General features: G+C 72.4%; 47 protein-coding genes, 1 tRNA gene, 1 other RNA gene and 1 pseudogene (1 of these 50 cut by a window edge). 39 read left to right on the top strand and 11 right to left on the bottom strand.

Features of this window, described 5'->3' with window-relative positions; genetic code table 11:
• From ACFY60_RS09210 to ACFY60_RS09195, 4 genes are all read left to right on the top strand, one after another.
• On the top strand, positions 1 to 507 hold the final stretch of the coding sequence (locus ACFY60_RS09210) for a serine/threonine-protein kinase (protein ID WP_388609135.1). The gene continues 1,269 nt to the left of window position 1, outside the view; the window shows 507 of its 1,776 coding nt (coding positions 1,270-1,776); its start codon lies off the left edge, out of view; it ends in the stop codon at positions 505 to 507.
• 107 nt (positions 508 to 614) lie between these two features.
• Positions 615 to 1,871 carry a serine/threonine-protein kinase gene (locus ACFY60_RS09205; protein WP_388609133.1) on the top strand — a complete coding sequence of 419 codons (1,257 nt, stop codon included), beginning with the start codon at positions 615 to 617 and terminating at the stop codon, positions 1,869 to 1,871.
• Positions 1,872 to 1,906: 35 nt separating this feature from the next.
• A complete protein-coding gene (gene prfB, locus ACFY60_RS09200; protein ID WP_388609131.1) occupies positions 1,907 to 3,013 on the top strand; it encodes a peptide chain release factor 2 in 1,107 nt (368 codons plus the stop codon).
• Positions 3,014 to 3,426: 413 nt separating this feature from the next.
• Positions 3,427 to 4,218: an LPXTG cell wall anchor domain-containing protein gene (locus tag ACFY60_RS09195; protein WP_388609130.1), complete on the top strand. Its 792-nt coding sequence runs from the start codon at positions 3,427 to 3,429 to the stop codon at positions 4,216 to 4,218.
• Between the two features lie 123 nt (positions 4,219 to 4,341).
• On the opposite strand, the gene ACFY60_RS09190 is transcribed toward ACFY60_RS09195, so the two are convergent.
• A complete protein-coding gene (locus ACFY60_RS09190; RefSeq protein WP_309050224.1) occupies positions 4,342 to 4,524 on the bottom strand; it encodes a hypothetical protein in 183 nt (60 codons plus the stop codon).
• Positions 4,525 to 4,764: 240 nt separating this feature from the next.
• Between ACFY60_RS09190 and ftsE the strand changes: the two genes are divergently transcribed.
• From ftsE to ACFY60_RS09160, 6 genes and pseudogenes are all read left to right on the top strand, one after another.
• Positions 4,765 to 5,454 carry a cell division ATP-binding protein FtsE gene (ftsE, locus tag ACFY60_RS09185; RefSeq protein ID WP_030223113.1) on the top strand — a complete coding sequence of 230 codons (690 nt, stop codon included), beginning with the start codon at positions 4,765 to 4,767 and terminating at the stop codon, positions 5,452 to 5,454.
• A gap of 21 nt (positions 5,455 to 5,475) precedes the next feature.
• The gene (gene ftsX / locus ACFY60_RS09180; RefSeq protein ID WP_309050225.1) at positions 5,476 to 6,393 is read left to right on the top strand and encodes a permease-like cell division protein FtsX; all 918 of its coding nucleotides are present in this window, start codon (positions 5,476 to 5,478) and stop codon (positions 6,391 to 6,393) included.
• 78 nt (positions 6,394 to 6,471) lie between these two features.
• Positions 6,472 to 7,647, top strand: coding sequence for a S41 family peptidase (locus ACFY60_RS09175; protein WP_388609127.1), 1,176 nt, complete (start codon positions 6,472 to 6,474; stop codon positions 7,645 to 7,647).
• A gap of 18 nt (positions 7,648 to 7,665) precedes the next feature.
• The gene (gene smpB, locus ACFY60_RS09170; RefSeq protein ID WP_309050227.1) at positions 7,666 to 8,217 is read left to right on the top strand and encodes an SsrA-binding protein SmpB; all 552 of its coding nucleotides are present in this window, start codon (positions 7,666 to 7,668) and stop codon (positions 8,215 to 8,217) included.
• A gap of 90 nt (positions 8,218 to 8,307) precedes the next feature.
• Positions 8,308 to 8,676, top strand: a transfer-messenger RNA (tmRNA) gene (gene ssrA, locus ACFY60_RS09165).
• A 109-nt stretch (positions 8,677 to 8,785) separates the two neighbouring features.
• A pseudogene (locus ACFY60_RS09160) lies at positions 8,786 to 9,223 on the top strand (transposase); the annotation flags it as partial.
• A 14-nt stretch (positions 9,224 to 9,237) separates the two neighbouring features.
• Here the strand turns inward: ACFY60_RS09160 and ACFY60_RS09155 are convergent.
• Positions 9,238 to 9,753, bottom strand: a complete 516-nt coding sequence (locus tag ACFY60_RS09155; protein WP_388609125.1) for a DinB family protein — start codon at positions 9,751 to 9,753, stop codon at positions 9,238 to 9,240.
• A gap of 97 nt (positions 9,754 to 9,850) precedes the next feature.
• Positions 9,851 to 11,122, bottom strand: a complete 1,272-nt coding sequence (locus tag ACFY60_RS09150; protein ID WP_388609122.1) for an MFS transporter — start codon at positions 11,120 to 11,122, stop codon at positions 9,851 to 9,853.
• Between the two features lie 82 nt (positions 11,123 to 11,204).
• On the opposite strand from ACFY60_RS09150, the gene ACFY60_RS09145 reads away from it, so the two are divergent.
• From ACFY60_RS09145 to ACFY60_RS09115, 7 genes are all read left to right on the top strand, one after another.
• Complete coding sequence (locus ACFY60_RS09145) at positions 11,205 to 12,185, top strand: LysR family transcriptional regulator (RefSeq protein ID WP_388609121.1); 981 nt, start codon at positions 11,205 to 11,207, stop codon at positions 12,183 to 12,185.
• Positions 12,186 to 12,329: 144 nt separating this feature from the next.
• Positions 12,330 to 13,685 (top strand): nitrate/nitrite transporter, encoded by a 1,356-nt coding sequence (locus tag ACFY60_RS09140; protein ID WP_388609119.1) that lies wholly within the window; start codon positions 12,330 to 12,332, stop codon positions 13,683 to 13,685.
• Positions 13,686 to 13,769: 84 nt separating this feature from the next.
• A complete protein-coding gene (locus tag ACFY60_RS09135) occupies positions 13,770 to 14,915 on the top strand; it encodes a uroporphyrinogen-III synthase (protein ID WP_388609118.1) in 1,146 nt (381 codons plus the stop codon).
• Between the two features lie 41 nt (positions 14,916 to 14,956).
• On the top strand, positions 14,957 to 15,478 hold the full coding sequence (locus ACFY60_RS09130) for a GNAT family N-acetyltransferase (protein WP_388609116.1): 522 nt from the start codon (positions 14,957 to 14,959) through the stop codon (positions 15,476 to 15,478).
• 61 nt (positions 15,479 to 15,539) lie between these two features.
• Positions 15,540 to 17,870 carry a HelD family protein gene (locus ACFY60_RS09125; RefSeq protein ID WP_388609114.1) on the top strand — a complete coding sequence of 777 codons (2,331 nt, stop codon included), beginning with the start codon at positions 15,540 to 15,542 and terminating at the stop codon, positions 17,868 to 17,870.
• Between the two features lie 366 nt (positions 17,871 to 18,236).
• Complete coding sequence (locus ACFY60_RS09120) at positions 18,237 to 19,652, top strand: NAD-dependent malic enzyme (RefSeq protein ID WP_309052592.1); 1,416 nt, start codon at positions 18,237 to 18,239, stop codon at positions 19,650 to 19,652.
• Positions 19,653 to 20,072: 420 nt separating this feature from the next.
• Positions 20,073 to 20,354, top strand: coding sequence for an HU family DNA-binding protein (locus tag ACFY60_RS09115; protein ID WP_017237029.1), 282 nt, complete (start codon positions 20,073 to 20,075; stop codon positions 20,352 to 20,354).
• Positions 20,355 to 20,624: 270 nt separating this feature from the next.
• Here ACFY60_RS09115 and murA read toward each other — a convergent pair whose 3' ends face one another.
• Positions 20,625 to 21,971: a UDP-N-acetylglucosamine 1-carboxyvinyltransferase gene (gene murA, locus ACFY60_RS09110; protein WP_388609113.1), complete on the bottom strand. Its 1,347-nt coding sequence runs from the start codon at positions 21,969 to 21,971 to the stop codon at positions 20,625 to 20,627.
• Positions 21,972 to 22,258: 287 nt separating this feature from the next.
• Between murA and ACFY60_RS09105 the strand changes: the two genes are divergently transcribed.
• The 12 genes from ACFY60_RS09105 to mycP all read left to right on the top strand — a co-directional run bounded on the left by ACFY60_RS09105 (position 22,259) and on the right by mycP (position 37,090).
• Positions 22,259 to 22,819, top strand: a complete 561-nt coding sequence (locus ACFY60_RS09105) for a YqgE/AlgH family protein (RefSeq protein WP_388609112.1) — start codon at positions 22,259 to 22,261, stop codon at positions 22,817 to 22,819.
• An 84-nt stretch (positions 22,820 to 22,903) separates the two neighbouring features.
• A complete protein-coding gene (locus ACFY60_RS09100) occupies positions 22,904 to 23,203 on the top strand; it encodes a DUF3039 domain-containing protein (RefSeq protein WP_309056156.1) in 300 nt (99 codons plus the stop codon).
• A gap of 233 nt (positions 23,204 to 23,436) precedes the next feature.
• Positions 23,437 to 24,780, top strand: a complete 1,344-nt coding sequence (locus tag ACFY60_RS09095) for an extracellular solute-binding protein (protein ID WP_388609110.1) — start codon at positions 23,437 to 23,439, stop codon at positions 24,778 to 24,780.
• A gap of 4 nt (positions 24,781 to 24,784) precedes the next feature.
• Positions 24,785 to 25,834 carry a carbohydrate ABC transporter permease gene (locus ACFY60_RS09090; RefSeq protein WP_388609109.1) on the top strand — a complete coding sequence of 350 codons (1,050 nt, stop codon included), beginning with the start codon at positions 24,785 to 24,787 and terminating at the stop codon, positions 25,832 to 25,834.
• A 47-nt stretch (positions 25,835 to 25,881) separates the two neighbouring features.
• On the top strand, positions 25,882 to 26,724 hold the full coding sequence (locus ACFY60_RS09085; RefSeq protein ID WP_388609241.1) for a carbohydrate ABC transporter permease: 843 nt from the start codon (positions 25,882 to 25,884) through the stop codon (positions 26,722 to 26,724).
• Positions 26,725 to 26,742: 18 nt separating this feature from the next.
• Positions 26,743 to 28,407, top strand: coding sequence for a beta-N-acetylhexosaminidase (locus ACFY60_RS09080; RefSeq protein ID WP_388609240.1), 1,665 nt, complete (start codon positions 26,743 to 26,745; stop codon positions 28,405 to 28,407).
• 257 nt (positions 28,408 to 28,664) lie between these two features.
• Complete coding sequence (locus ACFY60_RS09075) at positions 28,665 to 29,540, top strand: FAD binding domain-containing protein (protein ID WP_309054458.1); 876 nt, start codon at positions 28,665 to 28,667, stop codon at positions 29,538 to 29,540.
• Positions 29,537 to 31,324 (top strand): 2Fe-2S iron-sulfur cluster-binding protein, encoded by a 1,788-nt coding sequence (locus tag ACFY60_RS09070; protein ID WP_388609107.1) that lies wholly within the window; start codon positions 29,537 to 29,539, stop codon positions 31,322 to 31,324. The genes ACFY60_RS09075 and ACFY60_RS09070 overlap by 4 nt, the downstream gene beginning before the upstream one ends.
• Positions 31,321 to 33,645 carry a xanthine dehydrogenase family protein molybdopterin-binding subunit gene (locus tag ACFY60_RS09065; protein WP_388609105.1) on the top strand — a complete coding sequence of 775 codons (2,325 nt, stop codon included), beginning with the start codon at positions 31,321 to 31,323 and terminating at the stop codon, positions 33,643 to 33,645. The genes ACFY60_RS09070 and ACFY60_RS09065 overlap by 4 nt, the downstream gene beginning before the upstream one ends.
• A 154-nt stretch (positions 33,646 to 33,799) precedes the next feature.
• Positions 33,800 to 34,234 carry a hypothetical protein gene (locus ACFY60_RS09060; RefSeq protein WP_386335558.1) on the top strand — a complete coding sequence of 145 codons (435 nt, stop codon included), beginning with the start codon at positions 33,800 to 33,802 and terminating at the stop codon, positions 34,232 to 34,234.
• A gap of 92 nt (positions 34,235 to 34,326) precedes the next feature.
• The gene (locus ACFY60_RS09055; RefSeq protein ID WP_388609103.1) at positions 34,327 to 35,811 is read left to right on the top strand and encodes a WXG100 family type VII secretion target; all 1,485 of its coding nucleotides are present in this window, start codon (positions 34,327 to 34,329) and stop codon (positions 35,809 to 35,811) included.
• Positions 35,812 to 35,833: 22 nt separating this feature from the next.
• Positions 35,834 to 37,090 (top strand): type VII secretion-associated serine protease mycosin, encoded by a 1,257-nt coding sequence (mycP, locus tag ACFY60_RS09050; protein WP_388609101.1) that lies wholly within the window; start codon positions 35,834 to 35,836, stop codon positions 37,088 to 37,090.
• Positions 37,091 to 37,153: 63 nt separating this feature from the next.
• On the opposite strand, the gene ACFY60_RS09045 is transcribed toward mycP, so the two are convergent.
• Genes ACFY60_RS09045 through ACFY60_RS09035 form a run of 3 tightly spaced genes read right to left on the bottom strand, consistent with a single transcriptional unit; the run spans position 37,154 to position 42,466 of the window.
• Entirely contained in the window at positions 37,154 to 39,280 is a 2,127-nt protein-coding gene (locus ACFY60_RS09045; protein ID WP_388609100.1) for a protein kinase, read from the bottom strand.
• A gap of 52 nt (positions 39,281 to 39,332) precedes the next feature.
• Positions 39,333 to 41,501 carry a PQQ-binding-like beta-propeller repeat protein gene (locus tag ACFY60_RS09040; RefSeq protein WP_388609098.1) on the bottom strand — a complete coding sequence of 723 codons (2,169 nt, stop codon included), beginning with the start codon at positions 41,499 to 41,501 and terminating at the stop codon, positions 39,333 to 39,335.
• Between the two features lie 14 nt (positions 41,502 to 41,515).
• Positions 41,516 to 42,466 (bottom strand): serine/threonine protein kinase, encoded by a 951-nt coding sequence (locus ACFY60_RS09035; protein WP_388609096.1) that lies wholly within the window; start codon positions 42,464 to 42,466, stop codon positions 41,516 to 41,518.
• Between the two features lie 370 nt (positions 42,467 to 42,836).
• Here ACFY60_RS09035 and ACFY60_RS09030 point away from each other — a divergent pair, with 370 nt between their 5' ends.
• The 4 genes from ACFY60_RS09030 to ACFY60_RS09015 are packed head-to-tail and all read left to right on the top strand — an operon-like array spanning position 42,837 to position 46,957.
• Positions 42,837 to 43,259: a hypothetical protein gene (locus ACFY60_RS09030; protein ID WP_388609094.1), complete on the top strand. Its 423-nt coding sequence runs from the start codon at positions 42,837 to 42,839 to the stop codon at positions 43,257 to 43,259.
• Positions 43,260 to 43,277: 18 nt separating this feature from the next.
• A complete protein-coding gene (locus ACFY60_RS09025) occupies positions 43,278 to 45,611 on the top strand; it encodes a hypothetical protein (RefSeq protein WP_388609092.1) in 2,334 nt (777 codons plus the stop codon).
• A 30-nt stretch (positions 45,612 to 45,641) separates the two neighbouring features.
• Positions 45,642 to 46,316: a hypothetical protein gene (locus ACFY60_RS09020; RefSeq protein WP_388609090.1), complete on the top strand. Its 675-nt coding sequence runs from the start codon at positions 45,642 to 45,644 to the stop codon at positions 46,314 to 46,316.
• Entirely contained in the window at positions 46,298 to 46,957 is a 660-nt protein-coding gene (locus tag ACFY60_RS09015) for a hypothetical protein (RefSeq protein ID WP_388609089.1), read from the top strand. Before ACFY60_RS09020 ends, ACFY60_RS09015 begins: the two co-directional genes overlap by 19 nt.
• Before the next feature lie 20 nt (positions 46,958 to 46,977).
• Here ACFY60_RS09015 and ACFY60_RS09010 read toward each other — a convergent pair whose 3' ends face one another.
• Positions 46,978 to 47,361: a hypothetical protein gene (locus tag ACFY60_RS09010; protein ID WP_388609087.1), complete on the bottom strand. Its 384-nt coding sequence runs from the start codon at positions 47,359 to 47,361 to the stop codon at positions 46,978 to 46,980.
• 74 nt (positions 47,362 to 47,435) lie between these two features.
• A tRNA-Cys gene (locus ACFY60_RS09005) sits at positions 47,436 to 47,507 on the bottom strand.
• 273 nt (positions 47,508 to 47,780) lie between these two features.
• Between ACFY60_RS09005 and ACFY60_RS09000 the strand changes: the two genes are divergently transcribed.
• The 3 genes from ACFY60_RS09000 to ACFY60_RS08990 all read left to right on the top strand — a co-directional run bounded on the left by ACFY60_RS09000 (position 47,781) and on the right by ACFY60_RS08990 (position 52,437).
• Positions 47,781 to 49,292, top strand: a complete 1,512-nt coding sequence (locus tag ACFY60_RS09000) for an MFS transporter (protein ID WP_388609085.1) — start codon at positions 47,781 to 47,783, stop codon at positions 49,290 to 49,292.
• Positions 49,293 to 49,459: 167 nt separating this feature from the next.
• Positions 49,460 to 51,250, top strand: a complete 1,791-nt coding sequence (locus ACFY60_RS08995; RefSeq protein ID WP_388609084.1) for a DEAD/DEAH box helicase — start codon at positions 49,460 to 49,462, stop codon at positions 51,248 to 51,250.
• Positions 51,251 to 51,795: 545 nt separating this feature from the next.
• Positions 51,796 to 52,437 (top strand): helix-turn-helix domain-containing protein, encoded by a 642-nt coding sequence (locus tag ACFY60_RS08990; protein WP_309052556.1) that lies wholly within the window; start codon positions 51,796 to 51,798, stop codon positions 52,435 to 52,437.
• Between the two features lie 23 nt (positions 52,438 to 52,460).
• On the opposite strand, the gene ACFY60_RS08985 is transcribed toward ACFY60_RS08990, so the two are convergent.
• Positions 52,461 to 53,459 carry a helix-turn-helix domain-containing protein gene (locus ACFY60_RS08985; RefSeq protein ID WP_388609082.1) on the bottom strand — a complete coding sequence of 333 codons (999 nt, stop codon included), beginning with the start codon at positions 53,457 to 53,459 and terminating at the stop codon, positions 52,461 to 52,463.
• 88 nt (positions 53,460 to 53,547) lie between these two features.
• Between ACFY60_RS08985 and ACFY60_RS08980 the strand changes: the two genes are divergently transcribed.
• Together ACFY60_RS08980 and ACFY60_RS08975 are read left to right on the top strand one after the other, a co-directional pair.
• Complete coding sequence (locus tag ACFY60_RS08980; protein ID WP_388609080.1) at positions 53,548 to 54,711, top strand: alpha/beta fold hydrolase; 1,164 nt, start codon at positions 53,548 to 53,550, stop codon at positions 54,709 to 54,711.
• Between the two features lie 99 nt (positions 54,712 to 54,810).
• Positions 54,811 to 55,605: a S16 family serine protease gene (locus tag ACFY60_RS08975; RefSeq protein ID WP_388609079.1), complete on the top strand. Its 795-nt coding sequence runs from the start codon at positions 54,811 to 54,813 to the stop codon at positions 55,603 to 55,605.
• 177 nt (positions 55,606 to 55,782) lie between these two features.
• Here ACFY60_RS08975 and ACFY60_RS08970 read toward each other — a convergent pair whose 3' ends face one another.
• Positions 55,783 to 56,259 carry an Lrp/AsnC family transcriptional regulator gene (locus ACFY60_RS08970; RefSeq protein WP_309054423.1) on the bottom strand — a complete coding sequence of 159 codons (477 nt, stop codon included), beginning with the start codon at positions 56,257 to 56,259 and terminating at the stop codon, positions 55,783 to 55,785.
• 121 nt (positions 56,260 to 56,380) lie between these two features.
• On the opposite strand from ACFY60_RS08970, the gene hppD reads away from it, so the two are divergent.
• Complete coding sequence (hppD, locus tag ACFY60_RS08965; protein ID WP_388609076.1) at positions 56,381 to 57,526, top strand: 4-hydroxyphenylpyruvate dioxygenase; 1,146 nt, start codon at positions 56,381 to 56,383, stop codon at positions 57,524 to 57,526.
• The last annotated feature ends 145 nt before the right edge of the window (positions 57,527 to 57,671 follow it).

Genomic DNA, 57,671 nt, shown 5'->3' with positions numbered 1-57,671 from the left:
GACCCGCTGCGCCGCCGCCCCCAGCGGCAGCCGCAGCAGCCCGCGCGGCAGCAGCCGTACCCGCCGCAGCGCCCCGCCCCGCAGCGGCCCGCCCCCGCGCCGTACCAGCAGCAGCCCCCGCAGCCCCCGCAGCGGCAGCAGTACGCGCCCCCGCCGCCTCCGCCGCAGCAGTACGCCCCGCAGCAGCAGCAGTACGCCCCGCCGCAGCCGCCGCCCCAGGCCCCCGCACCGCGCGCCCCGCGACCGCCGCGTGAGCCGCGCCGCAGCGCCAACCCGGTGCGGATCCCCGGCCTCGGCTGCCTCAAGGGCTGCCTGGTCATGATCGTCCTCTTCGTGGTGGCCGGCTGGCTCGTCTGGGAGCTCACCCCGCTCCAGAGCTGGATCGCCGAGGGCAAGAGCTATTGGCAGGCCATCGGTGACGGCATCTCCTCCGTCACCGACTGGATCTCCAAGATCGGCGACAGCGCGGGCACCGGCGGGGGTGCTACCGGCGGTACGGGGCAGTAATACTGCCGATTTATCGACTTCCGGAGGGTGATTTCCCTCCGGAAGTGACGTCCTGCGGCCGTGGACGCGTAACTTTGACGCGAACCGCAGCCGCTGAGGGAGCAGTCTTGGCACGGAACATCGGCAGCCGCTACACCGCCCACCAGATCCTCGGGCGGGGCAGTGCCGGAACGGTGTGGCTCGGCGAAGGACCGGAAGGTCCCGTCGCCGTCAAACTGCTGCGCGAGGACCTGGCCTCCGACCAGGAGCTCGTCGGCCGCTTCGTCCAGGAGCGGACCGCCCTGCTCGGCCTCGACCACCCCCGGGTGGTCAAGGTGCGCGACCTCGTCGTCGACGGCAACGACCTGGCCCTCGTCATGGACCTCGTGCGCGGCACCGACCTGCGCACCCGCCTCGACCGCGAGCGGCGCCTCGCCCCCGAGGCCGCCGTCGCCATCGCCGCCGACGTCGCCGACGCCCTCGCCGCCGCGCACGCGGCCGGGGTCGTCCACCGCGACGTCAAGCCCGAGAACATCCTTCTCGACATGGAGGGCCCGCTCGGGCCGGGCGGCGCCCACCCCGCCCTCCTCACCGACTTCGGCGTCGCCAAGCTGATCGACACCCCGGGCCGGACCAAGGCCACCCGCATCATCGGCACCCCCGACTATCTCGCCCCGGAGATCGTCGAGGGCCTCCCGCCGCGCGCCGCCGTCGACATCTACGCCCTCGCGACGGTCCTGTACGAGCTGCTGGCGGGCTTCACCCCGTTCGGCGGCGGCCACCCCGGCGCCGTCCTGCGCCGCCACGTCACCGAGACCGTCGTCCCGCTGCCCGGCATCCCGGAGGAGCTGTGGCAGCTGATCGTGCAGTGCCTGGCGAAGGCCCCCGCCTCCCGGCTGCGGGCCTCCGAGCTCGCCGCCCGCCTCAAGGACGTCCTGCCCCTGCTCAAGGGGATCCCTCCGCTGGACGTCGACGAACCGGGGGCCGAGCCGGCCGCCCCGGAGCCGTACGAGGAGGACACCTACGCCACGGCCCCGGGCGCCGGTCCCGGCGAGAGCCGCCCCCGCCGGGCCGCCGTCCCGCTGGTCCCCGGCGCCTCCGCCGACTCCCACCGGGACACCCACACCTCCATGCGGGTCCCCGCGCCCGACGAGCTGTCCGGCGGCCCCCTCGGCACCGCCCGAGCCCCCCGCCCGGCCGGCGCCCGCCGCCCCGGCTCCGCCCGCAACAGGGCCGGAGCCGTCCGGAAGCGGCGGATCACCCTGGCCGTCGCGGCGGCCGTGGTCGCCGGCGCGCTGGGCGCGGGCGGCTACCTGATGGCCTCCGGCGACGCGCAGACACCGCCGCAGGACTCGAAGCAGTCGTCCCAGGAGTCCCGGCCGTAGTAGGGCTCCGGGCCGGGAGCCGTTACGCTGGACGCGTGGCAGTCGTCGATGTATCCGAAGAACTGAAGTCCCTCTCCTCGACCATGGCGTCGATCGAGGCCGTCCTGGACCTCGACAAGCTGAGGGCCGACATCGCCGTGCTCGAGGAGCAGGCCGCGGCCCCGTCCCTCTGGGACGACCCGGAGGCCGCGCAGAAGATCACGAGCAAGCTCTCGCACCTCCAGGCCGAGGTCCGCAAGACCGAGGCGCTGCGCAACCGCATCGACGACCTCGCCGTGCTCTTCGAACTCGCCGAGGAGATGGACGACCCGGACACCCGGGCCGAGGCCGAGACCGAGCTGACCGCCGTGCGCAAGGCGCTCGACGAGATGGAGGTCCGTACGCTCCTCTCCGGCGAGTACGACGAGCGGGAGGCCCTCGTCAACATCCGTGCCGAGGCCGGCGGCGTCGACGCCTCCGACTTCGCCGAGCGCCTCCAGCGCATGTACCTGCGCTGGGCGGAGCGCCACGGCTACTCGACGGAGGTCTACGAGACCTCGTACGCGGAGGAGGCCGGCATCAAGTCGACCACCTTCGTCGTCAAGGCCCCCTACGCCTACGGCACCCTCTCCGTCGAGCAGGGCACGCACCGCCTGGTCCGCATCTCGCCCTTCGACAACCAGGGCCGGCGCCAGACCTCCTTCGCGGGCGTGGAGATCCTCCCGGTCGTCGAGCAGTCCGACCACGTGGACATCGACGAGTCCGAGCTGCGCATCGACGTCTACCGCGCGTCCGGCCCCGGCGGCCAGGGCGTCAACACCACCGACTCGGCCGTGCGCATCACGCACCTCCCGACCGGCATCGTCGTCTCCTGTCAGAACGAGCGCTCCCAGATCCAGAACAAGGCGAGCGCCATGAACGTCCTCCAGGCCAAGCTCCTCGAGCGCCAGCGCCAGGAGGAGCGCGCCAAGATGGACGCCCTGAAGGGCGACGGCGGCAGCTCCTGGGGCAACCAGATGCGTTCGTACGTCCTCCACCCGTACCAGATGGTCAAGGACCTCCGGACGGACTTCGAGGTCGGCAACCCGCAGGCGGTCCTCGACGGCGAGATCGACGGCTTCCTCGAGGCCGGCATCCGCTGGCGCAAGCAGCAGGAGAAGTAACACCCTCGGTACGTCCCCGGGCCCCGCACTCCACCAGGTGCGGGGCCCGGATGCGTACCCGGCCGCCCCGACCCGTACCCGGGGCGCTCCGTGACGGCCCTGCGGATTCGCGGGCGCAAGCGGAAACCGCGCCACCAGGCGCTTTGTCGACATGGGAACTGGCCGCGCCGGAGCCGTAGTTAAGGGTTTACGTCACAGTTGCATCGCCGCATGGCAGGCAAGTCGTGATCTTTCGGGCATCGCACGCGCAACGACCTTGACGCTGCTTCGGAAACTCGGAAGGGTGACCCACTGGCATGCGCAATTCTGGGGCGCGTGTGAACGGGGGCCGATCCAGTCGTGATGCCGCCCCTGCCGCGCCGGGCCCCGAGCGCTGCCCCATGACGAATTGAGCTACTGGGGGTAGCAGCCAGATGACGAAGCAGATGCGTATCCGTGTCGCGCGCGTCGCCGCCGGCGCCGTGATCGCGGCCGGTGCGTCGCTCACCGCGGCCGGTGCCGCGCAGGCCGTGGACATCTTCGGCGAGGACAACCCGACGCCGATCCCGACCTGCATCCCGGGTGAGCCGGGCTGTGACGTGACCCTTCCGCCGGTGACCACGCCGCCGGTCACCACCGCGCCGCCGGTGACGACCCCGCCGGTCACCACCGCGCCGCCGGTCACGACTCCGCCGGTCACCACCGCGCCGCCGGTGACCACGCCGCCGGTCACCACCGCGCCGCCGGTCACGACTCCGCCGGTCACCACCGCGCCGCCGGTGACCACGCCGCCGGTCACCACCCCGCCGGTCACCACCGCGCCGCCGGTCACCAACCCGCCCACCGGTGAGCCCCCGGTCGAGACGGAGGAGCCGGGCCCCGGCACCACCACCGACCCGGCCCCGGGTGACACCGGCGAGCCCACCGCCCCGAGCACCGGTGACACGGGCAACGGTGGCACGGACAACGGCACCGGCTCCGACGAGCCCGGCACCTGCACCGTGGACCTCGACGGCGCCGAGTGCGTCGACACCGGCAACAGCAACACCGACACCAACAACGCCGGCTCGCAGCCCGTGCAGCAGGGCCAGGCCAAGGAGGAGCTCGCCGAGACCGGCGCGGCCGAGACCTCCTTCCTGGTCATCGGCGCCGCGACCATGATCGCGGGCGGCATCGGCTTCCGCCTGCTGCCGCGCGTCGTCGCCGGCGGTCGTACCGCCGCCTGACGCACCCGCGTCCACGCATGACGAAGGGCCGGGGAGCAACCGCTCCCCGGCCCTTCGTCATGCGCTTCTTCGTTCGGCTTTCCGGCCGGTGCGCGCGCCTTCCGCACACCGGCCGCCGTACCGCTACGCCGTACGGACGGCCGCGAGCAGGGCGATCGCCGCGAGCAGGGCGATCGCCAGCGTCAGCAGCGTCGCGGGGGACAGACCCTGCGGGCCCAGGCGCTCCCGGTTGGCGCGGCAGACGCGGCAGCGGCCCTCGGCGACCGGGGCCGCGCAGTTGGCGCACACCAGTCGGTCATAGGTCATGCGCTCTCCTCCTCCCGCACACTCCGGCACAGGGACACCAGGACAACGCCCGACGGGATCCGGACGTTCCCCTCCCACTGTGCCAGCTCGGAGGCGTTTCGGCGCGCCCCCGCCGGCCGCGGCCGGGCGGCCGGGAGGGCGAAAAAGGATAAAGCACGCAAGCCAGGACCGCGACTGCGCGGGGGATCCCCGTTCGCGTAAGGTCACGCTCACCTACCCCCGGCCGACCGTGGTGCATCCGTGATCCGATTCGACAACGTCTCCAAGTCCTATCCGAAGCAGAACCGCCCCGCGCTCCGGGACGTCTCCCTGGAGATCGAGAAGGGGGAGTTCGTCTTCCTCGTCGGTTCCTCCGGCTCCGGAAAGTCGACCTTCCTGCGGCTGCTCCTGCGTGAGGAGCGCGCCAGCCAAGGCCAGGTGCACGTCCTCGGCAAGGACCTCGCCCGGCTGTCCAACTGGAAGGTGCCGCACATGCGCCGCCAGCTGGGCACCGTCTTCCAGGACTTCCGCCTGCTGCCCAACAAGACCGTCGCCGAGAACGTGGCCTTCGCCCAGGAGGTCATCGGCAAGCCGCGCGGCGAGATCCGCAAGGCCGTACCCCAGGTCCTCGACCTCGTCGGCCTCGGCGGCAAGGAGGACCGGATGCCCGGCGAGCTGTCCGGCGGTGAGCAGCAGCGCGTGGCCATCGCCCGGGCCTTCGTCAACCGCCCGATGCTGCTGATCGCCGACGAGCCCACCGGCAACCTCGACCCGCAGACCTCCGTCGGCATCATGAAGCTGCTCGACCGCATCAACAGGACAGGGACCACCGTCGTCATGGCGACCCACGACCAGAACATCGTCGACCAGATGCGCAAGCGCGTCATCGAGCTGGAGAAGGGCCGCCTCGTCCGCGACCAGGCCCGTGGCGTCTACGGCTACCAGCACTGACGGCGGGGGAACCAGAACACCATGCGCGCTCAGTTCGTGCTCTCCGAGATCGGCGTCGGACTCCGGCGCAACCTGACGATGACCTTCGCCGTCATCGTCTCCGTGGCCCTCTCGCTCGCCCTCTTCGGCGGCGCGCTGCTCATGCGCGAGCAGGTCAGCACGATGAAGGACTACTGGTACGACAAGGTCAACGTCTCCATCTTCCTCTGCAACAAGACCGACGCGACGTCCGCGCCCAAGTGCGCCAAGGGCGCGGTCACCAAGCAGCAGAAGGACCAGATCGAGGCCGATCTGAAGAAGATGGACATCGTCGAGACCGTCCACCACGAGACGGCCGACGAGGCGTTCAAGCACTACAAGGAGCAGTACAGCGACACCGCCATCGCGTCCGTCATCACCCCGGACCAGATGCAGGAGTCGTTCCGGGTCAAGCTCAAGGACCCGGAGAAGTACAAGGTCGTCGCCACCGCCTTCGCCGGCCGGGACGGCGTGGAGTCGGTCCAGGACCAGCGGAACATCCTGCAGAACCTCTTCGACCTGATGAACGGCATGAACATCGCCGCCCTCGGCGTCATGGGACTCATGCTGATCATCGCGCTGATGCTGATCGTCAACACCGTCCGCGTCTCGGCGTTCAGCCGCCGCCGCGAGACCGGCATCATGCGGCTCGTCGGCGCCTCCAGCTTCTACATCCAGATGCCCTTCATCATGGAGGCCGCCTTCGCCGGTCTCCTCGGCGGCGCGGTCGCCTGTGTGCTGCTGCTCGTCGGCCGCTACTTCCTCATCGACCACGGCATCGCCCTGGCCGAGAAGATGCAGCTGGTCAACTTCATCGGCTGGGACGCCGTGCTGGCCAAGCTGCCGCTCGTCCTCGCCATCGGGCTCCTCATGCCCGCCGTGGCGGCCTTCATCGCGCTGCGCAAGTACCTGAAGGTGTGACGAAACACCCCTCGTGGGGAACGGCGTCGTCCGGCCAAAGGCCGTGCGGCGCCGTTCGCCTGTCCTAGAGTGGGCGGCATGCCGGCCGGCACCGACGCTCTCACACCCCGGCCCCGCGGAGCACTCCGTGGGGCCGCTCTGACGCTGGTCTTCGCCGGAGTCCTCGCCACGGCGGCCGCCACCGGCGCGCTGCCCCGGCAGGAGTCCGCCTCCGCCGAGCGGCGGCCCGCCGTCCCCGCCCCGCGCGGTTCGACGGTCGACCCCGCCGCCCTCAACCGGGCCGCGGCCGCCGCCATGGCCGACGGAAAGTCCGGCACCGAGGCCGCCGAGGAGTTCGTCAGCCGCAGCGGTGACCGCTGGGGCGCGGTGTACGACAAGAAGGAGTACGCCGAGTTCGAGCGGGCCCTGGACGGCACGTACACCGGCGTCGGACTCTCCGCGGGCCGCGCAGGCCGGGACGGCGTCCGGGTCACCCGGGTCCAGTCCGGCGGCCCGGCGGCCCGCGCCGGACTGCGGGCGGGCGACCGGCTCGTCTCCGTCGACGGACGCCCTGTCACCGGACTCTCCGTCTCCGAGGTCGTGGCCCTCCTGCGCGGCGACGGGGTGCCCGGCACGCCCGTCGTCCTGCGCGTCGAGCGCGGCCGGACCGCGTGGACGCAGACCCTCAGGAGGGCCCGGCTCGCCACCGAGCCCGTCACCGTCCGCCGGTACGACGACGGCACCCTCCTCATCCGGGTCGCCGCCTTCACCAAGGGAGCGGGCGCGCGGGTCCGCGAGGCGGTACGGGCCGCTCCGTCCGGCGCCGGCGTCCTGCTGGACCTGCGGGGCAACTCCGGCGGCCTGGTCTCCGAGGCCGCCGTCGCCGCCTCCGCCTTCCTCGACGGCGGCCTGGTCGCCACCTACGACGTGGAGGGCGAGCAGCGGGCCGTGTACGCGGAGCGCGGCGGTGACACCGGCCGCCCCCTGGTCGCGCTGATCGACGGCGGCACCATGAGCGCGGCCGAACTGCTCACGGGCGCCCTCCAGGACCGGGGCCGGGCCGTCACCGTCGGCTCGCGCACCTTCGGCAAGGGCTCCGTGCAGATGCCGAGCACCCTGCCGGACGGTTCCGTCGCCGAGCTCACCGTCGGCCACTACCGGACGCCCGCCGGGCACACGGTGGACGGCCGGGGCATCACGCCCGACCTGACGGCGGCGGAGCGGGCCGAGGAGCGGGCCCGCACGGTATTGAGTGGCCTCGGAGGGGGCTCGTAGTGCGAAAATGACCGCACTATGGCTAAGGGACTCGTGAACGTGCAGGGCAAACCTGCGAAGAAGAAGACTGAGGACAAGGGGCCGGAGCGCAAGCTCATCGCGCAGAACAAGAAGGCGCGGCACGACTACCACATCCTCGACACCTACGAGTGCGGTGTGGTGCTCATGGGCACCGAGGTGAAGTCGCTGCGCATGGGCCGCGCCTCGCTGGTGGACGGCTTCGTCCAGATCGACGGCCACGAGGCGTGGCTGCACAACATCCATGTGCCCGAGTACACGCAGGGCAGCTGGACCAACCACTCGGCGAAGCGGAAGCGCAAGCTGCTGCTGCACCGCGCCGAGATCGACAAGCTGGAGCAGAAGGCGTCCGAGACGGGTCACACGATCGTGCCCCTCGCGCTGTACTTCCTGGGCGGCCGGGTCAAGTGCGAGATCGCGCTGGCCAAGGGCAAGAAGGAGTACGACAAGCGTCAGACGCTGCGCGAGAAGCAGGACACGCGCGAGGCGAGCCGGGCCATCGCGGCGGCGCGCCGCCGGGAGCGGGCGGCGAAGCTCGCCGCGGGCGGCTGACGCCGGGAATACGCTGGCACGGGTGGCCGTTGGTCACGTACGATGGGCCACGCACCTCACCGAGGGTGCGTGCATTTGAAAAATCAACATGGGGATGATCGGTTTCGACAGCGGATGTCGAAGCAGGGGAAGCGTGTCGAGGAAGCGGCAATGATCTCGTTAACCACATGCCGAAACCAATAATCGCCAACACCAAGCGCGATTCCTTCGCCCTCGCTGCCTAAGTAGCGACTTGCGAAGTGTCAGCCCGGGGCTGTTCCCGACCCGGATCCTGGCATCATGCAGGGAACTAAACCTTGATCCCGGTCACGGGGTGAAGAGGGAAATCAAACAGTGACTGAGCCCGTTCCGGACTTGTCTGGGTGATCCGGAGGGCCGAGAAACTCGTACCAGACTGCACACGGAGAAGCCCTGGTTCCGCACCGTTGGACGCGGGTTCGATTCCCGCCATCTCCACTCATCCCATGTGGGCAGAGGCCCGGCAGTCGCGACGCGACCGCCGGGCCTCTGCCATGTCGTCGTTGACCCGGTCGATGAGAGGAAAGAGCGTGGCTCTTGCTCCACTCGCGCCGGTGAGGGCGGACGCCGCCCGCCGGCCTTGCTGATCGCGCCGGGCCAGTGGGGCGACGCCCCGCAGTTCATCCCTGTGATGGAACGCATCCGAGTCGCCCGACTCGATGGTGGGCGCCCGCGCACCCGGCCGGGCCATCTCGGCGGCGACAAGGCGTATTCCTCTCGCCGCAACCGCCGCTACCTGCGACGACGCCAGATCAAGCACACAATCCCCGAACCGAGGAACCAGCGGGCCGACCGCCGGCGCCGGGGCAGCGGGGGCGGTCGCCCCGCCGGCTTCGACAAGACGGTTTACAAGAGGAGGTACGAAGTCGAGCGGACGATCAATGCCCTCAAGAACTTCCGGGCTGTGGTCACGAGGTTCGACAAGCGTGCCTACGTCTTCCACGGCACCGTCACCGTCGCTTCGATCAGACTCCGGCTCCGCTTGTGACCGGCTGCATGGGCCTAGACGCCGGTCCGTCCGTCGACGAGTTCTCGCACGATGTCGAGATGCCCGTTGTGTCGGGAGATCTCTTCGATGAGGTGGAGGATGACCCAACGGAGGTCCACGCGGCGGCCGTCGCTGATGGGGCGCTTGGCCCTTGAGTCCAAGTCGTGGTCGGACAGCAGGCGTCGGTAGCGGTCGCTCTGCTCTTCGTATTCGGCGAGAAGCTGGGGCAACGGGATCTCGACAGCTGTGCGCATCTCGGGGTCGGGGTCGTCCTCACTCGCCCGCGTGAGCGGACCCGCGGGTTCCTCCCCGAGGAACATCACTTGGACCCAGTGGTACTCGACCCACCGCAGATGGCTGATCAGCCCACACAGGGTCATCAGCGGGGATTTCGGAAGCGGGGCGCTGCGGGCATCTTCCACGGACACGCCCTCACACTTGGCTACCGCCGTGTCACGGGCGTAGTCCAGAAAGGTGATCAGCTGCGTGCGCTCGTCCCAGGTGGGAGGCGTATCGGTTCGTTGCGTCATCGCGGGGAGTCTCCCGCAGGTCGTAGGGGTGGTCGAGTGATTAATGAGCGCGACCCCGTCGGGTACTGCCTCATCCGCCTTGGGCACCCCGGCAAGATCAGCCGGACAGGTCCTGGTCCCGCACGGTGGTACCGGTGAGCGTCGCGGTCCGGAGTCCCGCCGTCAGGAGCAGGGCCAGGGCCGCCGCTGCCGCCGGGAGGAGGTAGCCGAAGGCGGCGAACGGGGCGTGGTCGGCGGCGAAGCCGCCGGTGGCCGAACCCGCCGCGATGCCGGCGAGCAGGGCCGTCACGGCGAGCGTCATGCCCTCGTTGAGCTGCGCGGGCGGCGTGAGCCGCTGGACCAGGCCCATCCCCGTCACCATCGTCGGCGCCGTCGCCATGCCCGCGACAAGGAGACCGCCGGCCAGGGCGAGGAGCGAGCCGGTCGACGCGGCCAGCAGCGGCAGCGTCATCAAGGCGGCCATCGCGGCCAGGCAGGCACGCAGCCGGGCGGAGCGCCGGGCACGGCCGTACAGGAGCCCCGCCGCGCAGGAGCCCGCCGCCTGGAGGGCGAGGACGGGGCCGGCGACCGGGCCGTCCACGAACGCCAGCGTCACCACCTCCATCGACCCGAAGACGGCGCCCGTCGCGAGGAAGACCGCGAGGAGGGGCAGCATCCCGGGCGCGCGGACCGGCGAGCCCGCCGCCGTCCGCGCGGCGACCGGCGGCTCCGTGGACCGCTGCGCCGCGAAGAGGAGCACCCCGGTCAGGAACAGGGCGGCGGCGACCAGCGTCCCCGCCTCCGGGAACAGCGCCGAGCACAGCACCGCCGCCAGGACCGGGCCCAGCACGAAGCACAGCTCGTCGGCGGCCTGCTCGAAGGAGTTGGCCGTGTGCAGGGCCGCCGGGTCGCCCTTCAGCAGGTGCGCCCAGCGGGCCCGGGACATGCCCCCGGTGTTCGGGGTGGTCGCGGTCAGGGCGGCGGTGGCGAAGAGGGCCCACAGGGGCGCCCGTTCGTGCACCCACAGCGCCGTCAGGACGTGGCCCAGGACCGCGTACAGCGTGGCCGGGACGGCGACCCGGGCCTGCCCGTACCGGTCGACCAGGCGGGCGATCAGCGGGGCGGTGACCGAACCGACGGCGAGGCCGGTGGCCGTCACCGAGCCCGCCAGCGCGTAGGAGTCGTACGCCGCGGAGATCATCATCACGTCGGCGACGCCGAACATGCCCATCGGCAGCCGGGCGACGAGGTTGCCCGCCGTGAAGGCGCGGGTGCCCGGGAGGGCGAAGAGACGGCGGTACGGGCCGGCCGGCCGGGCGCGTGGCGTGTCGCGGAAGCGCGGCGCGAGGGCAGGGCCCGCCGGGGTGATCGTGAGGTCCGGGTGAGGCATGGATCAAGGTTCGGGCGGGAGGCCCGCCCCGGTCCAACACCTGATCGGTGGTGATTCACGCACCTGTGTTGTTGAATGCGGCGTGGCCACTCCGCACGACATCGACCCCCGGCTGCTGCGCGCCTTCACCGCCGTCGCCGAGGAGCTCCACTTCACCCGCGCCGCCGGACGGCTCTACGTCGCCCAGCAGGCCCTCAGCCGGGACGTCCGGCGCCTGGAGCGGGAGCTCGGCGCCGACCTCTTCCTCCGCACCACCCGGCAGGTGACCCTCACCCCGGACGGCGAACGCCTCCTGCCGTACGCCCGCCGGGTGCTGGCCGCCCACGACGAACTCCGCGACGCCTTCCGTGCCGAGCCGCGGCCCCTCCTGGTCGACCTCAACAGCCCCGGCCTCGCCCACGAGCGCGTCCTCGCCCGGGCCCGCGAACTCGCCCCCGACCAGGAGCTGATGGCCCGCTTCGAGAGCGGACTCACCGGCGCCGTACGGGACATCCTCGCCGGGCGGCTGGACGTCTCCTTCGGCCGGTACGGAGGTCTCGACCCCCGTTTCCGCGACCGGCTGGACACGCAGTTCGTACGGTACGAGCCGATGGCCGTGATCCTGCCCGAGGACCACCCGCTCGCGGGGCTCGGCGAGGTGCCGCTCGGCAAGCTCGCCGGCGAGTCCGTCTACGCGGGCGCCGGCAACGACCGCACCCCCGAGTGGACCGACCTCGCCGTCCGTCTCTTCGCCGGGCGCGGCATCGCCCTCTCCCCGCCCGCCCCGCTCGCGGTCGGCAAGGAGGAGTTCCGGCGCATCATGGCCAAGTACCGCCACCCCGTCCTCGCCGTGGTCGACTTCCCCGCCATGCCCGGCTGCGTCCTGCGGCCCCTCGTCGACCCCGTCCCCCTCTCACCGGTGAGCCTGGTGTGGCGCAAGGGGCTCAGGCACCCCGGACTCGACGCCCTGCGCCGGGCGGCCGCCGAGATCGGCGCCCAGGAGGGCTGGCTGCTGCGCCCGCCCGGCTCCTGGCTCCCCGACGACGAACCCGGACTGCCGCGGACCCGGCCGGGCACGGCCTGAGCCGGAGCGCGAAGGGGGCGCTCACAGGCGCCCCGCGCCCCGGGTGAGAGCAAGGTTCCGCCCCCGTCACCTCACGCCACCGCCCTGAAACGCGGCCTCCCTAGCGTCGGTCACCTCAGGGATCCGACTCCGTGGAGGTACGTGATGGGTGGCCGCTGGATCGAACGCTGGGAGCCGGAGGACGAGACCTTCTGGCGCGAAGGCGGGGAACGCGTCGCCAAGAGGAACCTCCTCTTCTCCGTGTTCTCCGAGCACATCGGCTTCTCCATCTGGAGCCTCTGGTCCGTGATGGTCCTGTTCATGGGACCCCAGTACGGCATCGACCCGGCCGGCAAGTTCTTTCTGATCGCCACCGCCACCGTCGTCGGCGCGCTGATCCGCATCCCGTACACCTTCGCCGTCGCCCGCTTCGGCGGCCGCAACTGGACCGTCTTCAGCGCCCTGCTGCTGCTCCTCCCCACGGGCCTCGCCTTCGCCGTGATGGAGCCCGGCACCTCGTACTCCACCTTCGTCGTGGTGGCCGCCCTCACCGGCGTCGGCGGCGGCAACTTCGCCTCCTCCATGACCAACATCAACGCCTTCTTCCCGCTCCGGAAGAAGGGCTGGGCCCTCGGACTCAACGCCGGCGGCGGCAACATCGGCGTCCCCGTCGTCCAGCTCGTCGGCCTGCTCGTCATCGGCACCGCCGGCGCCCTGCACCCCCGGATCGTGCTCGGCGTCTACCTGCCCCTGATCGTCGTCGCCGCCGTCTGCTCGGCCCTCTTCATGGACAACCTCGCCCCCGTCCGGAACGACACCGGCGCCGTCAGGGAAGCCGTCCGCGCCCGCCACACCTGGATCATGGCCTTCCTCTACATCGGCACCTTCGGCTCCTTCATCGGCTACAGCTTCGCCTTCGGCCTGGTGCTCCAGACCCAGTTCGGCCGCACTCCGCTCCAGGCCGCCTCCCTCACCTTCATCGGCCCCCTCCTCGGCTCCCTCATCCGGCCCGTCGGCGGCGCCCTCGCCGACCGGCACGGCGGCGCCCGCATCACCCTGGGCACCTTCGCCGCCATGGCCGCCGCCACCGGTGTCGTCCTCCACGCCTCCGTCACCGCCTCGCTCCCCGTCTTCCTCGTCGGCTTCATCGCCCTCTTCGTCCTCAGCGGCCTCGGCAACGGCTCCACCTTCAAGATGATCCCGGCGATCTTCCTCGCCCAGGGCCACCGCAAGGGCCTCACCGGCGAGACCGCCGAGGCCTACGGACGGCGGCTCTCCGGCGCCTCCATGGGCCTCATCGGCGCCATCGGCGCCCTCGGCGGCCTCGGCATCAACCTCGCCTTCCGCCAGTCCTTCCTGACCGTCGGCAGCGGCACCGGCGCCTTCGTCGCCTTCCTCGCCTACTACGCGGCCTGCATGGCCGTCACCTGGGCGGTATACCTTCGAAGGACGAGCCCCGTCCCCGACACCGCCGAGGGCGCGGAGCAGCCCGAGACCCGGCCCGGATACGCGAAGGTGTGATCTGCCGTGCACGGCGCGGACCGTAACGACCAGGAAATACGCGTGAACCAGGACCGTCACGCGGCCGCGTCAGGCTCGGGCCCCATGGACGAGAACCACGGCGAGAACCACGGCCCCCTGGCCGGCTTCACGGTCGGAGTCACCGCCGCCCGGCGCGCGGACGAACTCATCGCGCTGCTGCGCCGGCGCGGCGCGGCCGTCGTCCACGGGCCCGCCCTGCGGATCGTGCCGCTCGCCGACGACACCGAACTCCTCGCCGCCACCAAGGACCTCATCGGCCACGCGCCCGACGTCGTCGTCGCCACCACCGCGATCGGTTTCCGCGGCTGGGTCGAGGCCGCCGAGGGCTGGGGATGCGGACAGGAACTCCTCGACGTGCTGCGCGGCAGCGAACTCCTCGCCCGCGGGCCGAAGGTGAAGGGGGCGGTACGGGCCGCCGGCCTCACCGAGTCCTGGTCGCCGTCCTCCGAATCCATGGCCGAGGTCCTCGACCGGCTCCTCGCCGAGGGCGTGGCCGGGCGGCGCGTCGCCCTCCAGCTCCACGGGGAGCCGCTGCCCGGCTTCGTGGAGGCCCTCACCGCCGCCGGCGCGCAGGTCGTGGGCGTCCCCGTCTACCGCTGGATGCCGCCCGAGGACCCGGCGCCCCTCGACCGGCTCCTCGACGCGGTCCTCGCCGGCGGGCTCGACGCCGTCACCTTCACCAGCGCCCCGGCCGCCGCCTCGCTGCTCTCCCGGGCGGCGGAGAAGGGGGTACGGGACGGGCTCGTCGCCGCGCTGCGGCACGAGGTCCTCGCGGTGTGCGTCGGCCCGGTGACCGCGCTGCCGCTCCAGGCCGAGGGCATCGAGACGTACCAGCCCGAACGCTTCCGGCTCGGGCCGCTCGTCCAGCTCCTCTGCACCGAGCTGCCCGCGCGGGCGCGGGTCCTGCCCGTCGCCGGGCACCGCGTCGAGATCCGCGGACACGCCGTCCTCGTCGACGGCGCGCTGCGGCCCGTTCCGCCCGCCGGCATGGCCCTCCTCGGCCTCCTCGCCCGGCGGCCCGGATGGGTCGTCTCCCGGGCGGAGCTGCTGCGGGCGCTGCCGGGCGCGGGGCGGGACGAGCACGCCGTGGAGACGGCGATGGCCCGCCTCCGCGCGGCCCTCGGCGCCCCCCACCTCATCCAGACGGTCGTCAAACGCGGCTACCGGCTGTCACTGGACCCGTCGGCCGACTCGAAGTACGGGGCGTGACCCGCCGCCGGGCCCCCGCCCCGGCCCGTTAGCGTACGTACGTGATCTCCGACGGTCCTCGCGTGCGCCGCGCCCGCCCCTCCGACGCCCCCGCTCTCGCCGCCGCGCTCTCCCGCAACCGCGCCCACATGCGGCCCTGGGAGCCGCACCGCCCCGATCGTTACTACACCCCGGCCGGCCAGGCGGAGCGGCTCGGGGACGGGAGCGTGCGGTGGGTCGCCGCGGACGGCGGCCGGATCACCGCGTGCGCCACGCTCTCCGGGATCGCCCTCGGGCCCTTCCGCAGCGCCTCCCTCGGGTACTGGGTGGACGAGGAGCACACCGGCCGGGGTCTGGCCACCGCGCTGGTGGAGGAGGTGTGCCGGGCGGCGCGGGAGGAGCAGGGCCTGCACCGGGTCGAGGCGGGGACCGTCCTGGACAACCACGCCTCGCAGCGCGTCCTCGTGAAGGCCGGCTTCGAGCGCTTCGGCACCGCGCCCCGCTACCTCCACATCGACGGCGCCTGGCGCGACCACCACCTCTTCCAGCGCATCCTGCACGACGATCCCCCTCCCCACGCCTGACACGGCGGCCCCGGTGGCGTACGCTCGACGGCTGCCCAGTGCACGTCAGAAGGGGGCCTCGGTGGCCGCGCAGGAAGCCGTGGACACGGTCAGGGACCGTGAGATCGGTGTCGAGCAGGAACATCTGGACCAGGTCTACCGCCGTCTGGAGGAGAAGATCCACGAGGCGGAGTTCCTGATGAACGACGCCGCCCAGCGCGCCCAGGTCGGCACGCCCGGCGCGCTCGCCGAGCGTGACGCCCAGGTCTTCCGTGCCGGGATCCACCTCAACCGGCTGAACAACGAGTTCGAGGACTTCCTCTTCGGCCGGATCGATCTGCTGTACGGCAAGGACGGCAAGAAGGGACCCGACGGCGCCTACACCTCCGTGGAGCCCGCCGAGGACGCCATCCGGCCCGACAACACGGCCGAGATCGGGGAGACCCTCCACATCGGCCGCATCGGCGTCCTGGACTCCGACTACTCCCCGCTCGTCATCGACTGGCGCGCACCCGCCGCCGCGCCCTTCTACCGGTCCACGCCCGTGGACCCCGGCCGGGTGGTACGCCGCCGGGTCATCCGGTCGAAGGGCCGCAAGGTGCTCGGCGTCGAGGACGACCTGATGCGCCCGGAGCTGAAGGCGACCCTCGCCGGACGCGAGCTGCCCGCGATCGGCGACGGCGCCCTGATGGCCGCGCTCGGCCAGGCCCGCAGCCACACCATGCGGGACATCGTCTCCTCCATCCAGGCCGAACAGGACCTGGTCATCCGCGCGCCCGCCGCCTCCGTGACGTACGTCGAGGGCGGCCCCGGCACCGGCAAGACCGCGGTCGCCCTGCACCGGGCGGCCTACCTGCTCTACCAGGACCGGCGCCGGTACGCGGGCGGCATCCTCATCGTCTCGCCGACCCCGCTCCTCGTGTCGTACACGGAGGGCGTGCTGCCCTCGCTCGGCGAGGAGGGCCAGGTCGCGATCCGCGCGCTGGGCTCGCTGGTCGACGGGGTGGAGGCCACCGCGTACGACGAGCCGGCCGTCGCCCGGATCAAGGGCTCCTCCCGCATGGTCGCCGTCCTCCGCAAGGCCGCCCGGGGCGCCCTGGAGACCCCCGCGCCCAAGGCGCAGCCCGAGCTGGGGGAGGACGCCGACCGGGCCCCCGCCGGCACCCCCACCCGGCTGCGGGTGGTCGCCTTCGGCCGCCGCCTGGAGCTGGAGTCCGACGAACTGCGGCGGATCCGGCAGAACGTCCTGTCGGGCACCGCCCCCGTGAACCTGCTCCGCCCGCGCGCCCGCCGGCTGCTCCTCGACGCGCTGTACGCCAAGTCCGGCGCCGTCGGCCGGCACAGCGACCCGGAACTCGCCGCCGAGCTGCGGTCCTCCTTCGACGAGGACGTGTCGACCGAGGACTCCTTCCTCGGCTTCCTCGACGCCTGGTGGCCCGAGCTCACCCCGCGCCGCGTCCTCGACGCGATGGCCGACGAGAAGCGCCTGGGCCGCTGGGCCCGCCGCGTCCTGAACCAGGGGGAGGTGCGGCGGCTCGCCCGCTCGCTGCGCCGCCCCGGCCTGTCGGTGCACGACGTGGCCCTCCTCGACGAGCTGCAGACCCTGCTCGGCGCTCCGGCCCGGCCGCGGCGCAAGCGGGAGTACGACCCGCTGGACCAGCTCACCGGTCTGGAGGAGCTGATGCCGGTACGGGAGGAGACGCAGCGCGAGCGGGCCGAGCGGCTCGCCGCCGAACGCACCGAGTACGCGCACGTCATCGTGGACGAGGCGCAGGACCTCACGCCCATGCAGTGGCGGATGGTCGGCCGCCGGGGCCGGCACGCGACCTGGACGGTGGTGGGCGACCCGGCGCAGTCCTCCTGGTCCGATCCGGACGAGGCCGCCGCCGCCCGCGACGAGGCCCTCGGCAGCCGTCCGCGCCGCCGCTTCGAGCTGACGGTGAACTACCGCAACCCGGCGGAGATCGCGGAGCTCGCCGCGCGTGTCCTCGCGCTCGCGATGCCGGGCAAGGTGGCCCCGCGCGCGGTCCGCTCGACCGGTGTGGAGCCCCGCTTCGTCGCCGTGGCGGAGAACACCCACCTGGCCGAAACCGTACGGTCCGAGGCGGAGCGGCTGCTCGATGAGGTGGACGGCACGGTGGGCGTCGTCGTCGCCATGAACCGGCGCGGCGAGGCGGCCCGCTGGCTCGCCGGGCTGGGCGACCGGGTGGTGGCCCTCGGCTCCCTGGAGGCGAAGGGCCTGGAGTACGACGCCACCCTCGTCGTCTCGCCCGCGGAGATCGCGGACGAGTCCCCGGCCGGTCTGCGGGTCCTGTACGTGGCGCTGACGCGCTCCACGCAGGCCCTGACCGTGTTGTCGGGCCCGCGTGACCTGCCCGACGCCGAGGGCGTACCGGACCTGCTGAGGGACTGATTTCAGGTCAACCTGTGGCGCTGGAAGCACCGGGCGGGGTGGTTTGTTAGCCTGGGTGTGGCACCGGCTCGATCCAAGCCCCCGGGCCCAACCTTCGTCCCTCAGAGGGACCACTTGCCGCGAGGCGAGCATGGCGGGTCGGTGCCACTTAGACGTACATACGAAGTTGAGGCCCCAGGTCACCTCAGGTGACGGGGGCCTCTTCTGCTTCCCCCGCATCTCTCGTATGGTGGAAACTACTTTCCGAAAACAAAATGACCGCATTACCTGCTACCGGCGGGTAGGTGCGACCATCGGAGGGCGCCGCCGGGTCAACCAGCCGGGGCGGCGTAGCAATGAAGCTAGGGAAAGCAGAGGAACTCGGCCATGGCAACGGCGCCCAGCGTCTCGTACTCGATGACGGTCCGCCTTGAGGTACCCGCGAGCGGGACCGCGGTCTCCCAGCTCACCACGGCGGTCGAGTCCCACGGCGGCTCCGTGACCGGCCTCGACGTGACCGCCTCCGGTCACGAGAAGCTGCGCATCGACGTCACCATCGCCGCGACCTCCACCGCGCACGCCGAGGAGATCGTCGAGCAGCTCCGCGGCATCGAGGGCGTCACCCTCGGCAAGGTCTCGGACCGTACCTTCCTGATGCACCTCGGCGGCAAGATCGAGATGGCGTCCAAGCACCCCATCCGCAACCGCGACGACCTCTCCATGATCTACACCCCCGGCGTCGCCCGCGTCTGCATGGCGATCGCCGAGAACCCCGAGGACGCCCGCCGCCTCACCATCAAGCGCAACTCCGTCGCGGTCGTGACCGACGGCTCCGCCGTCCTCGGACTCGGCAACATCGGCCCCAAGGCCGCCCTGCCCGTCATGGAGGGCAAGGCCGCCCTCTTCAAGCGCTTCGCCGGCATCGACGCCTGGCCGATCTGCCTCGACACGCAGGACACCGACGCGATCGTCGAGATCGTCAAGGCCATCGCCCCCGGCTTCGCGGGCATCAACCTGGAGGACATCTCGGCGCCCCGCTGCTTCGAGATCGAGGCCCGGCTGCGCGAGGCCCTCGACATCCCGGTCTTCCACGACGACCAGCACGGCACCGCCATCGTCGTCCTCGCCGCCCTCACCAACGCGCTGCGCGTCGTCGGCAAGGGCATCGGGGACGTCCGGGTCGTCATGTCCGGCGCCGGCGCGGCCGGCACGGCCATCCTCAAGCTGCTCATCGCCGCGGGCGTGAAGCACGCCGTCGTCGCCGACATCCACGGTGTCGTCCACGCCGGCCGCGAGGACCTGGTGGACGCCTCCGCCGACTCGCCGCTGCGCTGGATCGCCGACAACACCAACCCGGAGGGCGTCACCGGCACCCTCAAGGAGGCGGTCGTCGGCGCCGACGTCTTCATCGGCGTCTCCGCCCCGAACCTGCTGGGTGCCGAGGACGTCGCCGCGATGGCCGAGGACGCCATCGTGTTCGCGCTCGCGAACCCCGACCCGGAGGTCGACCCGGCCGCCGCCCGGCAGACCGCCGCCGTCGTCGCCACCGGCCGCTCGGACTTCCCCAACCAGATCAACAACGTGCTGGTCTTCCCGGGTGTCTTCCGCGGTCTGCTCGACGCCCAGTCGCGCACGGTCAACACGGAGATGATGCTCGCCGCCGCCACGGCCCTCGCCGACGTCGTCACCGAGGACGAGCTCAACCCGAACTACATCATCCCGTCGGTCTTCAACGACAAGGTCGCCGGCGCGGTCGCGGGAGCGGTCCGCAACGCGGCCAAGGCGGCCGGCGCGGGCGCCTGAGGCCCGCGCGGCCCCCTCACGCCCCGCGCGACGCCTGACCGGACCCCGGCCGAGCCGGCCGGGGCCCGGGGCCCGTCGGGGCCTCCGCCGTGCCCACGGGCCGTGACCGGGCGTGTCGCGGGTCGCGGCACCATAAACCCGCCTTTAGGGTGGATCTCCGGCTCGGTGTACCTCACGCGGAGTCGACGCTGCGTCACCACCTGGGAACTCTGGCGCTTTTCGTGTGACCCCAGGGGGTGCCGGATTGGCGTTCCCGCCGCTGGTGGGGGCAGGATGCGTGTTTGGGCGCGAGGGTCCGTCAAGGGACCCGGGTCCGGGGACTGTCCGAAGGCCCTGGCAGCATCGGCTTCGCTGTACCCAGTCATGCGGCTCTCGCCGCGTGGCACGCCTCACAGGCAAGAAGAACACGGGAGTAACAACATGAACCGCAGTGAGCTGGTGGCCGCGCTGGCCGACCGCGCCGAGGTGACCCGCAAGGACGCCGACGCCGTCCTCGCCGCCCTCGCCGAGACCGTCGGTGAGGTCGTCGCCAAGGGCGACGAGAAGGTCACGATCCCCGGCTTCCTGACCTTCGAGCGCACCCACCGTGCCGCTCGCACCGCTCGTAACCCGCAGACCGGCGACCCGATCAACATCCCGGCCGGCTACAGCGTGAAGGTCTCCGCGGGCTCGAAGCTCAAGGAAGCCGCCAAGGGCAAGTAAGCCGTCGCGGGCGGGCAGCACCGCCCGTCGGCAGCGTGCCGGGGCCGCTGGACGGCCCGGGGCAGGCACGGAGGGCGGCCACCCTGTCAGGGGGTGGCCGCCCTCTTCGTACGCCCGCGGCCCGTACCGCCCGCGCCCGTACCAGGGACACCTGCTCTCCGGGACGCCCGCGTGGGGCCCGCACGGCGGCAAGGGCCGGCCACGGGGCCCCGGGGACGCGAGAGGGCCCGTACGGCGTCCGTACGGGCCCTCTCGGCGTGCGACCGGGGGTCAGACCAGCGCGCCGCCCGGCAGCTCGACCTTGGCGCCGAGCTCGACCAGCTTGGCCATGAAGTTCTCGTAGCCACGGTTGATCAGGTCGATGCCGTGGACCCGGGACGTGCCCTGGGCCGCAAGCGCCGCGATCAGGTACGAGAAGCCGCCGCGCAGGTCGGGGATGACCAGGTCGGCGCCCTGGAGCTTGGTCGGACCGCTGACGACGGCCGAGTGGAGGAAGTTCCGCTGGCCGAAGCGGCAGTCCGAACCGCCCAGGCACTCGCGGTACAGCTGGATGTGCGCGCCCATCTGGTTCAGGGCGGAGGTGAAGCCGAGCCGCGACTCGTACACCGTCTCGTGGACGATGGAGAGGCCGGAGGCCTGCGTCAGGGCCACCACCAGCGGCTGCTGCCAGTCGGTCTGGAAACCGGGGTGGACGTCCGTCTCCAGGGCGATCGCGTTGAGCGAGCCGCCCGGGTGCCAGAAGCGGATGCCCTCGTCGTCGATCTCGAAGGCGCCGCCGACCTTCCGGTAGGTGTTGAGGAAGGTCATCATCGAGCGCTGCTGCGCGCCGCGCACGTAGATGTTGCCCTCGGTGGCGAGCGCCGCGGAGGCCCAGGAAGCCGCTTCCAGGCGGTCCGGGAGGGCCCGGTGGGTGTAGCCGTCGAGCTTGTCGACACCGGTGATCCGGATGGTCCGGTCGGTGTCCATGGAGATGATCGCGCCCATCTTCTGCAGGACGCAGATCAGGTCCTCGATCTCGGGCTCCACGGCCGCGTTCGACAGCTCGGTGACGCCCTCGGCGAGGACGGCGGTGAGCAGCACCTGCTCGGTCGAGCCGACCGAGGGGTACGGAAGGCGGATCTTGCAGCCGCGAAGACGCTGCGGCGCCTCCAGGTACTGGCCGTCGGCCCGCTTCTCGATGGTCGCGCCGAACTGGCGGAGCACGTCGAAGTGGAAGTCGATCGGCCGGCCGCCGATGTCGCAGCCGCCGAGGCCCGGGATGAAGGCGTGGCCGAGGCGGTGGAGCAGCGGGCCGCAGAAGAGGATCGGGATGCGGGACGAACCGGCGTGGGCGTCGATGTCGGCGACGTTCGCCGACTCGACGTGCGTCGGGTCGAGCACCAGTTCGCCGGGCTCCTCGCCCGGACGCACCGTCACCCCGTGCAGCTGGAGCAGGCCGCGGACGACCCGGACGTCACGGATGTCCGGCACGTTGCGCAGCCGGCTCGGCCCGCTGCCGAGGAGCGCGGCGACCATCGCCTTGGGCACGAGGTTCTTCGCGCCGCGGACGCGGATCTCGCCCTCCAGCGGGGTTCCGCCATGGACGAGCAGTACATCATGGCTGTCAGTGCCGGTCATGAATCTCGCGTTCCGGAGTTGTCGGTCGGGTGGCCAGAGAAAAGGGTAAGGGTCCATGACACCCCCTCCCGGCGTGTCGGGGGGCTTCTCAGACGTAATGAATTCGGCACAACACCCTCCGTCCCCGTGATCTTGCGGAGCGTCACGGTCCGGTTCGATGGGCAGGGCGGTATCGCGCTGTCCCGGCCCCGCTGTCCCCTCCCTTCCGACCTGCGAGAGTCCTCCGTGTAACCGGCATTGCGCCCGACAACCCCCGCGAACGCCGAAGATGCGGGATCATGTGTCGCATGACCGAGGTGTCCTCGCTCACAGGACGGCTGCTCGTGGCCACCCCCGCGCTGGCGGATCCGAATTTCGACCGCGCGGTGGTGCTGCTGCTCGACCACGACGACGAGGGTTCGCTCGGCGTGATCCTCAACCGGCCCACGCCGGTGACCGTCGGCGACATCCTCGCCCCCTGGGCGGATCTGGCCGGCGAGCCCGGGGTCGTCTTCCAGGGCGGACCCGTCTCGCTCGACGCGGCCCTCGGGGTCGCCGTGATCCCCGGCGACGAGGGTCCGCTCGGCTGGCGGCGGGTGCACGGCGCGATCGGCCTCGTCGACCTGGAGACCCCGCCCGAACTCCTCGGCCCCGCGCTCGGTTCGCTGCGCATCTTCGCCGGGTACGCGGGCTGGGGTCCCGGCCAGCTGGAGGACGAACTGACCGAGGGCGCCTGGTACGTGGTCGAGTCCGAGCCCGGCGACGTCTCGTCCCCCCGCCCCGAGACCCTGTGGCGCCAGGTCCTGCGGCGCCAGCGCGGAGACCTGGCCATGGTGGCGACGTACCCGGACGACCCCTCCCTCAACTGACCCGCGCCGGTACGGGGCCGGTCCGGCGCCCCGGAGCGCCGAGCCGTGAAACCGCGCCCCACGGCTTTCAGTACCCTGGGTGCCATGAGCACTCTCGAGCCCGAGCGCGGGGCAGGTACGGGAACCCTCGTCGAGCCGACGCCGCAGGTGTCCCACGGTGACGGCGACCACGAGCGCTACGCCCATTACGTCCAGAAGGACAAGATCATGGCGAGCGCTCTCGACGGCACGCCCGTCGTGGCGCTGTGCGGAAAGGTCTGGGTACCGGGGCGCGACCCCAAGAAGTACCCGGTCTGTCCGATGTGCAAGGAGATCTACGAGTCCATGGGCTCCGGCGGCGGAGACAAGGACAAGGGCGGCAAGGGCGGCGGCCAGGGCAAGTGACCCGCCGCTGACCGACCCCCGAGGTCGGGGACGGCCCCCGTCGCAGGCGCTTCGGCGCCTGCGACGGGGGCCGTTTCGCATGCCCGGGGACGGTGTGCCGGTCGGGGCGGCCGGGACGGAAGTGGTCGAGACCTCTTGTGGGCGGGCGGGAACCGCCCCTAACCTCACGCGTGTTGTGCAGCACGAAACGCACGTTGCGTATGTTGCAACGCACGCTCGGAGGGATCCGTTCCATGAAGCTTCCTGCCCTCTCCCAGGCTCTCGGCTCCGTCCGAGCAGGGGGGACCTCCTTCACCGCTGCGGCGGCCGCGCTCCTGCTCGCCGCCCTCACGGCCACCGCCTGCGCGCCCGGGACCTCCGGAGGCACGGCCGCCGGTGACGAGAAGTCCGGCACCCTCCGCGTCTGGCTGTTCCAGGAGGTGAACAACAAGCCCAAGGAACAGGTCGTCGAACAGGCCGTCACCGCCTTCGAACAGCGGCACGCCGGCACGGAGGTCGAGGTCGAGTACATCCCCGTCGAGACCCGCGCCCAGCGCGTCAAGGCCGCCTTCAACGACCCCGGATCCGCCCCCGACCTCATCGAGTACGGCAACACCGACACCGCCGGATACGTGACGGACGGCGGACTCGCCGACGTCACCGCCGAGTTCGCCGCCTGGCCCGAGGCGAAGGACACCGACCCCACCGCGAAGCGCTCCGTCACCGTCGGCGGCAAGGTCTACGGAGCACCCCTCTTCGTCGGCGTCCGCGCCCTCTACTACCGCACCGACGTCTTCCGCGAACTCGGCCTCACCGTCCCCCGGACCCAGGCCGAACTGGTCACGACCGCGAAGAAGGTCCACCGGGCCAGGCCCGAGCTGTACGGCCTCGCCGTCGGCGGCGCCTACACCTACGGCGCCCTGCCCTTCGTCTGGGCGGCCGGCGGCGAACTCGCCACCGGCGAGGGGCCGGACACCCGCGCCGCGATCGACAGCGAGGCCGCCCGGCGCGGCATCACCACATACACCTCCCTCTTCGGCGACGACAACTGCCCGGCCGCCAAGTGCGCCCAGATGGGCGGCAACGCCACCGTCACCGCCTTCGCCTCCGGCAAGGCCGCCATGGCCATCGGCGGCGACTTCAGCCACGCCGCCGTGGAGGCCGGCACCGTGAAGGGCAAGTACGCCGTCGTCCCCCTCCCCGGCGCCACCCCCGGCTCCATCGCCCCCGCCTTCGCCGGCGGCAACAACCTCGGCGTCCTGCGGAGCACCTCGCACCGCACCCTCGCCGTGGACCTCATGAAGTCCCTCGCCGGGAAGGACACCCAGGCGAAGCTGTTCGACGCGATGGGCTTCCTGCCCACGTACACCGACGTCCGCGCCGACGCGGCCCGCCGCAAGCCCTTCGTGAAGCCGTTCACGGACACCCTGGCGGCCGGCACCCGTTTCGTCCCGGCCTCCGCCGGATGGGGCCGCATCGACTCCTCCCTCGTCCTCCCGACGATGTTCCAGGAGATCGTCAGCGGCCGGAAGGACGTCCGGACGGCCACCGAGGACGCGGCAGGGAAGATGAACGCCGCCTTCACGTCGGCGGGCTGAGCCGATGCCGAACCCGTACGCCGGGAAGTTCCGCGAGCCGCCGGCGGGCGCTGCGGCAGACGGCGGCGGCTCCGGCGGCTCCGTCGCCGCCCGTGCTCCCGAGGCCCCTGCCGCCCCGCGCCCGGGAGCCACGGCCCCGCGCCCGCCGGCGCGGCGGACCCGTTCGCACCGCCCCGGCACGCCCGGCTCCTGGACGCCCTGGCTCTACCTCCTGCCCGCCCTGCTCGTCCTCGGCGCGCTCCTCGTCTACCCCGTCTACCAGCTCGGCCTCATCTCCGTCCTGGAGTACACCCAGGCGCAGGTCAGCGGCGGCGAGCCCACCACCTTCCGGGGCCTCGCCAACTACACGGCACTCTTCACCGACCCCCAGTTCCGGCAGGTCCTCCTCGCCACGGTCGCCTTCGCCGCCGCCTGCGTCGTCACGACCCTCGCCGTGGGCTGTGCCCTCGCCGTGCTCCTGACCCGCGTCCGCGCCCTGCCGCGGCTCGTCCTCATGCTGGCCGCGCTCGGCGCCTGGGCGACCCCCGCCGTCACCGGTTCCACCGTCTGGGTCTTCCTCTTCGACCCCGACTTCGGGCCCGTCAACCGGCTCCTCGGCCTCGGCGACTTCTCGTGGACGTACGGGCGGTACAGCGCCTTCGCCCTGGTCCTGATGGAAGTCGTCTGGTGCTCCTTCCCGTTCGTGATGGTCACCGTCTACGCGGGCATCCGGGCCGTCCCCACCGAGGTCCTGGAGGCCGCCGCCCTCGACGGCGCCTCACAGTGGCGGATCTGGCGCTCCGTCACCGCGCCGCTGCTGAGGCCGATCCTGGTCGTTGTCACGATCCAGTCGATCATCTGGGACTTCAAGGTCTTCACCCAGATCTACGTGATGACGCACGGCGGCGGCATCGCCGGCCAGAACCTCGTCCTCAACGTGTACGCGTACCAGAAGGCCTTCGCCTCCTCCCAGTACAGCCTGGGCGCGGCGATCGGCGTCGTCATGCTGCTGATCCTGCTGGCCGTGACGCTCGTGTACCTCCGGCTCCTGCGCCGCCAGGGAGAAGAACTGTGACCGCCTCCGTCCCTCCTGTCCGCGCCCACGGCCGCGTCCGTACGCCGCTGCGGGCCCGCGTCCGGATCCGGCGGCCCGGGCGTCTCGCCGCCGAGGCCGTCACCCTCCTCGTGGCCGCCGCCGTCGCCTTCCCCCTCTACTGGATGGTCCTCTCGGCCCTCAAACCGGCAGGCGAGATCCAGTCGGCCCAGCCCCGGCCCTGGACGTTCTCCCCGACCCTGGACTCGTTCCGGCGCGTCTTCGAGCAGCAGGAATTCGGCCGTTATTTCCTCAACTCGCTCGTCGTGGCGGTCAGCGTCGTCCTCGCCTCCGCGCTGATCGCCTTCCTGGCGGCGACGGCCGTCACGCGCTTCCGCTTCCGCTACCGTACGACGCTGCTCGTGATGTTCCTGATCGCGCAGATGGTGCCGGTGGAGGCGCTCACCATCCCCCTCTTCTTCCTCATGCGGGACCTCGGCCAGCTCAACACCCTCGGCTCGCTGATCCTGCCCCACCTCGCCTTCTCGCTGCCCTTCGCGATCTGGATGCTGCGGGGCTTCGTCAGGGCCGTCCCCGAGGCCCTGGAGGAACAGGCACAGATCGACGGCGCGAGCCGCACCCGGTTCCTGTGGCAGATCCTCTTCCCCCTGGTGCTGCCCGGCCTCGTCGCGACGAGCGTCTTCTCGTTCATCTCCACCTGGAACGACTTCCTCTTCGCGAAGTCATTCCTCATCAGCGACACCTCGCAGTCGACGCTGCCGATGGCGCTGCTCGTCTTCTTCAAGCCGGACGAGAACGACTGGGGCGGCATCATGGCCGGTTCCACCGTCATGACCGTCCCGGTGCTCGTCTTCTTCGTACTCGTGCAGCGCCGACTGGTCTCCGGACTGGGCGGCGCGGTGAAGGACTGACGCGTGAACCCCGACCTGATGGACCTGATCCCGGCCCCCGTGCGCGTGGAGGGGCCGGACGACCGCACCCGCACCCTCCGCCTCGACGGCCGTACGACCCTGGACGCCGCCCCCGGGACCGGAACCACCGAACGCTGGCTCCGCGCGACCCTCGGCGCCGCCTTCCGCCTCCCCCTGCACCCGCCGCCCGCCGACGGCAGCCCGGCCGCCACCGGGGCCCCGGCCGCCACCGGCATCCGCCTCCGCCTCGACGGCGCACTCGCCCCGGAGGCGTACCGGCTGCGCGTCTCGGCGGCGAGCGGCACCGTCGAGATCACCGGCGGCGGTCCGGCGGGCGTCTTCTGGGGCGCCCAGACCCTCCGCCAGCTCCTCGGCCCCGGAGCTTTCCGGCGCGCGCCCCTGACCGCCGGCCCCCCGCCCGCCCTCGCGGAGCGCACCGTCGAGGACGCCCCGCGCTTCGCCTGGCGCGGCCTCATGCTCGACGTGGCCCGCCACTTCATGCCGAAGGACGACGTCCTGCGCCAGCTCGACCTGCTCGCCGCCCACAAACTGAACGTCCTCCACCTCCACCTCACCGACGACCAGGGCTGGCGCGTCGAGATCCGGCGCCATCCGCGCCTCACCGAGGTCGGGGCGTGGCGGAGCCGTACCAAGTGGGGCCACCGGGCCTCCCCGTACTGGAACGACACCCCGCACGGCGGCTTCTACACCCAGGACGACATCCGCGAGATCGTCGCCTACGCCGCCGACCGGCACATCACCGTCGTCCCGGAGATCGACCTCCCCGGCCACTCGCAGGCCGCCATCGCCGCGTACCCCGAACTGGGCAACACCGACGTCGTCGACACCACCGCCCTGACCGTCTGGGACACCTGGGGCGTCAACCCCAACGTCCTCGCCCCCACGGACGCCGTCCTCCGCTTCTACGAGGGCGTCCTGGAGGAGATCCTCGACCTCTTCCCGGCGGAGACCTCGCCGTTCGTGCACATCGGCGGCGACGAGTGCCCCAAGGACCAGTGGAAGGCCTCCGCCACCGCACAGGCCCGCATCGCCGAACTCGGCGTCGGTGACGAGGACGGGCTCCAGTCGTGGTTCGTCCGCCACTTCGACCGCTGGCTCACCGCCCGGGGCCGCCGCCTCATCGGCTGGGACGAGATCCTGGAGGGCGGCCTGGCGGAGGGCGCCGCCGTGTCGTCCTGGCGGGGGTACGCGGGCGGGATCGCCGCCGCCGAGGCCGGCCACGACGTCGTCATGTGCCCCGAGCAGCACGTCTACCTGGACCACCGTCAGGCCCCGGGCGAGGACGAGCCGATGCCCATCGGGTACGTCCGGACCCTGGAGGACGTCCACCGCTTCGAACCCGTCCCGCCCGGCCTCTCCGCCGCGGCCGCCGCCCGCGTCCTCGGCGCCCAGGCCAACGTCTGGACCGAGGTCATGGAGAACCGCGCCCGCGTCGACTACCAGATGTACCCGCGCCTCGCCGCCTTCGCCGAGGTCGTCTGGTCCGCGCTCCCCGCCCCCGCCGACCGCGACCACGCGGACTTCACCCGGCGCATGGAGACCCACTACCGGCGCCTGGACGCCCTCGGCGTCGACTACCGCCCGCCCGCCGGCCCCCACCCGTGGCAGCGCCGTCCGGGCGTCCCCGGCCGCCCGCTGGAGGGAGCGCCCCCGGACGCCTGACACCGCCCCGCGCCCCCGCCGGCGCGGTGTGAGCGACCTCGCCTCCCCACCTCACCCAGAAGCGGCGAAACGGAAGTTACCGTCACTCCCGGGACGTCGCGGACGGAACAGTCCTTCGTGGACCCTCGCGCCGGACGGCTCGGAAGATGTGCCAGAGTTGCCCCGTCCGGCCTGTGAGCACGTACGGTACGCCCACACGCAGGCGCGAGGGCCGGGCACAGTCGGGGACCACCGGGACACCGGGAAGGGGCAGCGGGTTGACCACGCACGCACCACAGACGGCGCAGTCCGTGACGCTGCCCGTCTCGCTCGACGAGGCCGTGGCGGCGCTCACCGCCATGCCCGCCGCCGTGCCGGTGGCGGGCGGCACCGACCTGATGGCCGCCGTCAACCGAGGTCAGCTCCGTCCCGCCGGACTCGTCGGCCTCGGCCGCATCAACGAGATCCGCGGCTGGCAGTACCAGGACGGCCACGCCCTCCTCGGCGCCGGCCTCACCCACGCCCGCATGGGCCGCCCCGACTTCGCCGCGCTCATTCCCGCCCTCGCCGCCGCCGCGCGTGCCGCCGGCCCGCCGCAGATCCGCAACGCGGGCACCCTCGGCGGCAACGTGGTCACCGCCTCGCCGACCGGCGACTCGCTGCCCGTCCTCGCCGCCCTGGAGGCCGACCTCGTCGTCGTGGGTCCCCTCGGCGAGCGCGAGATCCCCGTCTCCCACCTCCTCGCCGGCCGCGACCTGCTGGCCCCCGGCGAACTCGTGGCCTTCGTCCGCGTGCCGCTGCTGCACGCCCCCCAGGTCTTCCTGAAGGCCACCGGCCGCACCGGACCGGCCCGCGCCACCGCCTCGGTCGCCGTCGTCCTGGACCCGGCCCGGCGCGGAGTGCGCTGCGCGGTCGGCGCCGTCGCGCCCATGCCGCTGCGCCCCCTGGAGGCCGAGCGCTGGATCGCGTCCCTGGTGGACTGGGACAACGCGCGCGGGCTGGCCCCGGAGGCGCTGGCGGCGTTCGGCGAGTACGTCGCCGCCGCCTGCATCCCGGACCCGCAGGGCGACGAGCAGTTGCCCCCGGCCGTACTGCACCTGCGGCGCACCGTCGCCGCACTCGCCCGACGGGCACTGGGGAGGGCACTCGCGTGAGCGGCACCGATCGCAACGAGCAGCAGTACGGGCAGCGGCACGGACACCACGAACAGTCGTCCGAGCAGCCGGAGCCGCACGGGCAGCAGGCCGGCAACCCGGGTGCGTGGCAGCCGATCCCGCAGAGTGAGGGGTACGACGGCGACGCGACCGCCTTCGTGCAGCTGCCGCCCGAGTTCATGCTGGACGGCATTCCGCTGGAGGCCCCCGGCCACGGCTACGTACCGCCGATGATCACGCCGCTCCAGCCCCTCCCGGAGTACCAGCAGCAGATGCGCGCGCAGACGCCGCCCGAGCCGGTGGCCGACCCGGCCGCGGACCCCTCGGCCGCGGACGCGTGGGCGGAGCGGCAGACCGGCCCCTACACGCCGTACGGACAGACCGCGCCCTACGGTCACGCCGAGCCGTACGGGCGGACCGACGCGTACGGGCAGGCCGACCCGTACGGCGAGCAGCCGTACGCGCCCGCCCAGGCCGGTGGCGGGGTCGAGTACTTCGCGCGGACGGAGCAGGCCGAGCGGTACGAGACCGGCGGGGATCAGCCGGGTGCCGAGGACCCGCAGGCGACCGCCGAGTGGCGGTTCGACGCGTCGCCCGAGGCGGGCGTGGGTGTGGACCCGGGCGCGGGCGCGACGGGACAGTGGCAGTTCGAGGTGCCCACCGCCCCCGTGTCGTACGCCGAGGCCCCGCCGACCCTCCCGGGCGGCGCCGCGGCGCCCTGGGCGGTGCCGGAGGCGGGCGCGGAGACGCACGTGACGGACGAGCCGGCGGCCCCCGTGACCGCCGAGGGGCCGTTCCCGGCCACCGAGGCCGCACCCGGGGTCGGGACGGAGCCGGAGGCGCGCGCCGCCGAGGAGTCGGCGTTCGAGGCCCCGGCCCCCGAGGAGTCGGCGTTCGAGGCACCGGCCGAGGAGCCGGCGTTCGAGGCACCGGCCTTCGAGGGCCCGGCCGAGGAGCCGGTCCCGGCCGCCGCGTCCCCGGACTCCGGACCGGAGGTGGCGCCCGAGACCGAGGGGGCGCCTGCGGAGGCCCTGGTGGACGAGTCCCTGCCTGGGCAGGTAGCGCCCGCTCAGGCACCGGGGGGCGAGGCCCTGGCGGATGAGGCACCGTCGCACGAGGCACCGGCGGGCGAGGTTCTGGCGGACCTGGCACCGGCCGGCCAGGAGCCGGACGCCGCGACTGCGGAAGCGGCGCCCCCGCTTGCGTCCGCCGAGAGCGACGAACACCCGAACGTCTCGTACACCCTGCGGGTCAACGGCACCGACCGCCCCGTCACCGACTCCTGGATCGGCGAGTCCCTGCTCTACGTCCTGCGCGAGCGCCTCGGCCTCGCCGGGGCCAAGGACGGCTGCTCCCAGGGCGAGTGCGGCGCGTGCAACGTGCAGGTCGACGGCCGGCTCGTCGCCTCCTGCCTGGTGCCGGCCGCGACGGCCGCCGGCTCCGAGGTGCGTACGGTCGAAGGCCTGGCCGCGGACGGCGAACCGTCCGACGTCCAGCGGGCCCTGGCCCGCTGCGGCACCGTCCAGTGCGGCTTCTGCATTCCGGGCATGTGCATGACGGTGCACGACCTCCTGGAGGGCAACCACGCCCCCACCGAGCTGGAGACGCGGCAGGCCCTCGCCGGCAACCTCTGCCGCTGCTCCGGCTACCGCGGCGTCCTCGAAGCCGTACGGGACGTCGTCGCCGAACGGGAGGCGAGCGCCGCGGCCACCTCGCCCGAGGCTCCCGGCGAAACCCGCGTCCCGCAGCAGATCCCCCACCCGCACGACGGAGGCATGGCGTGAGCAGCGACGCGATCACCGCGGCTCCCACGGCTCTGGACCACCCCGCCCCGGCCCCCGGCGAGGAGCAGGCCGCCCACGGCATCGGCGCCTCCCTCCCGCAGGCGGAGGCCCGGGCCAAGACCGAGGGCACCTTCCCGTACGCCTCCGACCTGTGGGCCGAGGGGCTGCTGTGGGCCGCGCTCCTGCGCTCCCCGCACGCGCACGCGCGGATCGTCTCGGTCGACACGAGCGCCGCCGCCGCGATGCCGGGCGTACGGGCGGTGGTGACGGCCGCCGACGTGCCGGGCGCCGCCACCTACGGCCGCCGGGTCGCCGACCGTCCCGTCTTCGCCGACGGCCTGGTCCGCCACCACGGCGAGGCGATCGCCGCCGTGGCCGCCGACCACCCGGACACGGCCCGGCTCGCCGCCGCCGCGATCCACGTCGAGTACGAGCTCCTCGAACCGGTCACCGACCCGGAGAAGGCCTTCGCCGCCGAGGCCCTCCACCCGGACGGCAACCTCATCCGGCACATCCCGCTCCGCTTCGGGGACCCGGAGGCGACCGGTGAGGTCGTCGTCGAGGGCCTCTACCGGATCGGCCGCCAGGACCCGGCCCCCATCGGCGCCGAGGCCGGCCTCGCCGTGCCCCGCCCGGACGGCGGCGTGGAGATCTACACCGCCTCCACCGACCCGCACACCGACCGCGACCTCGCCGCCGCCTGCTTCGGCCTGCCGCCCGAGCAGGTCAAGGTCGTCGTCACCGGCGTCCCCGGCGCCACCGGCGACCGCGAGGACCCCGGCTTCCAGATCCCCCTGGGCCTCCTGGCGCTGCGCACCGGCTGCCCGGTGAAGCTCACCGCCACCCGCGAGGAGTCCTTCCTCGGCCACTCCCACCGCCACCCCACCCTCCTGCGCTACCGCCACCACGCGGACGCGGACGGCCGCCTGGTGAAGGTCGAGGCACAGGTGCTCCTCGACGCGGGCGCGTACGCGGACTCCTCCTCCGAGTCCCTCGCGGCGGCCGTGGCCTTCGCCTGCGGTCCGTACGTCGTTCCGCACGCCTTCGTGGAGGGCTGGGCGGTCCGCACGAACAACCCACCGTCCGGCCACGTGCGGGGCGAGGGGGCGATGCAGGTCTGCGCGGCCTACGAGGCCCAGATGGACAAACTGGCCGCCAAACTTGGCCTAGACCCGGCCGAGTTGCGGATGCGGAACGTCATGGCGACGGGTGACATCCTGCCCACCGGCCAGACGGTGACCTGCCCCGCACCCGTGGCCGAACTCCTCGCCGCGGTACGGGACTTCCCGCTGCCACCGCTGCCCAAGGACATCCCCGAGGAGGACTGGCTGCTGCCCGGCGGCCCCGAGGGCGCGGGCGAACCCGGTGCCGTACGCCGGGGCGTCGGCTACGCCCTCGGCATGGTGCACATGCTGGGCGCGGAGGGCACGGACGAGGTCTCCACGGCGACGGTACGGGTCCAGGACGGCGTCGCGACGGTCATCTGCTCGGCGGTGGACACCGGTTCGGGCTTCTCGACCCTGGCCCGCCAGATCGTCCAGGAGACCCTCGGCATCGACGAGGTCCACGTCGCCCCCGTCGACACCGACCAGCCCCCGGCCGGACCCGCCGCCCACGGCCGCCACACGTGGGTGTCGGGCGGCGCGGTCGAACGGGCCGCGAAGATGGTCCGTACGCAGCTCCTCCAGCCGCTGGCCCACAAGTTCGGCATGTCCACCGAACTCCTCCAGATCACCGACGGCAAGATCACCTCGTACGACGGCGTGCTCTCCACCACGGTCACCGAGGCCCTGGACGGCAAGGAACTCTGGGCCACCGCCCAGTGCCGCCCTCACCCCACCGAGCCCCTGGACGACGCCGGCCAGGGTGACGCCTTCGTCGGCCTGGCCTTCTGCGCCATCCGCGCGGTCGTGGACGTGGACATCGAACTCGGCGCCGTACGCGTGGTCGAGATGGCCGTCGCCCAGGACGTCGGCCGCGTCCTCAACCCGGCCCAACTGGCCACCCGCATCGAAGCCGGCATCACCCAGGGCGTGGGCGCGGCCCTCACCGAGAACCTCCGCACCACCCGCGGCCTGGTCCGCCACCCCGACTTCACCGGCTACGCACTCCCGACATCCCTGGATGCCCCGGACATTCGCATCGTGAAACTGGTCGAGGAACGCGACGTCGTGGCCCCCTTCGGCGCCAAGGCGGCGAGCGCCGTCCCGGTCGTCACCTCACCCGCCGCGGTGGCCTCAGCCGTACGCGCGGCGACCGGACGCCCCGTGAACCGCCTCCCGATCCGGCCGCAGGCGGCCGTGGCAGCGCCCAATTCGTAACGGCGTGATGTGCGTTGCTTGTGCAACCGGGAGGTGCGGAGTGTCGTCGTCCTTGACTACAGTGAACTACTAGACACACGCACGGTTGTTCACACGGGGGAGGAGCGTGGGCATGGAAGCCTACATGGGTGGGGGTGCGTACGGGATGCGTCCGATGAGTGCGGATGCGGTGCGCTACAACTCCGAGTCGATGACGGAGTTCAAGAAGGGCATCGACGAGCTGATCGACCTGCTCACCAATTCACCGGCGGACCCGAACAAGATGAAGGCCGACCCGGTGTCGCGTGCGCAGTTCGGTGGTGGCGGCCCGTCGTGGGCCGAGGCGCACGGTCTGTACGACTCCTACAACAACGTTCTGAAGCAGCTCACGGATCTCTCCGGTCTGCTTCGTGACAGCCTCGAAGGCCTGGGGATCGCCGTCGTCGCCTCCAAGGACGGCTTCGAGGAGATGGACGACGACGTCAAGCGCAAGATGATCGCGATCCACCAGCGCACGTACGAGGCGAAGCAGCAGGCGGACAGGGAAGCGGGGCGGCAGGCCCCGGCGAACGGCACCGAGACGCTCAAGAGCGACACCTCGCTCCAGTAGGCGGGGGCGGACAGAACTTCGGGGACACGGGGAAGAGGCGAAAGATGAGGCCTGCAGAGGGCGGCGGAGGCGGCGGAACCAACTTCCGCAGCATGCAGCACGAGCAGATGCTGGCATGGTTGGACGAGGCGAGCAGCTTCTACGTCAGGGACGCGGCTGACCGGCTCGAACAAGCCGCCCAGAAGATGCGTGTCATCGCTCAGCAGCTGCGTGACCGCACCGGCCGCGTGGACTGGAAGGGCGAGGCGGAGAAGGCGTTCACCGACTGGGCGGAGAGCGTCGCCAGCTCGACGAACAAGCTGGCGGACTACAGCACTCATGCCTCCAAGTGGATGGGCGACGCGTCGGACGCCATCGCCACGGCACAGAGCGCCATTCCCCGTTACACCTCGCACGCACAGGCGAAGGACAACCTCGACGCCGCGCTCAAGTACCGCAACGACCCGGATGCGCAGTCCGTCGCGCGGAACGCCCGTGGCTCCATGGCAGGTAGTGACGACGCCGCTGCCATCAAGGCCAAGGAAGAGGCCAACCGGCAGGCGGCAGCGGCCGAGATGGAGAAGCTCTCGTCCGCCTACCAGTGGTCGAGCCACCAGATGGCGAGCTTCGACCCGCCGACGTTCCCGCCGCCGCCGGGGGCGTTCGTTCCGGACTACGACGGTAGTCGTGGCACGACCCAACAGGTCGGCTCCACGCAGCAGAGTGACAGCCGTTCCACCGGTACGGACACGGGGACGACGCACACTCCGCGTGGCCAGCACGACATCCCTGCCACGCCCGACCGGTACGTTCCGCCGGCCGGTGACAAGGACGGCCCCACGTACACCGTCCGCCCCGAGGTCCGCCCGGACGTCCTCCCCGAGGTGCGTCCTGACGAGCCCGTGGACCTCGGCATCGACAGTGTGAACACGCTGCCGCCGCCGACCACGACCGGCCCCGGCCCCGCTCCGGTGCCGAGCCCCCAGCCGCCGCTCACCAAGCCGGACGGTTTCACGCCCCCGTTCGTGACGACGGGCATGCCGCCGTTCACCGGCAAGGGCGGTACGACACCGCTGCCGCCGACCGCACCGACCAACGGTGGCGGACGCGGTCCGCTGACCAACGGCGGTCTGCGCGGTCTCGCGACGGGCCCCGGCCCGCTGAGTGGCCCCCGTGAGGGCATCAGCGGCGGTCGGGCGGTGCCCAGCACGCAGGCCGGCCGACCCGCGACCGGCATCCCGCGCAGCACGGTGATCGGCACGGAGCAGGGCGGCCGTGGCGCCGGGCTCGGCCGTGCCCCCATGGCCGGAGGCATGGGTGCGCCCATGGGCGGCGCCATGGGAGCCGGTCAGAGCGGTGTCACCGGTGGTCGCCGACTCGCGGGTGAGACCGGCGGTGTCGTCGGTGGCCGGCCGCAGTCCACCGGCGCGGCGGGCGGCCGTCCCTTCACCCCCGGAGGATCCGGCCTCGTGCGGGGCGGGTCCACTCCGACGGGCGAGCAGCGCGAGGAGCAGAAGGGCGAGCGTCCCGACTACCTTGTCGAGGACGAGGAAACCTGGCAGCGCAACCGCCGTGTGGCGCCGCCCGTCATCGACTGATCAGCGCGAGGAAGCGAAGCAGATGCGTACCAGCAGTGTTCGTCGGAGCCGCGCCCGAGTCGCCGCCTCGGCCGCCTTGGGGATGCTGCTGGTGGGCATCGCGTCCGCACCCGCCCAGGCGGGGAGCGTCCGCGATCAGCAGTGGCAGCTCGATGCCTTTGGAGCCGAAGAAATCTGGCAGCGCAGCACGGGCAAGGGCATTACCGTCGCTGTGATCGACTCCGGCGTGGAGGAGAACCCTGACCTTCGCGGTCGGGTACTGCAGGGCAAGGACTTCGCTCTGGACCATCCAGGAGACGAGAACAACGATTACACCGGTCACGGCACCGGCATGGCGGCACTCATCGCCGGCACAGGCGAGCGGAACGGTGGCAATGGAGCTTTCGGCCTTGCGCCGGGAGCGAAGATTCTCCCCATCCGTATCCCTGGGGCCGACATGGGCAAGGTCAGCCAGGCGCAAGCCCTGGAAGAGTTCAACCGGGTGATGCCCGAAGCGATCCGCTACGCCGCTGACTCCGGCGCCAAGGTCATCAACATCTCCCAAGGCGCCCAAGAAGGATCTCAGCAGCTCACTGACGCGGTGAAGTACGCGTTGGACAAGGGCTCACTGATCTTTGCCGCCGTCGGAAACACCGGTGACAAACTGAACACGGTCGAGTACCCGGCGGCCACCCCTGGTGTCGTGGGCGTCGGCGCCATCGACAGCAAGTTGAAGCGCATTCCGATGTCCCAGTACGGGAGCCAGGTAGACATCGTCGCCCCTGGCAAGGACACCGTTCACGCCTGCGGCGGTGGCACCGGCCTCTGCAAGTCCACCGGCACCAGTGCCGCTACCGCCCTCGCCTCCGCCGCCGCCGCGCTCCTCTGGTCGAAGCACCCCGACTGGACCAGCAACCAGGTTCTGAGGGTCATGCTCAATACCGCCGCCAAGCCGTCCGGTGGCGAGAAGCGCAGCGACTACCTCGGCTACGGAGGCATCCGCCCGCTCCGCGCCCTCAAGACCCCCGGCGACCCCGGCCCCGCCGATGTCCGCCCCATCGACGACCTGACCGAGGCCACCCCCACGACCGCCACGCCCACCGTCACACCGTCCGGCAACGCGGCCCCGCCGAGCCCCGCCTCATCCGGTTCCTCCGCCGCACCCGCACCGGCTCCCGCCGCGCAGGCGAGCGCCGACGACGGCGGCGACACCGGCCTGTGGATCGGCCTCGGAGTCGGCGCCGCCGTACTGCTCGCCGTCGGAGTCGCCGTACCGGTGCTCCGGTCGCGTCGCGGTTGAGCCGGCGACCGATCTGCTTGACCCGTTACCCGGCTGGCAGGGGTGAGGCCCGCTGACGGCTGCTCAGATGCCGAGGACCGGGAAGGCGGCCACCCTTCCGCCCCGGGTCACGAAGACCCGATTCCCGTCGCTGACCAGCTGGTAGGGGCCTTCACGTTCCATCTTCAGCGTGAACAGCTTCTCGGCGGTGGTCCTGTGCACCACCTGGATTCCGCTGCCATCGGGTTCCGGTAGCCAGACCGTGGCTCCCTCCACGGCCGGGGCGGTGACAGTGGTCATACGGGCACCGAAGCTGTCCAACAGCACGTACCAGTCGGACAGCGGCATTTTGACCTCCTGCGCCGTGCGATAGCGGCGCGCAAGACCGTTGTCCATGACGAAGACCAGCTCGCCGTCTGCGACGGGCGTCCCCCAGCGATTTCGGCTTGCGAGGTTGAATGCCTCTTGCGCCCACAGGTACTCGCCGTGGTCGAGCCGCCATGCGGTCAGTTCCGGTCCACCCAGGTAGACGACGTCGGCGCCCATACCGGGCGCTTGGCCGTCCGTGCCCTGCCCAGTGGTGTCCCAGACGGCCTTGCCCGTGTCCGTGTCGAGGGCGGATACGACTCCGTCCCGCCCGTGGATCACAAGCCGCTTCCGGCCGACCGCCGCTTTCGCGGGCCCCTCGGGGGAATGCGGGGACGGCATAGGGCGCGTCCACCTGGTCCTGAGGGTCCAGGCGTCGAGAGCCCGGAGCTGGTTGTCCCCGGTGACGACGTAGACCTGCGTGTCGTCCGCCGCGAGGACGGTCCGCGCATCGGCTTCTGTCTGCCAGACGGGGCGGCCGGTGGAGGCCACGTACGCGTGCAGTGTGCCGTGCGGGTCCGCACCGACGACGAGCCGTCCGGCGACGGATACGAGGCCGGCGCGCGGGTCGGCCTCCCTGGCGCGCCACCGTTCCTTGCCGGTCGTGACGGAGAGGGCGAGCAGGCCGATCTTCCTCATATGGACGACCAGGACGTCCCTCACGGGAAGGGGCGGTGCGCCGTCCGCGGCAGTGACGTCGACGGGGCCCCACAGCGGGCGGGGAGCCTCGCCCGGCCTGCTGTCGGTGACCGAGATGAAGGCGGCCTGGGGAGTCGCGACGGCGGGTGGTACCTCGAACGCCGGCGCTTTTCCCTCCGTCGGCCGCTTCCCGTCACGGCGGCCCAGCCACCAGGCCCCGGCGCCGGTCCCCGCGCCGAGCGCGGCCACGCCGACCGCCGTGCCGGTGAGGAAGCGACGGCGGGACGGTGTGATGGTGGATACGGGCGTGGCCTCGGGGGCGGCGAGCCCTCGGACGTGCTCCTCCCGCCGCTTGATGTCGTCGGCGAGCGGGCCCTTGAGCCAGGTCCGGTCGGCTCCCTTCGGCGGCGCGAAGGCGGTGGCGACCTGTGCTGGTGAGGGCCGCAGCTGCGGGTCCTTCGCGAGGCAGGGCGCGATCAGGTCCCGCAGCTCCGGCGGGACGAGGCTCAGATCCGGGGCGCCGTGCACGACCTCGTACTGGACAGCCGCCACGTGCGCCCCGTCGAAGGTGCGCCGGCCACTCGCCGCGTACGCGAGGACCGCGCCGAGCGAGAAAACGTCCGACGCCGGGCCGACGCGCTGCCCGAGCACCTGCTCGGGGGCCCCGTACCCCGGGGTGACGGGGATCTGGCCGGTGGTCGTCAGAGTGAGGCCGTGCTCGGGGCGGGCGATGCCGAAGTCGATGATCCGCGGGCCGGTGGAGGTGAGCACGATGTTGGCGGGCTTCAAGTCGCGGTGGACCAACCCGGCCGCGTGGATGTCGTGCAGGGTGCGGGCGAGGTGGGCGGCGAGTGAGCGAACCGTCGGCGCGTCCATCGGGCCGTATGCGTGGACCGCCTCGTCGAGTGTCGGCCCGGCCAGGAACTCGGCGGCGATCCACAGCCGCCCGCCGTCGGTCCGGGCCCCGAGGATCCGCGCGACACCTTCTCCGGTGACGGCCCGGGCCATGTCGGCCTCGCGGACGAAACGCTGCGCGAGGTGCTGGTCGTGGGCCAGTTCGGGCCGCAGGACCTTGACGGCGGCCGGGGTGCCGGTGGCGTCCCGTCCGACGTACACCTTGCCCATGCCGCCTTCCCCGAGGACGCCGAGGAGGCGGTACGGACCGAGCCGGATCGGGTCGCCGGTGGAGAGGGGTTGCGTGGTCACGGGATGCTTTCCGGTCGGTGGAGCGGGGGTGGAAGAGACGCGGTGAATGGAGTCACGCCAGGGGGAGGGCGACGGCGGAGGTCTTCCCCGCTCCGAAGATCCGGGTCCGCTTCGGGTCGACGACGTAACGGGAGGCGGCCGTCGTGAACACCCAGGCCGATCTGCCGCTGATCACGTCGATCGCGCTCAGACCGCCGTGAACAGGGGCGTACACGAAGGTGCCGCCGATGACAGGGGCGGTGCGCGGGTCGCGGGTCAAGGGCGGGGTGGCCGCGGTGTCCTCCTTCCACTCGCCGGTGCCGCGTTCGGCGTGCACCCCTACCAGCCGTCCGGTCCCCTCGGTGGCGTACACGAGGCCGTTGGCCACGGCCGGCATGCCGTAGGTGTCGGCGCCGGAGCCGTACTCCCACGCGGTCGTACCGTCGCTCAGGCGCAACGCCCGTAGCCGGTTGTGCCCCAGGTACACATGCTGCTCATCGACCGCCAGTTCACCCTGCCGGAAGTCCTGCGAAGCCCGCAATGGCAGGCGCCGCTGCCACAGCATGCGGCCGGTGCGGAGGTCGCGGGACTGAAGGGCGAAGAAGCCGGAGTCGGCGACGTGTCTGCCGAGGATCAGGCGATCGGCGACGACCCGCGAGAGCCAGGAGCGGTCGCCGTCCCATGGGTACGGATGGCGCCAGAGTTCCCGGCCGGTTCGGAGGTCCACGGCGAGGAGGTGCAGGCCGGTCCTCTTCTCCGCCGGGGAGTCGTCCCGGCGGCCTCGGCGTGTGGCGGCGAAGAGAATTCCGCCGGCCGCGGCGAGGAGCTGGGTGCCGCCGCCGTCGAAGTCCCTGAGCTCGACGGGCCGGGCGGACTCCTGGCCCGTTCGGGAGGCGAGCGTGCGGATCCGGAGGGTGGCGGGGTGCGCGGCCGGGCTGCTCGACACGTAGAAGGAGGTGCCGTCTGTGGTGATCTGCCAGGCTTCCGTCACGCTGCGCTCGGACCAGAGTTCTGCGCCGTTCACCTGGTCCAGGACGCGGAAGGAGTCGGTCTCGGCGAGGCCGACGATGTCACCGGCCACCAAGGGGATCGCCTGTTCCTCATGGCCTTCCGAGGGGACTTGCCACAAGGGTGACCGCGCGCCGTCCACCGCTGCGGGAGTGGTGTCTCCCGGTGGGCGTCCGTCACCACCGCTTCCATCCGCTCCCAGCCACGCCCACGCCCCGCCACCCGCAGCCGTCAGGCCGAGGAGGCCGGCAGCTGAAAGGGCCAGGAGGCGGCGGCGGGGCACCGGGCCCGGTACGGGGACGGCCGTGGGGGTGGGGGAGGCGGGGGTGGCCGGGGCAGGGAGGCGATGGGGACGGTAGAGCCAGACGTCGGTGGCGCGGCGGGCGATGTCCGCGAGGACCAGAGGTGGGAGGTGGTCGGCGAACTGGCCGACCCCGTCGTGTAGTTCTGCGATCAGACGCGCGGACGTGGGACGGGCGGAAGGCTCCTTGGTGAGGCAGGCCGCCAGGAGGGGGAGCAGGGCCTCAGGGACGCCGGTGAGGTTGGGCTCGGCGTAGCGGACGCGGTAGAGGAGGTCCGCGGCGGAGCCTGTGCCGAAGGGGCCATGGCCGGTGGCGGCGAAGACGAGGACACCGGCGAGGGCGAAGACGTCGCCGGAGGGCGTGTGTTCCTGGCCGCTCGCCTGTTCCGGAGACATGAAGGCGGGAGTGCCGGCCGCCTCTCCCGTACGGGTCAGGTGCTCGTCACCGGAGGCGCGGGCGATGCCGAAGTCGATGATCTTCGGGCCGTAAGCGGTGACGAGCACGTTCGACGGCTTCAGGTCGCGGTGGACCACATCCGAGGAGTGCAACTGGGCGAGGGCTCCGGCCAGGGCGGCACCGAGGGCGCGGACGGTCGGCTCGGGCAGCGGGCCGCCGAGGGTCACGGCAGCGTCGAGCGGTGGCCCGAGGACGTACTCGGTGGCGAGCCACGGAGTGTCGGCGAGCGGGTCGGCGTCGAAGACGGCCGCCCCGTGACGGGCTCCGATGATCCGGGCGGCATCGGCCTCCAGCCGGAACCGGCCGCGCGCGACCGGGTCGGCCGCGAGGCGGGCGTGCATCGTTTTGAGGGCGACGGTACGGCCGCTCGGAGTGCGGGCCAGGTAGACCGTGCCCATGCCGCCGGAGCCGAGACGCGCAAGGAGTCGGTACGAGACGACGGCGTCCGGGTCGTCGTGGGTGAGAGGTGACAGCATCACTCTGGTTCAGGTCAGGGGCGAGGGGTGCCGGTGACGGATCGGGACGGAGGTTCGGATGGCTGCACCAAGGGAAGTTCGGCGGCGAGCAGCTCGGCCGACTGGCGGGCGAGGGCGGCGATGACCCGGCCGGGCAGCCAGCCCGGGGTGTAGAGGCCGGCGGTGGTGTTGAGCACCGTCCCGTGCGGGGACGGCGGGGCGAGAGCGGTCGTCAGTTCGGCGGCGGCAGGGCGGTTCGCCGCGTCCCGAGTCAGGCAGGCGGAGACTGTGGCGCGCAGTGTGGGCGGAAGTTCGTCACGTTCGGGGACGGAGTGGCCGGTGGCGGCGTACGAGAGAACGGCACCGAGCCCGTAGATGTCACCCGGTGGGCGCGGCCGACCACCCGTCGCCTGCTCGGGTGCCAGCGCTCCCGGGTCGAGGCCCTGCAGCCCGATGCGCGGGATGCCGTCGGGCGCGGCGGCCCGTACCGCGCCGTAACAGCTCAGGCGTGGGCCGTCCGCCGTGAGCAGGACGGCGGACGGGAGGACTCCGGCATGCGTCAGACCCTGAGCGTGCGCCGCGGCAAGGGCCTCGGCGAGGGCGACGCCCACGGCGCGTACCGTCGCCTCGGGCAGCGGCCCGCCGTGGACGGCGAGGGCCACCGGAAGCGGCAGTGAGGGGACGTACGGGCTCGCGTACCAGGGACTCGTGCCAGGCTCCGCCAAGTCCGACACCGGTGCGACCCACGGGCCGAGCAGGTGACGCGCCGCCTCGGCCTCCGCGGCGAAGCGGGCCGGGTCGGCGCCCGGGAGCGGCGCGTTCAGGAGGACCGTACGCTCGTCGTGCTCGGAGCGGGCCACGAAGCGGCTGCAGGGGACGGGCACTCCGCCGGGGCCAACGGTCGTCGGGGGCGGGTCGAGACGGGTGATCAGTCGGTAGGGGCCGATCCGCCGCGCGGCTCCCTCCCGGGTGCGTGCGTGCTCCACGTGTGCGTCCCCCTCCGTCGGCTTGCCGGGGCACCCTCCGTACCGCTCGGCGCCCCCACCGTCCGTGGGAGCCCGCATTCCTTCCGGCGTCCGGGGCGAGCCTATCGAGCCCCGACCCGGGGGGGGCTGGAGTCCGGCCGCCCGAGAAGGGCGGCCCTGTCCGGGTTGCGAAGGTGAAGCGCTCGCGGGTGTGTCGCAGAGATCTTGTGTGCGTCCGTTTTCCCTTGGGGGGAGTGCTCGAACGGCCTTCCGTGAGGCTACGATCGCCATGTTTCCGGCGGCTCCGCGGGCGCGGAATCCGGCGGGACGCAGCGGGACTTAGCTGAGGCGAATCAGGAACGATCACCGTCCGAAGGTCACGGGGGAGAGCATGTCGTTCGAAGAGGAGTGGGCGTCCGCCCGGTCCACGTCCACGTCCGGCGTGAGCATGCGGCTCAATCAGGTCGCCCCCGAATCCGGTGGCAGCGGCAACGCGGACCTCAGCGTCGACCAGGACAAGCTCGGCGCCATCGGCAGCGCCGCCTACGCGTTGCACGGCCGGCTCGCCAAGGACGGCAAGCACGCCGAGACGAGCACGGGCGAGGCGGCGACGCAGCTGTCCGGCAACGGGTTCCTCACCGGCTCGGCGATGTCCACCGTCCAGCGCACCTGGAGCTCCCAGCTCAGCACGCTTCTCGACGCCTGCGCCAACATCTCGAACCACCTGGACTACAGCGCGGCCTCGCACGCGAAGGAAGAACAGGACATCAAGGCGGCGCTCGCCGCCTCCAGGATCGACCAGTACTTCAAGTAACGGGCGGGGAGAGCCACGGTGTTGACCTACGAGAACGTCATGCAGGCCCAGCTCGACAAGCTGAAGACGGCCGCCGACGACTGGTCCGAGATGAAGGGCAAGCTGGACAAGCTCGCCGACGACGCCCGGACGACCATGGCGGCGAAGGCCAAGGACGACTACTGGCGGGGTGTGAACGCCGAGGTCACCAAGCCGTTCGTGGACAAGACGGCGAAGGAGTTCGAGGACGCGGCGAAGGCGGCCGACGGGATCCACAAGATCCTGGAGGACGGCTACCAGGCCTTCAAGAAGGCCAAGGACGACCTGAAGAAGATCGCCGAGACGGAGGCTCCCGGCCGGGGCTTCCACGTCAAGTCGGACGGCACGGTCGTCGCCCGCGAACCGCTCTCCGAGATCAAGGACCCGGCGGCCCGGCACGACCCCGACTTCCAGGATCTGGTGCGCAAGGAGCGTGCCGACATCCAGGCGATGGAGGACCGGATCAAGGCCATCCTGGAGGTCTGCACCGAGGCCGACGTGGCCTGCTCGAACGCCCTCAAGGCCAACATCACCGGCGACCAGCACAACTTCAGCGCCCCGAAGTACGGCAGCCTGGACGCCGAGGAGGCGCAGCGCGCCGTCGACCTGGCGAAGAAGGGCCGGGACATCTCCCACGAGGAGCTGATGCGCCTCAACGAGCTGCTGAAGGACAACGCCAACTCGAAGGCGTTCTCGCGGAGTTTCTACGACGGCCTCGGCCCGAAGGGCGCCCTGGAGTTCTTCGGGCAGCTGTCCACGGACACGTACGACTACACGAAGGTCGACAAGGAACGCCTCGCCGACGTCCAGCAGCTCCAGAAGAACCTGGGCATGAACCTGGCGACCGCCACGCAGGGCGGCGACGCCTGGACCGACAAGTGGTCCTCGGACATGCGCAAGCTCGGCACCGAGCGCATCCCGCTGGTGAAGTACGACAACAACCCCGCCTTCGGCTACCAGCTGCTCGGCGGCATCATGCGCTACGGCAACTACGACCCGAAGTTCCTGGTCCCGATCGCCGAACACGTCACGCAGCTGCACGCGAAGGACCCGTACCTCTTCGCCAACAGCAAGTCGATGATCGCCGGCGGGCTCAAGAACCAGTACAACCCGTCGGGTGTCAACGGTGCGGGTTACGACCCGATGATCTCCATGCTGGAGGCGCTGGGCCACAGCCCGGAGGCGGCGAAGGAGTACTTCTCCAAGGAGCCGACCGCGTACAACAAGGACGGCAGCGTCGGCGGGACGGTGGACCTGGACCCGAAGAAGGACGGGGACCAGAAGGGCTACCTGGACTACTTCGCGAACGACAAGTACAACTTCTTCCCCGACATCGACGGCCACCACCCCGACGACGCCAAGAAGTCGGCCGACTACATGCCCGACGCGTTCGGCCACGCGCTGGAGGCGGCGACGCTCGGCCACGCCTGGGACGACCCGACGCCGGAGCTCAAGCGGGACGAGACCTCCGCCGGGATCATGACGCAGGTCGTCGAGAAGTACGGGAGCGACCCCGAGCTGCTGAAGAAGTACCAGTCCACCATGGCCGACAGCCTCGGCAACATGGGTGCCGGATACATCGACGACCTCAACTGGGCGCTGGCGAAGAACGACTCGGAAAGTCCCTTCGCCCCTTCGAAGATGCCCGGCGCCCACCCGCAGTTCGGCCGCGAGGCCGCGATCGACTTCCTCAGCACGCTGGGCCAGCACCCGGACGCGTACGCCACGGTGTCGACGGCCGAGCGCCTCTACACCACCAGTGTCCTGGAGGCACAGGTCGGCCCCGGCGGGAAGATCGACGAGGGCGCGGCCCGCGCGACCGTGTACACCGGCGCCACCCTCCAGGGCGTGCTCGACGAGTCCCGGGCCAACCAGGTCGAGGCCGAGGGCATGAAGAAGCACGAGGAGTACGAGAAGGCCCAGGCGGCGAAGGCCGGCTGGGTGGAGCTCGGAGCCACGGTCGGCATCGCGGCGGGTGTCGCCTTCCTGCCCGCCACCGCCGCGGTCGGTACGGCGGCCGTCCTCGTACCGCTCGCCGTCGACACCGGCTCGGGAGTCATGGAGCAGCTCGCCGGGCAGGTCATCGGCGACTGGTCGGACAAGTCCGTCGAGGACCACAAGGACAAGACCGAGGACGAGATCCACGAGGACCAGAAGGCGCTGTACACGGCCGGCCGGTACAGCGCCGAGTCCCCCATGGAACGCTTCCTCGCCCAGCACAGCGACAAGGTGAGCAGCGACTTCAGGCAGGACATGATCGAATCGGTCGACGGCGGTTACGCGAAGGGCAACGACCACGCGAACCAGACGGGCAACGACCCGGAGACCGGCTGACCGTCCGCTTCCGACCCCCGAGGAATCCCGATGAGCAGAGCGTCCGTGGCCGTCTCGACCGTGCTTGCCCTCGGTCTCCTCCTCACCGCCTGCGGCGGCGGCGAGGGGGCGACGGAGGTCGGCGCCGCCCAGCAGTGCGACGGCACGCTCTCGCCCGGGGCGGCTGAGGCGCTGGAACGGGTGATGGGGGCGAAGACTTTCCAGGCAGCCGAGGGGAGCGGTCTCCGGAGGACCGCGCAGGACCTGGCCGAAGACCATGCGAAGGGCGACCTCCACGGGCAGCACCCGGCCATGTGCGAGGTCAGGCACCAGAGCGACAGACCTCTGCTCACGGTTGATTTCCACCTGTACGGCGAGGACGACCTGTACGACACAGGAAAGGGCGCGAAGGCCCCCGGCCGACACCTCTACGCGATGGGCCGGGAGGCCGTCGTGGACGACAGGTCGGCGAGCCTCTTCGTCCAGTGCTCGAGCCCGGAGCTGAAGGGGTCCGAGCGGAAGCCCGCTCCCATCGAGGGCTTCCTCCGGTTCAGCAAGGCCCCCTCGGAAGAACTCCCTCCGAACACCCCGGCCACCCGCGAGGCGTACCTCACCGTCCTCCACTCCGTCACGCTGGCGGTCGTGAAGGAGCTGGGCTGCGAGAACAACGCGGGGCTGCCCGAGCGGCCGGTGCTCACGGAGAAGAAGTGGCGCGGCGAGCGGTAGCCGTCGCGGGCCGGGCGGTGGCGGGGGTCGCCGGTCTGCTGCTCGCCGCTACCGCCTGCTCGGGCGCGCGGGAGCGGGCGCCCGCGCCCGATCCCGCCGCCCTGCGGGCCTGCCAGGAGGTCTTCGGCGCGGAGAGTGTCGGTGCTCTGCGGGACGCGCTCGGTGAGGGGTTCAGGCCGCACGGGCGGGCGCCGGGGGAGGTGGAGGGCCGGCTGGTCGCGGAGGCGCGGGAGTGGCGGGCCGGGGCGGACGATCTGCGGCGGCAGGTCCAGCATCCCTGCGAGATCGAGGGCGGCGGCGACGGGCGGGTGATCACCGCGACCGTCGGGTGGTCGATGTACGACATCGATCACGTGAGCTCGGGGAAGGGCCGGTTCCGCTGGCGTACCGTCGCGGACGGGGTGTACGTCGCGTCCCGGCCCGATGTCTGGGGAACGCCGCTCGTCATGCCGTGCACCGTGCCGGGCACGGCTCCCGGGCAGGGCGCGGAGCTGCCCCTGGAGGTCGCCGTGCTCCACAAGGCTTCCGGGGAGGCGGCGGAGGTGCCGGAGGAGCGGCTTCTCGCCGCTCTGGCGCGCAGTGCGCGGGAGCTCCTCGGCTGCCGGGAGCAGGTGAAGGTGCCCGACGACCTGCTGCCGTGACGCGCGTGGTGGGGCGGCTCTCAGTCCTCGGCCGGGCGGGGTGGTGAGGGGAGCTGGGAGATCAGGAGGACCGCCCCCCGGGTGCAGAGGGCCGCGAGGAGGATCGTCGCGAAGCCCTCGATGTGGAGGGTGGAGAACTTCGGGCCCAGCCAGGACAGCAGCCACCAGATCAGGGCGTCCTGGACGAAGCCGGCCAGGCCGAAGGCGGCGAGGGCCGGGAGGGGCACGCGGCCCGAGGGGCCGATGAAGATCAGTTGGGTGAGCACCGCCAGGACCACGGAGGCCACGAGGACCGCGAGGACGGCGTCCGCCGTCCCCGTGCCGAGGGTGATGCCCGGCAGCAGCGCCCCGGCGAGGGCCGTGCCGGCGACGACGCCCACCTTGCGTCTTCCTTGATCGCTCATGCGCGGACTGTGGCACAGCCGCCGGGCGCCTGTGAAGATCCGCGGGGAACCTGGCGGTGACCAGGATCCGTCGGAGACCGTGACCGGAATCGAACCGGCGTCACTCGCTTTGCAGGCGAGCCCCTCAACCACTCGGGCACACGGTCGTGCGTGCTGGTACGACCGTAGGGCCGCGCCAGGAAGGGCCTCAAGGGGTGCGGCCGGCGTGCAACGCGACTGCCGTACCGCTGCCACACGCCGTTCACAGAAGACCTCGGAAGCGTCCGCGAGGCGCCGTCAGGACGCGCGAGGGCGCGGGAGGGCCGCACGGGCGCGGCCGGCCGGAAGGTGACCGGCGCCGGGGTCGTACGTCGCAGGACCGAGGAGAACCGGGACTCCTGACAGGGGTCACGGGCGGCTTCACCTCTTACTCTGGGGGGATGAGCGCCCTCGAACCCCACGACGCCGCGACCGGCGCCGACGACACCGTCCCCCCGAAAACGCCGGTCGAGCCCCCGCGGGGCTCCGTGCTCGACTCCGCACACCGGGCGCTCAGCATCGGCATCGTCTCCGTCGTCCTCCTCATCGCGTTCGAGGCCACCGCCGTCGGCACCGCGATGCCCGTCGCCGCCCGCGAACTGCACGGCATCCCGCTCTACGCCTTCGCCTTCTCCGCGTACTTCACCACCAGCCTCTTCGGCATGGTCCTCGCCGGACAGTGGTCCGACCGCAACGGGCCGCTCGCCCCGCTCGCCGCCGGCATCAGCGCCTTCGCCGCGGGCCTGCTCCTGTCGGGGACCGCCGGCGCGATGTGGGTCTTCGTCCTCGGCCGGGCCGTGCAGGGACTCGGCGGCGGGCTGGTGATCGTCGCGCTGTACGTCATCGTCAGCCGGGCCTACGCCGAACACCTGAGGCCCGCGATCATGGCCGCCTTCGCCGCCAGCTGGGTCGTGCCCTCGGTCGTCGGCCCGCTCGCCTCCGGCACGATCACCGAGCACCTGGGCTGGCGCTGGGTCTTCGTCGGCATTCCCGTCCTCGTCGTCTTCCCGCTCGCCCTCGCCCTCCCCGCGATCCGCCGTACCGCCTCCGGCCCCGCCGACCCCTCCGCGCCGGCCGAGCCGTGGGACCGGCGGCGGATCCGGCTGGCGCTCGGCATCTCGGCGGGCGCGGGGCTCCTCCAGTACGCCGGGCAGGAACTGCGCTGGTTCTCCCTGCTGCCCGCCGCCGTCGGCGCCGCGCTCCTGGTGCCCGCCGTCCGTGGTCTCCTGCCGCGCGGCACCGTCCGGGCCGCGCGCGGGCTGCCTTCCGTCGTCCTGCTGCGCGGCATCGCCGCCGGGTCGTTCATCGCCGCCGAGTCCTTCGTACCGCTGATGCTGGTCACCCAGCGCGGCCTCAGCCCCACCCTGGCCGGGCTCTCCCTCGCCGCCGGCGGCCTCACCTGGGCGCTCGGTTCCTGGATCCAGTCGCGGCCGTGGACCGAGCCGTACACCGAGCGGCTCGTGGTCGTCGGCATGGTCCTCGTCGCGGCGGCGATCGGCACCGCCCCGGCGGTCCTCGTCCACGCCGTGCCGGTATGGGTGGTCGCGGTGGCCTGGGGCCTGGGCTGCCTGGGCATGGGGGCGGTGATCTCCTCCACGAGCGTGCTGCTGATGAAGCTGTCGGCCCCGCACGAGGCCGGTGCCAACTCCGCCGCCCTCCAGATCTCCGACGGCCTCTCCAACGTGCTGCTGCTGTCGGCCGGCGGCGCCGCCTTCGCCGCCCTCGGCGGCGGCGCCGTGGGCCACGCGGCCGTCACCCACGCGTCGGCGGCCACCAGCTCCCACCCGGCCGCCTTCGCCGCCGTCTTCCTGCCCATGGCGGGGGTGGCGGCGGTGGGCGCCTGGGTGGCGACCCGTCTCCAGCCCTCTTGGCAGGCCGCGGAAATCCCCGGTCAGGGTCGTAGCGGTCGCTGAGGACGGGCCGGGCGAGCACGGCGCGCACCCGCCCCGGCCGCGTTCGGCGCCCGACGTGAGGTGGATCGCAACCGCCGCGGCACCGCCCTGTTTCGTACGAGGTTCGGGCCGGGCCGCCGGTAAGGTGGCCCGGTTGTCATATCTGGACGAGCGTCGAACCGGAGATCGTGACTACCACCGCCACCTCCTCACACCACCTCTCTCCCGCCTTCCCCGGCCGCGCCCCCTGGGGCACCGCCAACAAGCTGCGCGCCTGGCAGCAGGGGGCCATGGAGAAGTACATCCAGGAGCAGCCTCGTGACTTCCTCGCGGTCGCCACGCCCGGCGCCGGCAAGACCACCTTCGCGCTGACCCTCGCGTCCTGGCTGCTCCACCACCACGTCGTGCAGCAGGTCACCGTCGTCGCACCCACCGAGCACCTGAAGAAGCAGTGGGCCGCGGCGGCCGCGCGGATAGGGATCAAGCTGGACCCGGAGTACAGCGCCGGGCCGCTCAGCAAGGAGTACGACGGCGTCGCCCTCACCTACGCCGGTGTCGGCGTGCGGCCCATGCTCCACCGCAACCGCTGCGAACAGCGCAAGACCCTCGTCATCCTGGACGAGATCCACCACGCCGGAGACTCCAAGTCCTGGGGCGAGGCCTGCCTGGAGGCCTTCGAGCCGGCCACGCGGCGCCTCGCCCTCACCGGCACCCCGTTCCGTTCCGACACGAACCCCATCCCGTTCGTCACGTACGAGGAGGGGAACGACGGCATCCGCAGGTCGTCCGCCGACTACACCTACGGGTACGGCAACGCCCTCGGCGACGGCGTCGTCCGGCCGGTCATCTTCCTCTCCTACAGCGGCAACATGCGCTGGCGCACCAAGGCCGGCGACGAGATCGCCGCCCGCCTCGGCGAGCCGATGACCAAGGACGCCGTCTCGCAGGCCTGGCGCACCGCGCTCGACCCGCGCGGCGACTGGATGCCGAACGTGCTGCGCGCCGCCGACCAGCGGCTCACCGAGGTCCGCAAGTCCATCCCGGACGCCGGCGGTCTCGTCATCGCCTCCGACCAGGACTCGGCCCGCGCCTACGCCAAGCTGATCCGCGAGATCACCGGCACCAAGGCCACCGTCGTCCTCTCCGACGACGCCGGAGCCTCCAGCCGCATCGACGAGTTCAGCGAGAACAACGACCGGTGGATGGTCGCGGTCCGCATGGTGTCCGAGGGCGTCGACGTGCCCCGCCTCGCGGTCGGCGTGTACGCCACGACGATCTCGACCCCGCTGTTCTTCGCCCAGGCCGTCGGCCGTTTCGTACGTTCCCGCAGACGCGGCGAGACCGCCTCGGTGTTCCTTCCCACCATCCCCAGCCTCCTCGGTTTCGCCAACGAGATGGAGGTCGAGCGCGACCACGTCCTCGACAAGCCGAAGAAGGAGGGGGAGGAGGACCCGTACGCCGAGTCCGAGAAGGAGATGGCGGAGGCCGAGCGCCAGCAGGACGAGGACACCGGCGAGCAGGACATGCTGCCGTTCGAGGCGCTGGAGTCCGACGCCGTCTTCGACCGCGTGCTGTACAACAGCGCCGAGTTCGGCATGCAGGCCCACCCCGGCAGCGAGGAGGAGCAGGACTACCTGGGCATTCCCGGGCTCCTCGAACCCGACCAGGTGCAGCTGCTCCTGCAGAAGCGGCAGGCCCGGCAGATCGCGCACAGCCGCAGGAAGCCGGACAGCGAGGCCGACCTCCTGGAGCTTCCGGCGGAGCGGCGGCCCGTCGTTTCCCACAAGGAGCTCCTGGAACTGAGGAAGCAGCTCAACACGATGGTCGGCGCGTACGTTCACCAGAGCGGCAAGCCGCACGGCGTCATCCACACCGAGCTCCGGCGGGTCTGCGGCGGCCCGCCGAGCGCGGAGGCGACGGCCGGGCAGATCCGCGAGCGGATCAAGAAGGTCCAGGAGTGGGCCACCCGCATGCGGTGATCTCCCTCCCGCTGCCCGGCCGGTGAGAACGGCGGCCGGGGGAAGGAGGCGGCCGGGGGAACGAGGCCCGTACGACGGCGTGCGTACGGGCCTCACGCATGCCCGGGCCGTGCGGTACGGGCCTCACGCATGTCCGCGCACGACATCCCGCCCGGCTCACGTCGCCCAGGCACCGGATCCGGCCGTGATCGGCTGCGCGGGCGGGCGGCGGACGGGTGGCCGGCGCGCGGGGCGGACCGCTGCCGGGGCCCGGCCGCGGGCGCCGACATAGCGCGTCTTGTCCGCCGAAGTCCCCTGTCCACGGGACTTTGCTCCCGAACCGGCATCCTTCCGCCCGCCCGCGCCCGGATTCTGGACGAGGTCTTCCGCTGAGCGGAGCGGGTCGCTACTGTCCCGGCTCAAAGCTATCGCCCCGTGGCAGCGCCGCCGCGGAGCGCAGCCGGTGTACCCCTTCCTGCCGGCGGCCTCTGACGTGCGTCGCCGACGGGACCGGCGTCGCAACCCCGTGGGAGTCCGCCGCCACTCACTCCGAAGGAGAGGGCGTCGTGACCGCGGAGACCTCCCAGACGCTCGACCGGGGACTCAGAGTCCTCAAACTGCTCGCCGACACCGACCACGGCCTGACGGTCACCGAGCTGTCCAACCGGCTCGGCGTCAACCGGACCGTCGTCTACCGACTGCTCGCCACGCTCGAACAGCACGCCCTGGTCCGACGCGACCTCGGCGGACGCGCCCGCGTCGGCCTCGGCGTGCTCCGGCTCGGCCGCCAGGTCCACCCGCTGGTGCGCGAGGCCGCGCTGCCCGCGCTCCGCTCGCTCGCCGAGGACATAGGCGCCACGGCCCACCTCACGCTCGTCGACGGCTCCGAGGCGCTCGCCGTCGCCGTGGTCGAACCCACCTGGACCGACTACCACGTCGCCTACCGGGCCGGCTTCCGCCACCCGCTCGACCGGGGGGCCGCCGGGCGCGCGATCCTCGCCGCCCGCCAGGGCGGACTGACCGAGCCCACCTACACCCTCACCCACGGCGAACTGGAAGCCGGCGCCAGCGGCGCCGCCGCCCCTCTCATCGGCGTCACCGGCATCGAGGGCAGTGTCGGTGTCGTCATGCTCACCGACGCCGTCCCGGAGCGGGTGGGGCCCCGGGTGGTCGACGCGGCCCGCGAGGTCGCCGACGCCCTGCGGTAGGACGGCCCCGGCCGTCTTCGCGGTCAGTCCGTTCCGTGTCCCGCCCCGGGCGGACGGCCCCCGGCCGGGCCGGTCAGGAGGGAACCCAGGCCGGTGCGCGCGTGGTGGACCGAACGGCCCGTCCGCACCGTCGTGATCAGCCCCGCCGCCCGCAGCGCCGCGGCGTGGGCCGAGGCGGTCGCGTCGCTGACACCGGTACGGCGCGCCAGCTCCGTGGTCGTCCGGGGCTCCGCCAGGGCGAGCAGCACCTCCGCCCGGGTACGGCCCAGCACGCCCGCCAGACCCTCGCCGGACGCGGCGGCCTCCAGGGGTACGAGGGGCAGGCCCGGGCCCGCCGGGTAGGCGAGGACCACCGGCCGGCCCGGCAGGTCCTGCACGAGCGGGCCGCCCCGCCAGTGGAAGGTCGGCAGCAGCACCAGCCCCCGCCCGCCGAGCCGGACGTCCCGGCCCCCACCGCCCCGCCCGGCCGCCTCCCACACCCCGTCCCGCAGGCGCGAACCCGGCACCAGGGCGGAAAGCGCCGCCCCGAGCCCCCGCTCCGCCACGGCGAACGCGTGCCGGGCGAACTCCGCCCGGTGCAGGTCCTGGACGAGCGGCCACACCGGGGCGAGGACCGTCTCGTACGCCGCTCGCTGCGCCCGGTCCACGGTCCGCCACGCCTCCGCCTCGCCCTCGTACAGGCCCCGCAGCCAGCGCGGCGGGGCGCCCTGCCCCGCGTACACCCGGGCCAGCTCCGTCCGTGCGAGCTCCGGGGGCGCCGAACGCATCTGCTCGAAGCCCTCCCGCCGGGTCTCGCCGAGGACGTCGAGGAAGACGGGGGCGCGCCCGGCCGGCGCCAGCTCCGCGAGCGGCGCGGCCGTCCCCGGCAGGGCCCGCAGCATCCTCCCGCGCCACCGTCCGAACAACGCGCTCTCGTGCGGCGTGCCCAGCATCATCAGGGCCGCGTGCAGCTCGGGCACGGGGGAGGGACGGGACGCGAAACGTACCCGGGCGTAGTCGTCCGTCGTGAAGTGCAGCCGCATCCCCGCAGCATCCCCCGTCCGCCACCAGCCTTTCGGGCAGGGCCGGAAGCTTCGCACCGGGGCCCGGCCCGCCCCCAGGATGCCGGGCATGACCGACACACGCACACCCGGACGCCGTTCCGTCGTCAAGGGCGCCCTCGCCGGGGCCGCCGCTCTCACCCTCGCCTCCGCCACCGGGACGGCCGCTTCCGCCACCGGCCCGGCTCCGTCCCCCACCGGCTCGGCCGGTCAGGTCCTCCGGCTGCCCGCGCCCACCGGCCCGTACGCCGTCGGTGCCACCGTCCGCCGCCTGGTCGACCCGACCCGCAACGACCCCTGGGCGCCGGAGATCGGCGTCCGGGAGCTCATGATCACCGTCCTGCGGCCCGCCGCCCCCGGCCGTGGCTTCCCCCGCGTCCCGCAGCTCACCCCGGACGCGGCCGCGACCTTCTCCTTCCTCGCCCCGCTGGTGCGGCCGCCGCTGCCGGGCACCGGGGTCGACTGGGCCGCCACCCTCACCCACGCCCGGGCCGGCGCGCCGCCGCTGCCCGGCCGGCGGCCGGTGCTGCTGTACAGCCCCGGGGGCGGTGACTCGCGCGCCATGGGCAGCTCCCTGGCCGTCGACCTCGCCTCGCACGGCTGGACCGTCGTCACCGTCGACCACCCCGGTGACGCGAGCGAGGTCGAGTTCCCGGACGAGCGGCCGGGCCGCGAACGGATCCGGACGACGGTGCTGCGCCCCGACATGGACGCCACCGCCTTCCGGACCATGATCGACACGAGGGTCGCCGACCTCCGGTTCGTCCTCGACGCCCTCGGCCTCGACCGGGCCGGCCTGTACGGGCACTCGGCGGGCGGCGCCGCCGTCGCGCAGGCCGTGCACGAGGACCGGCGGATCGTCGCCGCCGCCAACCTGGAGGGGTACCTGGACCGACCGGACGGCGAACTCCTCCCGGTCGCCCGGTACGGCGCCGACCGGCCCCTGCTCCTCGCCGGCACCGACGGCTTCCGGGACGAGCGGCTCGACCGCTCCTGGGCGGCGCTGCTCTCCCACGGCGGGCCGGTCACCCGGCGGCAGCTGGCCGGCTGCGACCACTGGGTCTTCAGCGACTACGCCTCCCTCGTCCCGCAGCTCCAGGCGGCCGGCCTCATGACGGCGGCGCAGCGGGCGGAGCTGGTCGGCACGGTCGCCCCCCGGGTGTCCGTCCCCGCCGTGCGCACACTCCTGCGCTCCTTCTTCACCGGCCACCTGCCCGTGCGCGCGGGCGGCTGAGCGGCCGCGGTCCGCCCCGGGCGCGCTCCCCGGCGGGGCAGCGCGCCCGGGCCGCCGCCCTCGGGCCCGCGGCGGAGGCCGCCCCAGTAGATTGGGGGCGTGCTCTCCCGTCTTTCCCGTCCCCGCGCGCTGGCGCTCAGCGCCCTGCCCGTCGCAGCCCTGTTCGCCGTCGTCGGACTCGCGCCGCTGCCGTACGCCGTCGCGCAGCCCGGCTCGACCGCCGACGTGCTCGGTGTGGACAAGGGGCGGGAGGTCATCAGCATCACCGGCGCCCCGGTGGGGAAGACCGAGGGACAGCTGCGGATGACGACGATCATCGCCACCGGACCGTCCGTGGACGTGGGCCTCGGGGAGGTCGTGGACGCCTGGTTCCGGACGGACCGGGCGGTGATGCCGCTCCATTCGGTCTACCCGCCCGGCAAGTCGGACGCCGAGATCGAGAAGCACAACCTGGGCCAGATGAAGGAGTCGCAGGACGCGGCCACCCTGGCGGCCCTCCGCTACCTGAAGAAGGACCCGGCGAAGGTGAAGGTCACCCTGCACCTCGCCGACATCGGCGGGCCCAGCGCCGGGCTGTTGTTCTCCCTCGGCATCGTCGACAAGCTCGACGGCGCGGGGCGGGCCGGTGATCTGACCGGCGGGCGGATCGTCGCCGGCACGGGCACGATCGAGGCCGACGGGAAGGTCGGCGCCGTCGGCGGTGTCTCCCTCAAGACGCAGGCCGCGGCCCGCGACGGTGCCACGGTCTTCGTCGTGCCCAAGGACGAGTGCGCGGAGGCGAAGGCCGAACTGCCGGACGGCATGCGGCTGATCCCGGTCACGGCGCTGGACGACGCGGTGACCTCCCTCCGGGCCCTCGCCCAGGGCCAGGAGGCACGGGTCCCGTCCTGCTGATCCCCTGGTCGCGTTCACGCGACCAGGGCTCCTCGCCGTCCCGGTACGAGTCGATGAGGGAGGGCAGTTGCTCGGCGAGTTCGCGGAGCTTCGCGGGCGGCAGCCGCAGCGTGAAGTCTTCTTTGCGTCCCCTGGCCCGTCGACCGTCAGGGTGCCTCCCACCACCGGACGGGAGCGTCAGACCGGTTCGCCGCCCGCCGCCTGCTCCACGAGCGGGATGATCCGCAGCGGCACCGGGTTCTCCATCACGATCGCCGTCGAGGCCCGCACGATCCCCTCGAACGCCACCACCTTGTCGATCACCCGCTGCAGGTCCGCGTTCGACCGGGCGACCAGTCGGCACAGCATGTCCCCGTGCCCCGTCGTGGTGTGCAGCTCCAGCACCTCGGGCACCGTCGACAGGTGCCCCCGCACGTCCGCGCCCTGACCCTGCTTGATCTCCAGCGTCGCGAAGGCCGTCACCGGGTATCCGAGCGCCGCCGGGTCCACCTGCGGCCCGAACCCCCGGATCACCCCGCTCGCCTGGAGCCGGTCGAGCCGTGCCTGCACGGTGCCCCGCGCCACCCCGAGCCGGCGCGAGGCCTCCAGGACGCCGATCCGCGGTTCACGCGCGAGGAGCACGATCAGCCGGCCGTCCAAATGATCGATCGCCACGAGGGCCTCCCGGTGGTCAGGATGTACAAGTCGCCCGCCGATGCTGACGTACCGCTGTACACATTGACCAGCCCCTGAGCAGACTATTGCGCACCTTGCCGTGCGGCGCGACGCTGCTCCCATGACTGAGACCATTGACCACACCCCGAGCACCGCGCGTGAGGCCGATCCCTTCCCGGTCAAGGGAATGGACGCGGTCGTCTTCGCCGTCGGCAACGCCAAGCAGGCCGCCCACTACTACTCCACGGCCTTCGGCATGAAGCTCACCGCCTACTCCGGACCGGAGAACGGCAGCCGCGAGACCGCCAGTTACGTCCTCACCAACGGTTCCGCCCGTTTCGTGTTCACCTCCGTCATCAAGCCCTCCACCGAGTGGGGCCACTTCCTCGCCGAGCACGTCGCCGCCCACGGCGACGGCGTCGTCGACCTGGCGATCGAGGTCCCGGACGCGCGCGCCGCGTACGCCCACGCCGTCGCCCAGGGCGCCACCGGCCTCGTGGAGCCGTACGAGCTCAAGGACGAGCACGGCACCGTCGTCCTCGCCGCCATCGCCACCTACGGCAAGACCCGGCACACCCTGGTCGAGCGCTCCGGCTACACCGGCCCGTACCTCCCCGGCTACGTCCCCGCCGCGCCGATCGTCGAGCCGCCGGCCAAGCGCACCTTCCAGGCCATCGACCACTGCGTCGGCAACGTCGAGCTCGGCCGCATGAACGAGTGGGTGACCTTCTACAACAAGGTCATGGGCTTCACGAACATGAAGGAGTTCGTGGGCGACGACATCGCGACCGAGTACTCGGCCCTGATGTCCAAGGTCGTCGCCGACGGCACCAAGAAGGTGAAGTTCCCGATCAACGAGCCGGCGATCGCGAAGAAGAAGTCGCAGATCGACGAGTACCTGGAGTTCTACGGCGGCCCGGGTGTCCAGCACATCGCCCTCGCCACCAACGACATCGTCGCGACCGTGCGCGCCATGCGGGCCGCGGGCGTCGAGTTCCTGTCCGTGCCGGACGCGTACTACGACACGCTCGGCGAGTGGGTCGGCGACACCCGCGTCCCGATCGACGAGCTGCGCGAGCTGAAGATCCTCGCCGACCGCGACGAGGACGGCTACCTGCTCCAGATCTTCACCAAGCCGGTCCAGGACCGTCCGACCGTCTTCTTCGAGATGATCGAGCGCCACGGCTCCATGGGCTTCGGCAAGGGCAACTTCAAGGCCCTCTTCGAGGCGATCGAGCGCGAGCAGGAGAAGCGCGGCAACCTGTAACCGCCGCGCCGTGCACGGAGGGGGTGCGGGGGCGCCGCCCCCCCCCCCCCCCCCCGGGGCGGGCCCCCCCCCCCCCCCCCCCCCCCCCCCCCGCCCCGGCCCCCCCCCCCCCCCCCCCGGGGCCGCCCCCCCCCCCCCCCCCCCG

It is taken from the genome of Streptomyces sp. NPDC012827 (genome assembly GCF_042900905.1).
In the GTDB taxonomy this organism is placed as follows: domain Bacteria; phylum Actinomycetota; class Actinomycetes; order Streptomycetales; family Streptomycetaceae; genus Streptomyces; species Streptomyces gulbargensis.
This window is presented reverse-complemented; position numbering and strand designations above follow the sequence as displayed.

Coding starts and splice junctions, on each gene's coding strand:
- ACFY60_RS09095 (WP_388609110.1), top strand. CDS start 23,437: ATGAAGCTTCCTGCCCTCTCCCAGGCTCTCGGCTCCGTCCGAGCAGGG.
- ACFY60_RS09055 (WP_388609103.1), top strand. CDS start 34,327: ATGCAGCACGAGCAGATGCTGGCATGGTTGGACGAGGCGAGCAGCTTC.
- mycP (WP_388609101.1), top strand. CDS start 35,834: ATGCGTACCAGCAGTGTTCGTCGGAGCCGCGCCCGAGTCGCCGCCTCG.
- ACFY60_RS08985 (WP_388609082.1), bottom strand. CDS start 53,459: ATGCGGCTGCACTTCACGACGGACGACTACGCCCGGGTACGTTTCGCG.
- ACFY60_RS09120 (WP_309052592.1), top strand. CDS start 18,237: ATGGCAACGGCGCCCAGCGTCTCGTACTCGATGACGGTCCGCCTTGAG.
- ACFY60_RS09140 (WP_388609119.1), top strand. CDS start 12,330: ATGGGTGGCCGCTGGATCGAACGCTGGGAGCCGGAGGACGAGACCTTC.
- ACFY60_RS09175 (WP_388609127.1), top strand. CDS start 6,472: ATGCCGGCCGGCACCGACGCTCTCACACCCCGGCCCCGCGGAGCACTC.
- ACFY60_RS09105 (WP_388609112.1), top strand. CDS start 22,259: ATGACCGAGGTGTCCTCGCTCACAGGACGGCTGCTCGTGGCCACCCCC.
- ACFY60_RS09010 (WP_388609087.1), bottom strand. CDS start 47,361: ATGAGCGATCAAGGAAGACGCAAGGTGGGCGTCGTCGCCGGCACGGCC.
- murA (WP_388609113.1), bottom strand. CDS start 21,971: ATGACCGGCACTGACAGCCATGATGTACTGCTCGTCCATGGCGGAACC.
- ACFY60_RS09135 (WP_388609118.1), top strand. CDS start 13,770: ATGGACGAGAACCACGGCGAGAACCACGGCCCCCTGGCCGGCTTCACG.
- ACFY60_RS09000 (WP_388609085.1), top strand. CDS start 47,781: ATGAGCGCCCTCGAACCCCACGACGCCGCGACCGGCGCCGACGACACC.
- ACFY60_RS09060 (WP_386335558.1), top strand. CDS start 33,800: ATGAGTGCGGATGCGGTGCGCTACAACTCCGAGTCGATGACGGAGTTC.
- ACFY60_RS09115 (WP_017237029.1), top strand. CDS start 20,073: ATGAACCGCAGTGAGCTGGTGGCCGCGCTGGCCGACCGCGCCGAGGTG.
- ACFY60_RS09030 (WP_388609094.1), top strand. CDS start 42,837: ATGTCGTTCGAAGAGGAGTGGGCGTCCGCCCGGTCCACGTCCACGTCC.
- ACFY60_RS09190 (WP_309050224.1), bottom strand. CDS start 4,524: ATGACCTATGACCGACTGGTGTGCGCCAACTGCGCGGCCCCGGTCGCC.
- ACFY60_RS09090 (WP_388609109.1), top strand. CDS start 24,785: ATGCCGAACCCGTACGCCGGGAAGTTCCGCGAGCCGCCGGCGGGCGCT.
- ACFY60_RS09040 (WP_388609098.1), bottom strand. CDS start 41,501: ATGCTGTCACCTCTCACCCACGACGACCCGGACGCCGTCGTCTCGTAC.
- ACFY60_RS09100 (WP_309056156.1), top strand. CDS start 22,904: ATGAGCACTCTCGAGCCCGAGCGCGGGGCAGGTACGGGAACCCTCGTC.
- ACFY60_RS09155 (WP_388609125.1), bottom strand. CDS start 9,753: ATGACGCAACGAACCGATACGCCTCCCACCTGGGACGAGCGCACGCAG.
- hppD (WP_388609076.1), top strand. CDS start 56,381: ATGACTGAGACCATTGACCACACCCCGAGCACCGCGCGTGAGGCCGAT.
- ACFY60_RS09080 (WP_388609240.1), top strand. CDS start 26,743: ATGGACCTGATCCCGGCCCCCGTGCGCGTGGAGGGGCCGGACGACCGC.
- ftsX (WP_309050225.1), top strand. CDS start 5,476: ATGCGCGCTCAGTTCGTGCTCTCCGAGATCGGCGTCGGACTCCGGCGC.
- ACFY60_RS09150 (WP_388609122.1), bottom strand. CDS start 11,122: ATGCCTCACCCGGACCTCACGATCACCCCGGCGGGCCCTGCCCTCGCG.
- ACFY60_RS08980 (WP_388609080.1), top strand. CDS start 53,548: ATGACCGACACACGCACACCCGGACGCCGTTCCGTCGTCAAGGGCGCC.
- smpB (WP_309050227.1), top strand. CDS start 7,666: ATGGCTAAGGGACTCGTGAACGTGCAGGGCAAACCTGCGAAGAAGAAG.
- ACFY60_RS09020 (WP_388609090.1), top strand. CDS start 45,642: ATGAGCAGAGCGTCCGTGGCCGTCTCGACCGTGCTTGCCCTCGGTCTC.
- ACFY60_RS09195 (WP_388609130.1), top strand. CDS start 3,427: ATGACGAAGCAGATGCGTATCCGTGTCGCGCGCGTCGCCGCCGGCGCC.